General features: G+C 71.3%; 50 protein-coding genes, 3 pseudogenes and 1 riboswitch (1 of these 54 cut by a window edge). Of the genes and pseudogenes, 24 read left to right on the forward strand and 29 right to left on the reverse strand.

Annotated features, from left to right (window positions below):
* Positions 1 to 70: 70 nt before the first annotated feature.
* From HDC93_RS13085 to HDC93_RS13105, 5 genes are all read right to left on the reverse strand, one after another.
* Positions 71 to 1255, reverse strand: a complete 1185-nt coding sequence (locus HDC93_RS13085) for a hypothetical protein (RefSeq protein WP_185010283.1) — start codon at positions 1253 to 1255, stop codon at positions 71 to 73.
* Positions 1256 to 1289: 34 nt separating this feature from the next.
* Positions 1290 to 2303, reverse strand: coding sequence for an NlpC/P60 family protein (locus tag HDC93_RS13090; RefSeq protein ID WP_185010285.1), 1014 nt, complete (start codon positions 2301 to 2303; stop codon positions 1290 to 1292).
* Positions 2304 to 2514: 211 nt separating this feature from the next.
* Entirely contained in the window at positions 2515 to 3555 is a 1041-nt protein-coding gene (locus tag HDC93_RS13095; protein ID WP_185010287.1) for a C40 family peptidase, read from the reverse strand.
* Positions 3556 to 3799: 244 nt separating this feature from the next.
* A complete protein-coding gene (locus tag HDC93_RS13100) occupies positions 3800 to 5149 on the reverse strand; it encodes an NYN domain-containing protein (RefSeq protein WP_185010290.1) in 1350 nt (449 codons plus the stop codon).
* Between the two features lie 70 nt (positions 5150 to 5219).
* A complete protein-coding gene (locus HDC93_RS13105; RefSeq protein ID WP_031106126.1) occupies positions 5220 to 5459 on the reverse strand; it encodes a hypothetical protein in 240 nt (79 codons plus the stop codon).
* A 159-nt stretch (positions 5460 to 5618) separates the two neighbouring features.
* Between HDC93_RS13105 and HDC93_RS13110 the strand changes: the two genes are divergently transcribed.
* The 5 genes and pseudogenes from HDC93_RS13110 to HDC93_RS13130 all read left to right on the forward strand — a co-directional run.
* On the forward strand, positions 5619 to 6371 hold the full coding sequence (locus HDC93_RS13110) for a rhomboid family intramembrane serine protease (RefSeq protein ID WP_185010292.1): 753 nt from the start codon (positions 5619 to 5621) through the stop codon (positions 6369 to 6371).
* Positions 6368 to 6649: an Lrp/AsnC family transcriptional regulator gene (locus HDC93_RS13115; RefSeq protein WP_031106128.1), complete on the forward strand. Its 282-nt coding sequence runs from the start codon at positions 6368 to 6370 to the stop codon at positions 6647 to 6649. The genes HDC93_RS13110 and HDC93_RS13115 overlap by 4 nt, the downstream gene beginning before the upstream one ends.
* 91 nt (positions 6650 to 6740) lie before the next feature.
* Positions 6741 to 7070: a small secreted hydrophilic protein gene (locus HDC93_RS13120; protein ID WP_185010294.1), complete on the forward strand. Its 330-nt coding sequence runs from the start codon at positions 6741 to 6743 to the stop codon at positions 7068 to 7070.
* 40 nt (positions 7071 to 7110) lie between these two features.
* A pseudogene (locus tag HDC93_RS39635) lies at positions 7111 to 7479 on the forward strand (histidine kinase dimerization/phospho-acceptor domain-containing protein); the annotation flags it as partial.
* A 14-nt stretch (positions 7480 to 7493) separates the two neighbouring features.
* Positions 7494 to 7757 (forward strand): annotated as a pseudogene (locus HDC93_RS13130) (glycerate kinase); the annotation flags it as partial.
* Here the strand turns inward: HDC93_RS13130 and HDC93_RS13135 are convergent.
* The 6 genes from HDC93_RS13135 to HDC93_RS13160 form a co-directional block, all read right to left on the reverse strand.
* Entirely contained in the window at positions 7712 to 9094 is a 1383-nt protein-coding gene (locus HDC93_RS13135; protein ID WP_185010298.1) for an aminotransferase class V-fold PLP-dependent enzyme, read from the reverse strand. The pseudogene HDC93_RS13130 and the gene HDC93_RS13135 overlap by 46 nt on opposite strands.
* A 177-nt stretch (positions 9095 to 9271) precedes the next feature.
* Positions 9272 to 9388: riboswitch (SAM riboswitch) on the reverse strand.
* A 74-nt stretch (positions 9389 to 9462) separates the two neighbouring features.
* Positions 9463 to 10527, reverse strand: a complete 1065-nt coding sequence (gene trpD / locus HDC93_RS13140) for an anthranilate phosphoribosyltransferase (protein WP_185010300.1) — start codon at positions 10525 to 10527, stop codon at positions 9463 to 9465.
* Between the two features lie 168 nt (positions 10528 to 10695).
* Positions 10696 to 12318 carry a cytochrome bc complex cytochrome b subunit gene (locus HDC93_RS13145; protein ID WP_185010302.1) on the reverse strand — a complete coding sequence of 541 codons (1623 nt, stop codon included), beginning with the start codon at positions 12316 to 12318 and terminating at the stop codon, positions 10696 to 10698.
* Positions 12315 to 13388, reverse strand: a complete 1074-nt coding sequence (locus HDC93_RS13150; RefSeq protein WP_185010304.1) for a ubiquinol-cytochrome c reductase iron-sulfur subunit — start codon at positions 13386 to 13388, stop codon at positions 12315 to 12317. Before HDC93_RS13150 ends, HDC93_RS13145 begins: the two co-directional genes overlap by 4 nt.
* Entirely contained in the window at positions 13385 to 14197 is an 813-nt protein-coding gene (locus HDC93_RS13155; RefSeq protein ID WP_185010306.1) for a cytochrome c, read from the reverse strand. The genes HDC93_RS13150 and HDC93_RS13155 overlap by 4 nt, the downstream gene beginning before the upstream one ends.
* Before the next feature lie 81 nt (positions 14198 to 14278).
* Positions 14279 to 14899 (reverse strand): heme-copper oxidase subunit III, encoded by a 621-nt coding sequence (locus HDC93_RS13160; protein WP_020272940.1) that lies wholly within the window; start codon positions 14897 to 14899, stop codon positions 14279 to 14281.
* Positions 14900 to 15044: 145 nt separating this feature from the next.
* Between HDC93_RS13160 and HDC93_RS13165 the strand changes: the two genes are divergently transcribed.
* Entirely contained in the window at positions 15045 to 15446 is a 402-nt protein-coding gene (locus HDC93_RS13165) for a hypothetical protein (RefSeq protein ID WP_185010309.1), read from the forward strand.
* Between the two features lie 95 nt (positions 15447 to 15541).
* Here the strand turns inward: HDC93_RS13165 and HDC93_RS13170 are convergent, their stop codons facing one another.
* The 4 genes from HDC93_RS13170 to coxB all read right to left on the reverse strand — a co-directional run bounded on the left by HDC93_RS13170 (position 15542) and on the right by coxB (position 20020).
* Entirely contained in the window at positions 15542 to 16795 is a 1254-nt protein-coding gene (locus HDC93_RS13170; RefSeq protein WP_185010310.1) for an Ig-like domain-containing protein, read from the reverse strand.
* A gap of 131 nt (positions 16796 to 16926) precedes the next feature.
* Positions 16927 to 17325, reverse strand: a complete 399-nt coding sequence (locus tag HDC93_RS13175; protein ID WP_185010312.1) for a cytochrome c oxidase subunit 4 — start codon at positions 17323 to 17325, stop codon at positions 16927 to 16929.
* Positions 17322 to 19058: a cytochrome c oxidase subunit I gene (gene ctaD / locus HDC93_RS13180; protein WP_185010314.1), complete on the reverse strand. Its 1737-nt coding sequence runs from the start codon at positions 19056 to 19058 to the stop codon at positions 17322 to 17324. Before ctaD ends, HDC93_RS13175 begins: the two co-directional genes overlap by 4 nt.
* Positions 19055 to 20020 (reverse strand): cytochrome c oxidase subunit II, encoded by a 966-nt coding sequence (coxB, locus tag HDC93_RS13185; RefSeq protein ID WP_142164424.1) that lies wholly within the window; start codon positions 20018 to 20020, stop codon positions 19055 to 19057. The genes ctaD and coxB overlap by 4 nt, the downstream gene beginning before the upstream one ends.
* 275 nt (positions 20021 to 20295) lie before the next feature.
* Between coxB and HDC93_RS13190 the strand changes: the two genes are divergently transcribed.
* Positions 20296 to 21675, forward strand: a complete 1380-nt coding sequence (locus HDC93_RS13190; protein WP_185010316.1) for a cysteine desulfurase/sulfurtransferase TusA family protein — start codon at positions 20296 to 20298, stop codon at positions 21673 to 21675.
* An 88-nt stretch (positions 21676 to 21763) separates the two neighbouring features.
* Here the strand turns inward: HDC93_RS13190 and HDC93_RS13195 are convergent, their stop codons facing one another.
* A complete protein-coding gene (locus HDC93_RS13195; RefSeq protein WP_185010318.1) occupies positions 21764 to 22738 on the reverse strand; it encodes a carbohydrate kinase family protein in 975 nt (324 codons plus the stop codon).
* A gap of 132 nt (positions 22739 to 22870) precedes the next feature.
* On the opposite strand from HDC93_RS13195, the gene HDC93_RS13200 reads away from it, so the two are divergent.
* Together HDC93_RS13200 and HDC93_RS13205 are read left to right on the forward strand one after the other, a co-directional pair.
* Positions 22871 to 23077, forward strand: a complete 207-nt coding sequence (locus tag HDC93_RS13200; RefSeq protein WP_185010320.1) for a hypothetical protein — start codon at positions 22871 to 22873, stop codon at positions 23075 to 23077.
* Between the two features lie 146 nt (positions 23078 to 23223).
* Positions 23224 to 25137: a hypothetical protein gene (locus tag HDC93_RS13205; RefSeq protein WP_185010323.1), complete on the forward strand. Its 1914-nt coding sequence runs from the start codon at positions 23224 to 23226 to the stop codon at positions 25135 to 25137.
* A 149-nt stretch (positions 25138 to 25286) separates the two neighbouring features.
* Here the strand turns inward: HDC93_RS13205 and HDC93_RS13210 are convergent, their stop codons facing one another.
* Positions 25287 to 25643 carry an iron-sulfur cluster assembly accessory protein gene (locus HDC93_RS13210; RefSeq protein WP_031109243.1) on the reverse strand — a complete coding sequence of 119 codons (357 nt, stop codon included), beginning with the start codon at positions 25641 to 25643 and terminating at the stop codon, positions 25287 to 25289.
* A gap of 279 nt (positions 25644 to 25922) precedes the next feature.
* On the opposite strand from HDC93_RS13210, the gene nadA reads away from it, so the two are divergent.
* Complete coding sequence (gene nadA, locus HDC93_RS13215; protein WP_185010325.1) at positions 25923 to 27119, forward strand: quinolinate synthase NadA; 1197 nt, start codon at positions 25923 to 25925, stop codon at positions 27117 to 27119.
* A gap of 54 nt (positions 27120 to 27173) precedes the next feature.
* On the opposite strand, the pseudogene HDC93_RS13220 reads toward nadA, so the two are convergent.
* From HDC93_RS13220 to HDC93_RS13245, 6 genes and pseudogenes are all read right to left on the reverse strand, one after another.
* Positions 27174 to 27882 (reverse strand): annotated as a pseudogene (locus HDC93_RS13220) (serine/threonine-protein kinase); the annotation flags it as partial.
* 76 nt (positions 27883 to 27958) lie between these two features.
* Entirely contained in the window at positions 27959 to 31078 is a 3120-nt protein-coding gene (locus HDC93_RS13225; protein WP_185010327.1) for an efflux RND transporter permease subunit, read from the reverse strand.
* Between the two features lie 159 nt (positions 31079 to 31237).
* Positions 31238 to 31921: a response regulator transcription factor gene (locus HDC93_RS13230; RefSeq protein ID WP_185010329.1), complete on the reverse strand. Its 684-nt coding sequence runs from the start codon at positions 31919 to 31921 to the stop codon at positions 31238 to 31240.
* On the reverse strand, positions 31918 to 33138 hold the full coding sequence (locus HDC93_RS13235) for a sensor histidine kinase (RefSeq protein WP_185010331.1): 1221 nt from the start codon (positions 33136 to 33138) through the stop codon (positions 31918 to 31920). Before HDC93_RS13235 ends, HDC93_RS13230 begins: the two co-directional genes overlap by 4 nt.
* Positions 33139 to 33317: 179 nt before the next feature.
* Positions 33318 to 33596, reverse strand: a complete 279-nt coding sequence (locus HDC93_RS13240; RefSeq protein ID WP_185010333.1) for a PspA-associated protein PspAA — start codon at positions 33594 to 33596, stop codon at positions 33318 to 33320.
* A gap of 23 nt (positions 33597 to 33619) precedes the next feature.
* Positions 33620 to 34435, reverse strand: a complete 816-nt coding sequence (locus HDC93_RS13245; RefSeq protein ID WP_185010335.1) for a PspA/IM30 family protein — start codon at positions 34433 to 34435, stop codon at positions 33620 to 33622.
* A 317-nt stretch (positions 34436 to 34752) separates the two neighbouring features.
* On the opposite strand from HDC93_RS13245, the gene HDC93_RS13250 reads away from it, so the two are divergent.
* Positions 34753 to 35352: a DUF3043 domain-containing protein gene (locus HDC93_RS13250; RefSeq protein ID WP_185010337.1), complete on the forward strand. Its 600-nt coding sequence runs from the start codon at positions 34753 to 34755 to the stop codon at positions 35350 to 35352.
* 83 nt (positions 35353 to 35435) lie between these two features.
* Positions 35436 to 36137, forward strand: coding sequence for a methyltransferase domain-containing protein (locus HDC93_RS13255; RefSeq protein ID WP_185010339.1), 702 nt, complete (start codon positions 35436 to 35438; stop codon positions 36135 to 36137).
* 55 nt (positions 36138 to 36192) lie between these two features.
* On the opposite strand, the gene HDC93_RS13260 is transcribed toward HDC93_RS13255, so the two are convergent.
* On the reverse strand, positions 36193 to 36405 hold the full coding sequence (locus HDC93_RS13260; RefSeq protein WP_031110433.1) for a hypothetical protein: 213 nt from the start codon (positions 36403 to 36405) through the stop codon (positions 36193 to 36195).
* A gap of 246 nt (positions 36406 to 36651) precedes the next feature.
* Here HDC93_RS13260 and HDC93_RS13265 point away from each other — a divergent pair, with 246 nt between their 5' ends.
* Complete coding sequence (locus HDC93_RS13265) at positions 36652 to 37851, forward strand: bifunctional adenosylcobinamide kinase/adenosylcobinamide-phosphate guanylyltransferase (RefSeq protein WP_185010341.1); 1200 nt, start codon at positions 36652 to 36654, stop codon at positions 37849 to 37851.
* Positions 37852 to 37886: 35 nt separating this feature from the next.
* Here the strand turns inward: HDC93_RS13265 and HDC93_RS13270 are convergent, their stop codons facing one another.
* Positions 37887 to 38933, reverse strand: coding sequence for a class I SAM-dependent methyltransferase (locus HDC93_RS13270; protein WP_185010343.1), 1047 nt, complete (start codon positions 38931 to 38933; stop codon positions 37887 to 37889).
* 192 nt (positions 38934 to 39125) lie between these two features.
* Here HDC93_RS13270 and cobT point away from each other — a divergent pair, with 192 nt between their 5' ends.
* Both cobT and HDC93_RS13280 read left to right on the forward strand, forming a co-directional pair.
* On the forward strand, positions 39126 to 40235 hold the full coding sequence (cobT, locus tag HDC93_RS13275) for a nicotinate-nucleotide--dimethylbenzimidazole phosphoribosyltransferase (protein ID WP_185010345.1): 1110 nt from the start codon (positions 39126 to 39128) through the stop codon (positions 40233 to 40235).
* Between the two features lie 153 nt (positions 40236 to 40388).
* Entirely contained in the window at positions 40389 to 41087 is a 699-nt protein-coding gene (locus HDC93_RS13280) for a hypothetical protein (protein ID WP_185010347.1), read from the forward strand.
* On the opposite strand, the gene HDC93_RS13285 is transcribed toward HDC93_RS13280, so the two are convergent.
* Positions 41027 to 41791 carry a hypothetical protein gene (locus tag HDC93_RS13285; protein WP_185010349.1) on the reverse strand — a complete coding sequence of 255 codons (765 nt, stop codon included), beginning with the start codon at positions 41789 to 41791 and terminating at the stop codon, positions 41027 to 41029. The two genes, HDC93_RS13280 and HDC93_RS13285, sit on opposite strands and share 61 nt — an antisense overlap.
* A gap of 60 nt (positions 41792 to 41851) precedes the next feature.
* Between HDC93_RS13285 and HDC93_RS13290 the strand changes: the two genes are divergently transcribed.
* The 8 genes from HDC93_RS13290 (at position 41852) to HDC93_RS13325 (ending at position 53559) form a co-directional block, all read left to right on the forward strand.
* Positions 41852 to 42634 carry an adenosylcobinamide-GDP ribazoletransferase gene (locus tag HDC93_RS13290; RefSeq protein ID WP_185010351.1) on the forward strand — a complete coding sequence of 261 codons (783 nt, stop codon included), beginning with the start codon at positions 41852 to 41854 and terminating at the stop codon, positions 42632 to 42634.
* Between the two features lie 228 nt (positions 42635 to 42862).
* Entirely contained in the window at positions 42863 to 44389 is a 1527-nt protein-coding gene (locus HDC93_RS13295) for a leucyl aminopeptidase (protein ID WP_185010353.1), read from the forward strand.
* A gap of 345 nt (positions 44390 to 44734) precedes the next feature.
* Entirely contained in the window at positions 44735 to 46123 is a 1389-nt protein-coding gene (gene lpdA / locus HDC93_RS13300; protein WP_185010355.1) for a dihydrolipoyl dehydrogenase, read from the forward strand.
* A gap of 63 nt (positions 46124 to 46186) precedes the next feature.
* Entirely contained in the window at positions 46187 to 47971 is a 1785-nt protein-coding gene (gene sucB, locus HDC93_RS13305) for a 2-oxoglutarate dehydrogenase, E2 component, dihydrolipoamide succinyltransferase (protein WP_185010357.1), read from the forward strand.
* 233 nt (positions 47972 to 48204) lie between these two features.
* Entirely contained in the window at positions 48205 to 48828 is a 624-nt protein-coding gene (locus HDC93_RS13310) for a GntR family transcriptional regulator (RefSeq protein ID WP_030837481.1), read from the forward strand.
* A 292-nt stretch (positions 48829 to 49120) separates the two neighbouring features.
* Positions 49121 to 51823: a pyruvate dehydrogenase (acetyl-transferring), homodimeric type gene (aceE, locus tag HDC93_RS13315; protein WP_185010359.1), complete on the forward strand. Its 2703-nt coding sequence runs from the start codon at positions 49121 to 49123 to the stop codon at positions 51821 to 51823.
* A gap of 174 nt (positions 51824 to 51997) precedes the next feature.
* On the forward strand, positions 51998 to 52984 hold the full coding sequence (locus tag HDC93_RS13320; protein ID WP_185010361.1) for a YafY family protein: 987 nt from the start codon (positions 51998 to 52000) through the stop codon (positions 52982 to 52984).
* A 56-nt stretch (positions 52985 to 53040) separates the two neighbouring features.
* On the forward strand, positions 53041 to 53559 hold the full coding sequence (locus tag HDC93_RS13325; RefSeq protein ID WP_185010432.1) for a DUF4240 domain-containing protein: 519 nt from the start codon (positions 53041 to 53043) through the stop codon (positions 53557 to 53559).
* Here the strand turns inward: HDC93_RS13325 and HDC93_RS13330 are convergent, their stop codons facing one another.
* A complete protein-coding gene (locus tag HDC93_RS13330; RefSeq protein WP_221516670.1) occupies positions 53560 to 53805 on the reverse strand; it encodes a hypothetical protein in 246 nt (81 codons plus the stop codon).
* Between the two features lie 53 nt (positions 53806 to 53858).
* Complete coding sequence (locus HDC93_RS13335; RefSeq protein WP_260419538.1) at positions 53859 to 54722, reverse strand: peptidoglycan recognition protein; 864 nt, start codon at positions 54720 to 54722, stop codon at positions 53859 to 53861.
* A gap of 190 nt (positions 54723 to 54912) precedes the next feature.
* Between HDC93_RS13335 and HDC93_RS13340 the strand changes: the two genes are divergently transcribed.
* Positions 54913 to 56097, forward strand: a complete 1185-nt coding sequence (locus HDC93_RS13340) for a MarP family serine protease (RefSeq protein ID WP_185010362.1) — start codon at positions 54913 to 54915, stop codon at positions 56095 to 56097.
* Positions 56098 to 56104: 7 nt separating this feature from the next.
* Here the strand turns inward: HDC93_RS13340 and HDC93_RS13345 are convergent, their stop codons facing one another.
* Positions 56105 to 56277, reverse strand: partial view of a GNAT family N-acetyltransferase gene (locus HDC93_RS13345; RefSeq protein WP_185010363.1) — the final stretch only. It continues 325 nt past the right edge of the window; 173 of the gene's 498 nt are visible here — the last part of the coding sequence; its start codon lies off the right edge, out of view; it ends in the stop codon at positions 56105 to 56107.

The raw sequence follows: 56277 nt of genomic DNA on the forward strand, positions 1-56277 counted from the left end.
TCGGCGGTCCGGACCCGGACCAGCCCAGCGACCACGGGGGGCGCGAGACCCTCGGCGGTCCGGACCCGGATCAGCCCAACTGATCCCGCAGATAGCTCCGCCACTCCTGCGTAAAGGCATCCGGCGTCGTCCCCAGCACCTTCCGCATCGCCTCCTCCACCGCCCCGGCCCGCTCCCGGTGCTCCCCGACGGCCCGGTAGAACGCGCCGAGCCGGGCCTCCCCCCAGCGGTCGGAGATCATCCGGCAGGCCGTCCAGCCGCTCTCGTAGGAGCGGGCCAGGCGGCTCGCGTCGCCGGTGAAGCCGAAGTCCTCGTCGTCCGGGAGGGCGGTGGGGAGCCGGTCCTCGGCGACCGCCCGGGACAGTTCGGGGGCGGCCTCGACGGGGGTGCGGCCGGCGGCGCGGTAGCCGACCCAGTCGGCGTACCCCTCGGAGAGCCACAGGGGCGTGGCGGCCGTGGTGCGGGCACGGGTGGCGACATGGGTGGTCTCGTGGGTGACGACGACCTGCTCGCCGAGGCCCCCGAGGAGCGCGAACGCGTCCGGGTTGACGATGATCCGGTCCGCCGGCGCCCGGGTCCGGGTCCCCGTCTCTCCGGTGGTGACCGCCGCGATCCCGCGGTAGGACGAGGCGGGCGAGCCGAGCAGCCCCGCCATCCCCTCCAGCGACTTCGGCACGACCAGGACGACCCGCCGGCTCCAGTCCGTGCCCCACGCGTCCGACACGGCCGGCACCGCACGGTCGGCCAGGTCCGCGAAGTCCCGCAGCGACTGCCCGGACTGCCCCACGCCGAGCACGAGACTGTGCCGGCCCCGCACGAGGTGCACCGCCCCCTGGTCCCACAGCTGCTGCGCGGACTTCTTCGCGGGCCGGTCGGTGACGACGGACCACCGCCCGTCGGCGTCCCGGCTCAGCCGCAGGGTGCGTCCGGTGGCCAACGGCGCCTGGTCGTACCCGGCGACGCGGTAGCGCAGTTCGGCGTCGGCGGTGGCGGTGTCGCCGGTGCGGCGCACCGCGGTCACCCGGTACGACCAGGCGGCCACGGGCACCGCGCGCAGGTCGGCGAAATCCGTCCCCGCGCCCGTCCGTTCGTAGGCTCGCGCGTCGCGGTCGACGACCGCCTCGGCCCGCCGGTCCAGGAGCCGCTGCACCTCGGCCGTGGCGCTGTCGGCCGCGGGCCGCCCGCCGCATCCGGCCAGGGCGACGAGCAGCACGAGGAGCGCCGCCAGCGCGGACCCCGACCTTCGACCAGCCACGTTCCCGATCGTACGGGGGCCGGGGCCCTGCCGGTCAGACCCTGGTGACCGACGAGACGGGCATCATCCCGACCGGGTCGTAGCGCACGGGCGCGCCGGGGTAGGGGGCGTGGATGACCTGGCCGTTGCCCATGTACATCCCGACGTGGCTGGCGTCGCCCCGGTAGACGACCAGGTCACCGGGGCGCGCCTCGGACAGCGGGACCTGCCGGCCGGCGTACCGCTGGGCCTGCGAGGTGCGCGGCAGAAAGACCCCGGCCTGCGCGTACGACCACTGCATCAGGCCCGAACAGTCGAAGCCGGAGGGCCCGTTGGCGCCCCAGACGTAGGGCTTGCCGAGTGCGCTGCGGGCGGCGGCGACGGCGGCCGAGCCGCGTGAGGAGGCGGCGGTGGCGCCGCCGAGGTCGGGCATGCCGGGGCGGCCGGAGCGGGAGGCCCGGCCGTAGGCGTCGCGCTCGGCGTCCGGCAGGGAGTTGAGCAGCCGCCGGGCCGTGGCGAGCTTGTGCTCGACGGTCTTCTTGTGGGCCGCCACGGCCTTGCGGCTCTTCTCGAGTTCGCGGAGCTTGCCGGCGGCCTCCTCGCGGTCCTGGGCGAGTTCGCGCATGGCGCCCCGGAGTGCCTTCAGCTCACCGGCCTGGCGGGCGGTGAGACGGTCGAGCCGGGACGCGTGGTCGAGGTAGTCCTCCGGGTCGTCGGACAGCAGCAGGGCGAGGGACGGGTCGATGCCGCCCGAGCGGTACTGGGCGCCGGCGAGCGAACCGAGCGACTCCCGCATGGAGTTGACGCGCTCCTGCTGGCGGGCGACGCGGTCCTGGGCGATGCCGACCTCGGCACGCAGCTCGTCGGCACGCTCGTCGGCCTCGCTGTACGCCTCGGTGGCCTTCTCCGCCTGCTCGTAGAGGCGGTCCACCGTGGCCCGGGTGTCGTCGTGCGGTGCGGCGGCGGCCGGTACCGCGCCCAGGGCGGCGGCCGTGACGGACAGGATGCTGACCGCGGCACCGGCGCCCCGGTCGAACCCGGACGGTGCAAGGCGGCGATGGGACCCCACGGGAAGCCGCTCTCCTTCCGCTGGCGGACTTGGAACGCGGCAGACAGTAGCCCCGCGACAGGGGGGAGCCAACGACCATCCGTGGGTATCCAGCAGTGCGCCCCGCCGCTGACGCAGGTCAATGGCGGGGCGTGGGCTCACTCGGGGCTGCCGTAGTTCGCCCGAACGGCGGACACCGTGTCCTGATCCCGGGCTCTCCGGGAGCCGGTCGTCAGACCCGGACGCCGAACATGAACGGGCCGCCGATCGTGCTCATCGACTCGTAGCGGACGACGGTGCCGGTGCGCGGGGCGTGGATGATCTGCCCGTTGCCGGCGTAGAGGCCGACGTGGTGCAGGTCGTTGAAGAAGAAGACCAGGTCGCCGACCTTGAGCTGGCTGGTGGAGTAGATCTTGGTGCCGATCTGCGACTGGGCCTCGGAGGTGCGCGGGATCTGCATGCCGGCGGCGGCGTAGGCCCGGGAGGTGAGGCCGGAGCAGTCGAAGGAGCTCATGCCGGTGGCGCCGTAGACGTAGGGCTTGCCGAGCTGGCTCTGGGCGAAGGCGAAGGCGGAGGCGGCGCGGCCCGAACCGGGCGGGACGTTCACGTCGAGGGCGTCGCGCTCGCTGGCCCGGCTGGCGCGGCTCTGCTCGGCGGCGAGTTCGGCCTTCTCGGCGGCGGTGAGGCTGTTGAGCAGCTTCTGCGCAGAGGAGAGCTTGCCCTGGACTTCCTTCTTCTTCTTGCCGAGTTCGGTCCGGGTGGAGGCGAGGTCCTTGAGCTTCTCGGAGGCCTCGGCGCGCTCCTGGGCCAGCTCGCGCTGCTTCTCCTGGACCTTCTTCAGCGCCTCGACCTGCTGGCTGCTCAACTGGTCGAGCGTGGAGGCCTTGTCGAGGTAGTCCTCGGGGTTCGCGGAGAGGAACAGCTGGACGGAGGGGTCGATGGAGCCGGTGCGGTACTGCGACGCGGCGGCGAGGCCCAGGCTGTCGCGGAGCTCGTTGAGCTCCTCCTGGCCGCGGGCCACGTTGTCCTGGATGGTGGAGATCTCCTTCTGGAGCTTCTCCTGCTTCTCCTTGGCCCCGTTGTACTTCTCGGTGGCCTGCTCCGCCTCTTCGTAGAGCTTGTCGACCTTGGTCTTGACCTCGTCCTTGCTCGGCTTCTCACTGGGGGCCGCGTTGGCGGCCTGCGAGCTGAAAGCGACGGCAGCGGCGGCGGCGGTGGTCAGCACGGTCACACGTGCGCGGCTCGGCTGCTTAGGACGACGGTGGGACGCCACGGGTGAAAAGCTCCTTCTGGCCCCTCCGCCGTCTCTCCCTATGAGTGATCACCCGAGCGGAGGTTCGGCCCGACCCTAGTGACCTTCCTGTGATCAGTTCAAATCCTCAGATGAAAATTGCGTCACGGTAGGCCATCTTTTCATCTGGACTCACAGGCGGTGAGACCCACTTGACGCAACGTGGCTCACAGATCCCATCAATTCGGGCATCACACCCGGAGGTTACGCATGGTGCGTAAGGCCCCTAGGCCCGTGAAAGCCGCCTGAGCAGCATCGCGGAGGCGACCGGGCGGGCGCCGGCCCGGGCGACGCCGTCGGCGACCTCGCGGTCGGTGGACGCGACGATGACCGGACGGCCGGGCGGTTCGGCGCGCACCAGCTGGCGGATGAGCTCGTCGGCGGTGACGCCCGGCTTGGAGAACAGCACGCGCACACCGCGTGGCGGGGCCAGCAGCACCGGCGCGGCCAGCTCCGCGCCGTCGAACACGCAGGTCACCTCGGCGCCGCTCTGCGCGGCCAGTTGGGAGAGCTGCCCGAGCAGCCGCAGGCGCTGCTTCTCCAGCGGCATCTGCGGATAGCCGGTCTTGGTGACGTTGTAGCCGTCGACGACCAGATGGGCCTGCGGCAGCGCCAGCAGCTGGTCGAGGACCTGCGGGTCGTCCTCCGACAGGGCGCGGGCGGCGATGTCCTTCGGGGTCATCCGGCCCGGCTCGACGGCGTCGACGGTCTCGGCGGGCCGCACCGACACCGGGGGCAGGGCCAGTTCGCGGCGGAGCCCCTGGGTGGCGTCCAGCAGGGTGTCCAGCAGCAGCCGGACCCGCATGTCCTCGACGCTGCGGCCCTCGCGGGCGGCCCGGCGCGCGGCCTCCAGGGCGGCCTCGCTCTCGCCCAGCCGGGACTTGAGGCGCCGGGTCTCGCTCTCGGCGGCGGACACCTGTGCGTGCCCCTCGGCACGGACGGCCTCGATCTCGGCCTGCGCCTTGCGCAGGGCGGCCTCGCCGCGCTTGACGTCACTGAGGGCGGCACGCAGCTTGCGGTGCAGCGACTCGGCTTCCTTCTTGGCCGATTCCAGCTCCGTGCGCAGCCGCTCGGTCTCGGCCCGGGTGTGGTCACGGGCCCGGTCGAGCTCGGCGCGCAGCCGCTCCAGCTCGGCCCGGCTCTCCTCGTCGGCGCGCTCGGCGTCGGCCCGCTGGGCCTCCTCGCCGGCGGCGGTCACGAGCTTCACCCAGCCGAGGGGCCGCAGTACGTAGGCCGCGGCCGCCACATCGAGCGGGTCCGCGGCCGGGGGCGGGGAGCCTGAGTCGAGGGCGCCGGTCAGCTCCGGCTGGGTCTCTCTGAGCTTCTCCCCGATGCGCTGCCGGAACAGCGGATCGGTCTCCAGCGCGGCCGCCATCGCGTTGCCGGCGAACTTCGCCCGCCGGTTCGGGGCGAACCGGGCGTACTGCCTGAGCTGCGCGGGCAGCTCGCCGACCGTCAGCGAGCCGAAGCCGTCGGAGACGATCTGCACCACTCTGCGGCGCACGCCGTCGGGCAGCGGACGGTCGAACACCTCGGCGGCGCCGTCGCCCGGCCCCCCGCCCGTGGTCTCCACCATCCGTCACACCCCAATCCGTGCGGGGCCCTCCCCCACTCTCGACTTCGCTCGAGCGGGGGGACCCCCATCCTCAGGAGCCGGCGCCCGGCCTGTCCACGAGTTCCACCTGGTCCACCGCGTTACACCAGCGGCAGCGCACCGACTCGATGGTCTCACTGAGGACGTCGCGCTCCTCGACCTTCGGCTCTCCGGCCAGGTCGAGGTGGACGTACTCGACGACCTTCGACGAGCGGGTCACGTCGAACCTCGTGAGGTTGCCGCAGAGGGTGCAGCGCCAACGCGTCTCGGCGGTCGGCAGGGGAACCGTCATCGTGACCTGTTCTCTTTCCTTCTAGTGTCCGTGACGCGACCGGCATCCCCGGTGCGTGTGGTCCGTAACCCTACGGCCTGGCGGGTACCCGCCGCCCGCGTGTCCACGGCGGCGAGGCGGTCTGGGTGGTTGCGTCCGGTTACGTCATGCTCTGTATTCATGATCCGCAAGTGGAGTGCGTCGATCGTCCGAGCCGGCAGATCGGTCAGGGGGTCGTCGGCACCGGCGACGTACACCCTGATCGCCCTGTGCTGCCTGGCTTTCCTGGCCGGACCCGCCTCGGGCCTGAACCCGGCGTACGGCACGGGCGACGAGCTGCTCGCCGTGCAGCGGGCCTACTTCCGGCGCTGGGGCGTGATCCCCGCAGAACTGTTCGAAGGGTCCGGGAGGCCGGCCCTCACCCCCGTGACCGCGCTCTTCGTCCACGGCAGCTGGGTCCACCTGCTCGGCAACATGCTCTTTCTCTACGTCTTCGGGGCGATGACCGAGGAGCGGATGGGCCGGGTGCGGTTCACCCTGTTCTACGTCGGCTGCGGCTACCTGGCCCTGCTGGGCTACGCCGTCGCCAACGCGGACTCCGAGCAGTCCCTGGTCGGTGCCTCGGGGGCGATCTCGGCGGTCCTCGGCGCGTTCCTGTACCTGTTCCCCCGGGCCCGGGTGACCAGTCTCCTGCCGTTCCTCTTCTTCCTGCCGGTGCGCTTCCCGGCGTGGGTCGTGCTGCCGTTCTGGGCGGCGCTGCAGTGGCTGGCGGCGGGGCGGGCCCCGGACGGTCCAGGGGTGGCCTACCTCGCCCACCTGATCGGATTCGGTCTGGGCTTCGGCTACGCGTCGGTCCGCTACGGCCGTCCCGCCCGCCCCACTAGAGTGAAGGCCGCCCCTGCACCGGCCCCCGAGGGAGAGAACCAGCCGTGATCACCGCGATCGTCCTCATCAAGACCAGCGTGGACCGGATCCCCGAGATCGCCGAGTCGATCGCGGCGCTGGACAGCGTCAGCGAGGTCTTCTCGGTCACCGGCACCTATGACCTGATCGCGATGGTCCGGGTGAAGGAGCACGAGGACCTGGCGGAGGTCATCCCGGGCCGGATCAGCAAGATCCCCGGAGTGGAGGGCACGGACACGCACGTGGCGTTCCGTACGTACTCGCAGCACGACCTGGAGGCGGCCTTCGCGATCGGGCTGGACAACTAGCGGCCCCCTCCTGCCCGCCGGGTCCCGGATGAGGAGTTCTTCAGCCGGGCTTCATCCCGCTCCCCCGGGTTCGGCCCGCAGGATCGGGCCCATGGTCTTCTCTCGCCGGATGGCGGCCCTGTCCGCCGTCGCGCTGATCCCGCTGGGCATCGCCGCGACCAGTTGCGCGCTCGCGGACAGCCCCGAGCCGCCCAGGGTGCCCTCCCAGAAGGTCGAGCTGGACCACGGCTCGCCCACGCCCACCTCCACGCTCCGGCCCGGCCAGAAGGCCACACCGCCCGGCGCCGCACCGGGTGACGAGGTCGTCTCGCGGCCTCCGGTGCCCGGCAGCTCAGCGAGTGACGATGACGGCGACGACCGCGGCCAGGGCACCGGAGAGGACGGACCGGGCGACGACGACGGCCCCGGCTCCGACGGCTGACACCGGCCGCCGGCGGGTCTCCGCCCGGGTCCGGATCCTGATGGGACTGCTGCTCGTGATGGCGCTCGCGCTCGCCTCGGTGGCCATGACCACCCGCTCCTTCCTGCTGCGGGACGTCGACCACCGCATCGACCGCCTGCTCACCCAGGAGGCCGGCGAGTTCGCGAACGCCGTGGAGCGCGGCGGGGATCCGCGGACGGGCCGCCCGTTCACCGACGCGGACCGGCTGCTGACGGTGTTCCTGGAGCGGGCCTTCGCCGCACAGCGCGAGTTCGTCGACGACGCCGGCCACGAGCTGCGCCCCCCTCACCATCGTGCGCGGGCACCTGAAGGCCATGGCGACGACCCGGCCGAACGCGAGGAGACCGTCCGGCTGGTCACCGACGAGCTGGACCGGATGAGCCGCATCCAGACGCCGCGCGGCGAGTGGCCCGCCGCGCCAAGCGCCACGGGCGGCCCGTCCCGGCCCTGGCCGGCACGCTCGGCGAGGGTGCGGGCGAGGTGCCGGGCGTGGACGCCTGCCATGGCATCCTGCCCGCCCCGATGGAGCTGGCCGAGGCCCTGCTGCGCGCGGGCGAACTCCTCACAAACGCCACGGGACGCGCCCTGCGGATGATCGTCCTGGGCACCCGGCCGCCGGCTCAGGCGGAGGTGTCCGGCACGCAGCGCCCGTCCTCCGTGCGGTAGTTCCACTTCGCCCCGTCCGCCACGAGCTCCTTCACCGCCCGGACGAACCGCTCCACGTGCTCGTCCGGCGTGCCCGCGCCGAAGCTGACCCGGATGGCGTTGAGCGACTTCTCCCCGGGCGCGGCCTCCGGCGCCCCGCACTCCCCCTGCGCCTGCGGGTCGCTGCCGAGCAGGGTGCGCAGCAGCGGGTGGGCGCAGAACAGCCCGTCCCGTACGCCGATGCCGTACTCGGCGGACAGGGCTGCGGCGAAGTGGGAGCTGTTCCAGCCCTCGACGACGAAGGAGAGCACCCCGACCCGCGGCGCCTCGTCCCCGAAGAGGGACAGGAACCGCACCTCGGGGACGTCGGCGAGTCCGTCGCGCACCTTGCGGACCAGGTACTGCTCGCGGGCGACGAGGGTGTCGAAACCGGCCTCGGTCAGCGCCTTGCAGGCCGACGCGAGGGCGTAGGCGCCGATGACATTGGGCGACCCGGCCTCGTGGCGGGCGGCGCTGTCGTGCCACTCCACGTCCACTCCGCCGTCCTCCCGCCGGCCGACCTTGCGGCTGGCGCCGCCGCCCGCGAGGTACGGCTCGGCCGCGCGCAGCCAGTCGGCCCGCCCGGCCAGGACGCCCGAACCGAAGGGCGCGTACAGCTTGTGCCCGGAGAAGGCGACCCAGTCGACGTCGAGGTCGGCGACGGAGACCTGGTGGTGCGGGGCGAGCTGCGCGGCGTCCAGCACGATGCGCGCACCGTGGGCGTGCGCGGCCGCCGTGAGCTCCCGCACGGGCCACAGCTCACCGGTGACGTTCGAGGCGCCGGTGACGCACACGAGAGCCGGTCCGTGGCCCCCCTCGATCGACACGGCGCGGTCGGCGAGGGCGCGCTCCAGGGTCTCGACGGCCTCGCGGGGGCTGCGCGGGGCGTCGAGGTAGGTGACCTGGGCGCCGCGCCACGGCAGCAGCGAGGCGTGGTGCTCGGTCTCGAAGACGAAGACCCGGCAGCCTGCGGGGAGCGCGGCGGCGAGGAGGTTGAGGGAGTCGGTGGTGGACCGGGTGAACACGACCTGGTCGCCCTCGCGGCAGTCGAGGAACTCCGCGACGGTCCGGCGGGCGTTCTCGAACAGGTCGGTGGAGAGCTGGGAGAGGTACCCGGCGCCGCGGTGCACGCTGCCGTAGTACGGCGCGTAGGCGGCGACGTCGTCCCAGACCCGCTGGAGCGCCGGGGCGCTGGCGGCGTAGTCGAGGGCGGCGTAGGTGACCTCGCCGCCGGTCACGAGCGGCACGGTAACATCCCGGCCCAGAACGGGCAGCGGGGCACAAACGGACGGGACGGCGGCAGCGGTGGAGACGGACATGGTGAACTCCCGTGAAGGCAGGTGGAATCCGCCCGCGAGCCGGTACGGCTACCAGCGGGGGTGAAGGAAAGAGGGATGCGGAGGCGGGGCTCTGCGGCCCTATCGCATTCGCTGATTCACGGGAGGACTCCTCGACGACCAGGACCCCTGGCCCCACACTTTTCAAAGCGTGCGAGGGGTCCGCGCTTGCCGCAGACCTCGCTGCCTGCGGCCTGGTCTTCACCCGGGGCACCCCGCCACGGACGGAGGGTTGCCGGACAGTCGGCCGGGGCCTCATGACTGTCACTCATGACCTGATCAGGAACGTACGCGAAAGGATCGGCGTCCCGCAACCCGAGTCCGGATCGCGGGACGCCGTCCGTGGTGCCCTACCTGTTGCTGGCGGCCACCCAGCGCTCCAGCGTGCGCTTGGCCGCGCCCGAGTCGATCGACTCGGCCGCCTTCACCATCCCGGCGCGGATCTGCTCGGCCAGCGGCGCCTGCGTCGGCTCCAGGGCCACCAGGGCCGCCGCCGAGTTCAGCACCACCGCATCCCGCACCGGCCCGGTCTCCCCGTCCAGGAGCTGCCGCGCGACCTCGGCGTTGTACGAGGCGTCCGCGCCGCGCAGCGCCTCCACGGGGACCAGTTCGAGGCCGACGTCACGCGGGTCGAAGGCCTCCTCGGTCACCTGGCCGCCCCGGACGATCCACACCCGGGAGGTGGCCGTGGTGGTCAGCTCGTCCAGGCCGTCGTCGCCCCGGAAGACCAGGGAGGAGTTGCCACGCTCGGCGAAGACGCCCGCGACGATCGGCGCCATGCGCGGATCCGCCACACCGACGGCCTGGGCGCGGACCCGGGCCGGGTTGGTGAGCGGGCCGAGGGCGTTGAACACCGTGCGGATGCCCAACTGGCCGCGGGCGGCGCCCGCGTGCCGCAGCGCCGGGTGGAACTTCACCGCGAAGCAGAAGGTGATCCCGGCCTCCTCGGCGACCTCCGTGACCCGGTGCAGGGGCAGCTCCAGGTTGACGCCGAGCTTCTCCAGCACGTCGGAGGCCCCGGACGCCGAGGACGCGGCGCGGTTGCCGTGCTTGACGACCTTCGCGCCGGTGCCGGCGACGACGATCGAGGACATCGTGGAGATGTTGACCGTCTTCGCGCCGTCACCGCCCGTGCCGACGATGTCGACCGTCGCTCCGGGCACCTCGATCACGTTGGCGTGCTCGTACATCGTGCGGACGAGGCCGTTGATCTCCTCGACGGTCTCGCCCTTGGCGCGCAGGGCCACCACGAACCCTGCGATCTGCGCCTCGGTCGCCTCGCCGCGCATGATCCGGTCCATCGCCCAGGCGGTGTCGTCGGCGCTCAGGTGCCTGCCGTCCAGCAGGCCGTTCAACAGCAGGGGCCAGGAGCGGCCCGCCGCGGTGTCGCCTCCAGCGGGGGTCACAGCGCTCATAAGCCGCTCCAGGGTCAGGCGTCCCGCACTGCGGGACGAGAGTCTCAACGGGGTCCACCCTATCCAGCCCCGGGCACGGCGAAGGGCCCCGTCCGGCTGGGGGTACCCCCTGCTCTTTTGAGCTTGGGGGACGGACGGGGCCCTTCGTGTGGCGTGGCGAAGCAGTGATCAGTGGTGGCCGTGGCCGCTGGTGATCTCCCGGTACTCCTCGGCGGTGGGCTTCGGGATCTGGGCACCCTCGCCGTAGTAGGCGTCGCTGAGCTTGGCGCGCAGCTTCTCGGAGCCCTTCACCTTGCGCTCGACACCGTTCTCGTCGACCGTCGGGCCGATCTCGGCCGGCTTGTACTGCTCGTGGGCCGTGAGCGTGTACATCTGCTCCTGGCTGAGCGGCTCGTGCACCTCGATGAACTCACCGTGCGGCAGGCGCTTGATGATGCCCGACTCGCGGCCGTGCAGCACCTTCTCCTTGTCCCGGCGCTGCAGGCCGAGGCAGATGCGCTTGGTGACGACGAAGGCGAGGACCGGTCCGAGGAAGAACCCGATCCGGACGAACCAGGTCACCGAGTTGATCGACAGATGGAAGTGCGTGGCGACGATGTCGTTGCCACCGCCGATCAGCATGATGATGTAGCCGGTCACCCACGCCACACCGACACCCGTACGGGTCGGGGCGTTGCGCGGACGGTCCAGGATGTGGTGCTCGCGCTTGTCCCCGGTGACCCACGACTCGATGAACGGGTAGAGGGCGATGATCCCGAGGAACACGCCGAAGAGCACCAGCGGGATGAACACACCCAGGACGAGCGTGTGACCCCAGAGGTTGATCTCCCAGCCGGGCATCGCGCGGATGAGACCCTCGGCGAAGCCCATGTACCAGTCGGGCTGCGCACCGGTCGACACCTGGTCGGGCCGGTAGGGGCCCAGGACCCAGATCGGGTTGATCGTCGCGATGCCGGCGAGGGCCGCGATGGCACCGAAGACCAGGAAGAAGAAGCCTCCGGCCTTGGCCATGTAGACCGGCAGCAGCGGCATGCCGACGACGTTCTTGTTGGTCCGGCCGGGACCCGCGAACTGGGTGTGCTTGTGGTAGAAGACCAGGATCAGGTGGCCGACCACGAGCCCGAGCATGATGCCCGGCAGCAGCAGGATGTGGATCGAGTAGAACCGGGCGACGAAGTCGGTACCCGGGAACTCCCCGCCGAACAGGAACATCGAGATGTACGTGCCCACGATCGGCACGGACAGGATCGCGCCCTGCGTGAAGCGGACACCCGTACCGGAGAGCAGGTCGTCCGGGAGCGAGTAGCCGGTGAAGCCGGTGAACATGCCCAGGACGAACAGCAGGAAGCCGAACATCCAGTTGATCTCACGCGGCTTGCGGAACGCGCCGGTGAAGAAGACGCGCATCATGTGCACGAACATGCCGGCGAGGAAGATGATCGCCGCCCAGTGGTGGATCTGCCGGATCAGCAGACCGCCGCGGACGTCGAAGCTGATGTCCAGCGTGGAGGCGAACGCCTCCGACATCAGCTGCCCCTGGAGCGGGACGTAACTGCCGTGGTACTCCACCTCGTTCATCGACGGGTGGAAGAACAGCGTCAGGTACACACCCGTGAGGATGATGATGATGAAGCTGTAGAGGCAGATCTCACCGAGCATGAAGGACCAGTGGTCCGGGAAGATCTTGCGCATGTTGGCCTTGGCCAGGGAGTAGATCCCGAGGCGGCCGTCGGCCCAGTCGGCGACCCGCTCACCCGCGGGCGCCTTGCGGCGTGTCTGTGCAGTGCTCATCCGCGCTCCCAGAAAGCAGGGCCGACGGGCTCTTCGAAGTCGCCGAGCGCCTCGAGGTAGCCCTCGTCGTTCACGCCGATGCGGAGCTGCGGCAGGGCGTGACCGGCGGGACCGAAGATCACTCGGGCACCGTCGGAGAGGTCGAAGGTGGACTGGTGGCACGGGCAGAGCACGTGGTGCGTCTGCTGCTCGTACAGGGAGATCGGGCAACCGACGTGGGTGCAGATCTTCGAGTACGCGACGATGCCCTGGTGCGACCACTCGAGTTCGCGCTTGTCCTTGATGTTCTCCGGCTGGATCCGGACGATCATCAGGGCGGCCTTGGCGATCTCGTTCTGGAAGTCGTGGTCGTGCTCCTCCAGGCCCTCGGGCTTGGCGAAGGTCAGCGAACCGACCGCGACATCGGACGGACGCAGCGGCTCGTTCGTGTTCATGTTGACGAGCAGCTTGCCCTTGGACCACAGCGTGTGGCGGAGCTTGGTGCCCGGCAGCGGGCCGAGGTCGCGCAGCAGCACGACGCCGGAGAGCGGCACCAGCGTGAGCGCGCCGAGCATCGTGTTGCGGATCAGCTTGCGCCGGCCGATCGCCGACTCCTTGGCGCCCTGCTTGAAGTCCGCGAAGACCTTCTCGCGGACCTCGGGCGACGCCTCGATCGCGTGCCGCTCGTCGGCGACCTCCACGTCGGACATCAGGGTGCGCGCCCAGTGGACGGCGCCCGCGCCGATGCAGAACAGCGCGATGCCGAGCGTCATGCCCAGAGCGAAGTTCAGCGCGCTGATGTGACCGAGCGGGAAGATGAAGACCGACTTGTCGACCGGGATCGCCACGAAGGAGGCGATGAAGCCGACCGTCGCCAGCATCGACAGGGTGAACAGGAAGGCGACCGACCGCTCGGACCGCTTGGCGGCCCGCTCGTCGACGTCCTGGACCCGGTGCTCGTGGGGAGGCAGGCCCGGGTCGGCGAACGGGTTCTTGTCGTCCGCGACGCTCACCGCGCCGTGCCCGTGCTCGTCATGGCCTGCGGACTGCGCGGCAGGCAGGTTCTCTTCTGGAATGTCTTGGCTACTCATGACTTCTTGGCCTTTGCGGTCCGGGCGGCGACCCACACGGCGACGGCGATCAGACCGCCGAGACCGAAGATCCAGCCGAACAGGCCCTCGCTGACCGGCCCGAGGCCACCCAGTTCGAGGCCGCCGGGGCTCTCGGTCTTGCTGCCGTTGACCGCGTCGAGGTACGCGATGATGTCCTTCTTGTTCTTCTCCGACAGCGTGGTGTCGGGGAAGGACGGCATGTTCTGCGGGCCGGTCTGCATGGCCTCGTAGATGTGCTTCGGGGAGACGCCCTCGAGTTCCGGCGCGTACTTGCCGTGCGTCAGCGCGCCGCCCTTGCCGGTGAAGTTGTGGCACTGCGCGCAGTTGGTGCGGAACAGCTCACCGCCCTTGGCGATGTCGGCACCCTCGGGGCCGTACTGCTCCTCCGTCGGGACGGACGGACCGGCACCCAGCGAGGCGATGAACGCCGCGAGCTGGTCGATCTCGGCCTGCGAGTAGATGTTCTTCTTCGCCGGGACCTGGGGGCCCTGGGAGGTGGCGGCCGGCATCCGGCCGGTGCCCACCTGGAAGTCGACGGCCGCGGCGCCCACACCCACCAGGCTCGGCCCGTCGGAGGTGCCCTGACCGCCGGTGCCGTGGCAACTGGCGCAACCGACCGAGTAGAGCTTCTTGCCCTCCTCGATGGTGAGGGACTGGGCGGTTTCGTCGGCCTGCGCCTGGTCCGCGGGTGCGAACACGGCGTACAGCCCCCCGGTGCATGCCAGCGCGAGGAGTAGGACGACGAGCGCCGCCAACGGGTGGCGTCGTCGTGCGGAGAGCTTTTTCACGGATTACCCCGGTGTCAGGATCTTCTGCGTCGATGCTTCTGGGATGCGCGCTTCGTCGAGCACGCGTGGATGCGGGCCCTGCTACTTGATCATGTAGATCGTGGCGAAGAGACCGATCCAGACGACATCGACGAAGTGCCAGTAATAGGACACGACGATCGCGGCCGTCGCCTGCTCGTGGGTGAACCTCCGGGCCGCGTAGGTCCGTCCCAGGACCAGCAGGAAGGCGATGAGACCGCCCGTCACGTGCAGGCCGTGGAAGCCGGTGGTCAGGTAGAACACCGAGCCGTACGGGTCGGAGGACAGGGACAGGCCCGCGTCCTTGACCAGCTCCGTGTACTCGAAGACCTGACCGCCGATGAAGATCGCACCCATCACGAACGTGACGATGAACCACATCCGCAGCTTCTTCACGTCACCGCGCTCAGCGGCGAAGACGCCGAGCTGGCAGGTGAGCGAGGAGAGCACCAGGATGGTGGTGTTCGTCGCCGAGAACGGGAAGTTGAGATGGGCGGCCATCTCCTTCCAGTGATCGGGACCCGTCACCGATCGCAGGGTGAAGTACATCGCGAAGAGGGCCGCGAAGAACATCAGCTCGGAACTCAGCCAGATGATGGTTCCGACGCTGGTGAGGTTCGGCCGGTTGACCGACGGGTGCGCGTGCCCGGTTTCTACTGTCGTTGCTGTCGCCACGACCGACATTATGTCGGTCGCTTATCCCGCCCTCACTCCGGGGGGTGCCGTTCGGAGTGTCTTCCCCGGTCGTACCGGTGTTGACGTGGTGTTCAAGGGAGTAGCATCCGGCCCAACGGGCCTGTCCTTACGACGCTGACGTCACGGAGGAACAATGCAGCCGACCGCCACGGTGCTGGTCTACAGCGACGACTCCAACACCCGCGAGCAGGTGCGCCTCGCCACGGGACGGAGGCCGGCTCCGGACGTTCCCGTGGTGGAGTTCCTGGAGTGTGCGACTCCGGACGCGGTGCTGCGGGAGCTGGACCGGGGCGGGATCGACGTCTGCGTGCTGGACGGCGAGGCCGTGCCGATGGGGGGCATGGGCGTCTGCCGGCAGATCAAGGACGAGGTGTTCGACTGCCCGCCGGTGCTGCTGCTGATCGGGCGGCCCCAGGACGCGTGGCTGGCGACCTGGAGCCGTGCCGAGAGTGCGGTGACCCTGCCGGTGGAGCCGGTGGAGTTCGCCTCCGCGCTGGCCTCTCTGTTGCGGGAGAAGGCGGCTTTGAACGCCTGAGGGGTCGGGTTCGCCCGTAGTTCGGCGTGTGCGGGCGCGTGGGGGCTGTTCGCGCAGTTCCCCGCGCCCCTGAAGGGCGAAGCCCCTGAGGGCGTTCAGACGCTCTGCGGCCTCAGCCGGGCCCTGTCGGCCTCCGTCGGGCCGTCCGGGGTGCCGCCGACGAGCGCGCTGCCGGTGCGCCACTTCGCCCAGTCGAGGTTCCAGTCGCCGTAGCCGTTGCCGAACGGGGCCATCACGTCGCCGCCCGAGTTGACGACCTTGACGATGTCGCCCTCGCGGACGGTGTCGTAGAACCAGGCGGCGTTCTCGGTGCTCATGCCGGTGCAGCCGTGGCTGACGTTGGCGAAGCCCTGTGAGCCGACGGACCAGGGGGCGGCGTGGACGTACTCGCCGCTGTTGGTGACGCGGACGGAGTGGTGGACGATCAGGTCGTAGAAGTCCGAGGAGCCGATGCTGGCGCTGGTCATGCGGACGGTGCCCTCCTTGGCGAGGACGACCTTGACGCCGTTGCGGGTGTCGTAGCCGGGCTTGCCCGTGGTGACGGGTATCTGCCGGATGACCTCGTCGTTCTTGTAGACGGTCATCTGGTGGGCGGAGGCGTCCGTGACGGCTATGAGCTTGTCCGCGGTGGTGATGGTCAGCGGCTTGGCCTTGCCGCCCCACATCCGGTCACCGATCTTGATGCCGTCCAGGTTGCTGCGGACCTGGACGGTCGCCTGGGTCGGCCAGTAGTCCTTCGGGCGGTAGTGGAGCTTCTTGTCGTCCACCCAGTGCCAGGCGCCGTCCGTGGCGGGCGTGGAGGAGACCTTGAGGGCGCGCTCCACGACGGCCCGCTGGGCCTTGTCCGCGACGGGCTGGCTCAGTTCGGCCGTGATGGGCTGGCCGACGCCGTAGGTGCCCGTCTTGGGGCCGAAGGCGACGTCCAGGCGCTTCTTGGCGGTGGGCTTGCCGGTGTCGAAGGTGACGACCTTGCGGCCGGGCGCCCCGTCCTCGTCCTCGGTGCTCACACGGACCGTGTAGCTGGCGTTGGCGGCCAGCGGGGTGGTGCTGTGCCAGCGGCTGCCGTCGGCGGCGAGTTCGCCCGCCACGTAGCGTCCTGAGGCGTCGTGGGCCGTGACGTCCGTGATGCGCCCGTCGGAGTCCTCGACGATTTCCAGGGGCTTGTCCGGGTCGGCCTTCTCGCGGCCCCCGTCGGGGGCGTTGAAGGAGATCTGGTCCGCCGCGTCGTAGGGGCGGGCGGCGAGCGGGTTGCCGTCCGAGCCGCAGGCGGTGACGCCCACGCAGAGGGCTGTCACCAGCAGCGTGCAGCTGACGGCGGTGCGGGGGCGGGATATCGCTGTGTGGCTCATGACCTCACGCTAGGAAGCCCTGTCAACGGCGGCACGCCGAGCGACTCATACGAGTGACATACATTGCTGCAAAAAGCGGAGGCCCGGACACTCCTTTCGGAGTGTCCGGGCCTCTGAACGCTCGGCGCGTGTTACTGGGTGCGGCTCTCACCGCGGTAGTACTCGAAGACCCAGCCCCAGATGCCGATCAGGATGATCGGCAGCGAGAAGTACATCAGCCACCAGCCGATGGCGACGGACAGGAAGGCGAGGGCGCCTCCGATGCCCAGGGACAGCGGCTGCCAGCTGTGCGGGCTGAAGAACCCGACCTCGCCGGCGTCGTCCGCGACGTCCGCCTCCTTGTTGTCCTGCGCACCGGCGTCCACCCGCTTGGCCGTGAAGCCCAGGTAGAAGCCGATCATGATGCACAGGCCGAAGGCCAGGAAGAGGGCCGTGGTACCGGCCGGCTCCTTCGACCACACGCCATAGACCACAGCCATGGCGAGGACGAAGACGCTCAGCCACATGAACATCTTGCCCTGGATCTTCACTTGCCGGCCTCCTTGCCACCAGCGATGGCCTTCTCGCCGTGACCGGCGTTCTCGAGCTGGTCGAGAGCCGCGATCTCCGGGTGGTGCAGATCGAACGCCGGGGATTCACTGCGGATCCGCGGCATGGTGATGAAGTTGTGCCGCGGCGGCGGGCAGGAGGTCGCCCACTCCAGGGAGCGGCCGTAGCCCCACGGGTCGTCGACGCCGACCGGCTTGCCGTACTTGGCCGTCTTCCACACGTTGTAGAAGAACGGCAGGATCGACATGCCGAGCAGGAACGAGCTGATCGTCGAGATCGTGTTCAGCGCGGTGAAGCCGTCGGCCGCCAGGTAGTCGGCGTAACGACGCGGCATGCCCTCGGCGCCCAGCCAGTGCTGGACCAGGAACGTGCCGTGGAAGCCGATGAACAGCGTCCAGAAGGTGATCTTGCCGAGGCGCTCGTCCAGCATCTTGCCGGTCCACTTCGGCCACCAGAAGTGGAAGCCGGAGAACATCGCGAACACCACGGTGCCGAAGACGACGTAGTGGAAGTGCGCCACCACGAAGTACGAGTCGGAGACGTGGAAGTCCATCGGCGGCGAGGCCAGGATGACACCGGTCAGACCACCGAAGGTGAAGGTGATCAGGAAGCCGGTCGCCCAGAGCATCGGTGTCTCGAAGGACAACGAGCCCTTCCACATCGTTCCGATCCAGTTGAAGAACTTCACACCGGTCGGTACGGCGATGAGGAACGTCATGAAGGAGAAGAACGGCAACAGCACGCCGCCGGTGACGTACATGTGGTGCGCCCACACCGTCACGGACAGACCCGCGATCGCGATGGTCGCGCCGATCAGACCCGTGTAACCGAACATCGGCTTGCGGGAGAAGACCGGGATGACCTCGGAGATGATGCCGAAGAACGGCAGGGCGATGATGTACACCTCTGGGTGGCCGAAGAACCAGAAGAGGTGCTGCCACAGCAACGCGCCGCCGTTGGCGGAGTCGAAGATGTGGGCGCCGAACTTGCGGTCCGCCTCCAGGGCGAACAGGGCCGCGGCCAGGACCGGGAAGGCGAGCAGGACCAGGACACCGGTCAGCAGCACGTTCCAGACGAAGATCGGCATGCGGAACATCGTCATGCCGGGGGCGCGCATGCAGATGATCGTGGTGATGAAGTTGACCGAGCCGAGGATGGTGCCGAAGCCGGAGAAGGCCAGACCCATGATCCACATGTCGGCGCCGATGCCCGGGGAGCGGACGGCGTCGGAGAGCGGGCTGTAGGCGAACCAGCCGAAGTCGGCCGCGCCCTGCGGGGTGAGGAAGCCACCGACCGCGATGAGCGAGCCGAACAGGTACAGCCAGTAGGCGAACATGTTCAGCCGCGGGAACGCCACGTCCGGCGCACCGATCTGCAGCGGCATGATCCAGTTCGCGAAGCCGGCGAACAGCGGCGTCGCGAACATCAGCAGCATGATCGTGCCGTGCATCGTGAACGCCTGGTTGAACTGCTCGTTCGACATGATCTGCAGACCCGGACGGGCCAGCTCGGCGCGCATGAGCAGCGCCATCACGCCGCCGATGACGAAGAACGCGAAAGACGTGGCGAGGTACATCGTGCCGATCGTCTTGTGGTCCGTCGTCGTCAGCCACTTGACCACGACACTGCCGCGGTTCTGGCGCCTGACCGGCAGCTCGTCCTGGTAGTGGGACCCTGCTGCCGCGGCACCCTGGGGTTCGTTGAGGATGCTCACAGGTTGTTCGTCTCCCGGTTCTTCTCGTGGCTCGTCTGCGCGATGCCGGCAGGAACGTAACCGTTCTGCTGCTTGTCCACGAGGTCCTTGAGGTGCTGCTCGTAACGCTCCTGGGAGACGACCTTCACGTTGAAGAGCATCCGGGAGTGGTCGACACCGCAGAGCTCGGCGCACTTGCCCAGGAAGGTGCCCTCCTTGTTGGGGGTCACCTGGAAGGAGTTGGTGTGGCCCGGAATGACGTCCTGCTTCATCAGGAACGGCACCACCCAGAAGGAGTGGATGACGTCACGCGAGGTCAGGACGAAGCGGACCGTCTTGTCCTTGGGGAGCCAGAGCGTCGGGCCCGGGTTGTTGGTCTGAGGGTTCCGCGTACCGGGGGTGCCGCAGTCGTAGACGCCGCCGGCGTTGGCCGGGAAGTCCTTCTTGAAGCGGTCCGGGATCGCGTCCAGGTCCTTCGAGGTCTTGGCGTCCCCGGTGGAACCGGCGACCGGCTCGATGTAGTTGAAGCACCAGCTCCACTGGAAGCCGACCACGTTGATCGTGACGTCGGGCTTCTTCTTGAGGCTGAGCAGCTCGGACTCGTCACGAGCGGTGAAGTAGAACAGCACCGAGACGATGATGAGCGGAACCACGGTGTACAGCGCCTCGATGGGCATGTTGTACCGGGTCTGCGGAGGAACTTCGACCTTGGTGCGGCTGCGCCGGTGGAAGAAAGCACTCCACAGGATCAGACCCCACACCAGCACGCCGACGGCGAGCGCAGCCGCCCAGGAACCCTGCCACAGGGAGAGGATCCGCGGAGCCTCTTCCGTGGTCGGGGTGGGCATACCAAGGCGGGGGAAGTCTTCCCAGTTGTACGAGCAACCGGTGGCTGTCGCCAAGACCAGGCCCGCGGTCAGTGCCTGCAGCAGCTTCCGCCGCATCGGGCGCCGCGGCGAGCGGTCGGAGCCGTTGGGACTCACGTAGCGCCTTCCCGAGAGTCTCGCCCGCGCGGATCGGCTGCGGCCTGGCCTTCTCGCTGGTCGGTCGCGGCCCTGCGTCGGGCAGGGGTTTGGATGTTTATGCGGACCAAACCCTAGCCGACGCCTTCCGGGGGTTCTCGGGGAGGGGTGCCCAACGCGCCGCGGGTTACGCCGGGCGCCCACCAGGGCGGGAGTTCGGCACATCGGCGGCCGCGGGTTGGTGGTGGTCGAGCGCGCGGTTCCCCGCGCCCCTTCGGGGCGCTTAGCGTTGAGGTGTGCCCTACTTCGACGCTGCTTCCAGTGCTCCTCTTCATCCCGTCGCCCGGCAGGCCCTGCAGGCCTCGCTCGACGAAGGGTGGGCGGATCCGGCCCGTCTGTACAGGGAAGGGCGGCGTGCCCGGGTGCTGCTGGACGCGGCGCGGGAGGCAGCCGCCGAGGCGGTGGGGTGCCGGCCGGACGAGCTGACCTTCACCTCGTCCGGAACGCGTGCCGTGCACACGGGCATTGCCGGGGCACTGGCCGGGCGGAGGCGGATCGGGCGTCACCTGATCGTGTCAGCGGTCGAACACTCCTCTGTACTGCATTCGGCGGAGCTCCTCGAGGCGGCCGGGGGGAGCGTCACCCAGGTCGCCGTGGACCGCACCGGGTTGGTGGACCCCGCGGCCTACGGTGACGCCCTGCGCGCGGACACCGCGCTGGCGTGTCTGCAGTCGGCCAATCACGAGGTGGGGACCGAGCAGCCCGTCGGGGCGGTGGCCGAGGTGTGCCGGGAGGCCGGGGTGCCGTTGCTGGTGGACGCGGCGCAGTCGCTGGGGTGGGGGCCGGTGGACGGCGGCTGGTCGCTGCTGACGGCCAGTGCCCACAAGTGGGGCGGGCCGTCCGGGGTCGGGCTGCTGGTGGTCCGCAAGGGTGCGCGGTTCGCGGCGCGAGGGCCGGTGGACGAGCGGGAGTCGGGTCGGGCGCCCGGTTTCGAGAACATCCCGGCGATCGTGGCGGCGGCCGCGTCGCTGCGGGCCGTGCGGGCCGAGGCGGCCGGGGAGGCCGCGCGCCTGCGGGAGCTGACGGACCGGGTCCGGGCGCGGGTGCCGCGGCTGGTGTCCGACGTCGAGGTGGTGGGCCATCCGGTGCGCCGGCTGCCCGGGGTCGTCACCTTCTCCTGTCTCTATGTCGACGGAGAGGCGCTGCTGCACGAGCTGGACCGGGAGGGTTTCTCGGTCTCGTCCGGATCGTCCTGCACGAGCAGCACGCTGACGCCCAGCCACGTCCTGCGGGCGATGGGCGTGCTGAGTGAAGGGAATGTGCGGGTTTCGCTGCCGTCGGGGACCGCCGAGGAGGACGTGGAGCGGTTCCTGGCCGTCCTTCCCGGTGCCGTGACGGCCGTGCGGGAGAAGCTGGGGGCGCCGGTGGCCTCGGACGTCGCCCGCGAGGAGGACGTCCTGGTCGTGGACTCCCTCGGCAAGCGCTGCCCGATCCCGGTGATCGAGCTGGCGAAGGTCATCGGTGACGTGCCCGTGGGCGGCCTGGTCCGGGTCCTGTCGGACGACGAGGCGGCCCGCCTGGACATCCCGGCGTGGTGCGAGATGCGGGACCAGGAGTACGTGGGCGAGGAGCCGGCGGACCGAGGGACTGCGTACGTGATCCGCCGGGTGAGCTGACCGGCCTCTTGGGGGTGCGGGGCTGTGTCGACATGCGGCTGCCGCCGCGGGGCGCGACCAGCCCCCACGCACCCGCGGCCGACGACGATCAGGCCAGATGCCCCCGCACTTCGGTAGCCGCCTCGTCCCCGTACGCCTTGGTGAAGCGCTCCATGAAGTGCCCGCGCCGCAGCTGGTACTCCTGGGTCCCCACCGTCTCGATGACGAGGGTCGCCAGCATGCAGCCGACCTGGGCGGCGCGCTCCAGGGAGACGCCCCAGGCCAGGCCCGACATGAAGCCCGCGCGGAAGGCGTCGCCGACGCCCGTCGGGTCGGCCTTGCGCTCCTCGTCCGGCGTGCCGACCTCGATCGGGTCCTCGCCGGCCCGTTCGATGCGTACGCCGCGCGCGCCGAGCGTGGTCACCCGGTGGCCCACGCGGGACAGGATCTCCGCGTCCCTCCAGCCGGTCTTGGACTCGATGAGGCCCTTCTCGTACTCGTTGGAGAAGAGGTACGTCGCCCCGTCGAGCAGGATGCGGATCTCCTCGCCGTCCATCCGGGCGATCTGCTGGGAGAAGTCGGCGGCGAACGGGATGGACCGGGAGCGGCACTCCTCGGTGTGGCGGAGCATGGCCTCCGGGTCGTCGGCGCCGATGGAGACGAGGTCGAGACCGCCGACCCGGTCGGCGACGGTCTTCAGCTCGATGAGGCGGGCCTCGCTCATGGCGCCGGTGTAGAAGGAGCCGATCTGGTTGTGGTCGGCGTCGGTCGTGCACACGAAGCGGGCGGTGTGCAGCGTGTCGGAGATGCGGACGGAGTCGGTGTCGACGCCGTGCCGCTCCAGCCAGGCCCGGTACTCGTCGAAGTCCGCGCCCGCGGCGCCGACCAGGATCGGCCGGGTGCCGAGCTGCCCCATGCCGAACGCGATGTTCGCGGCGACGCCGCCGCGGCGGACGTCGAGCTGGTCGACCAGGAACGACAGCGAGACCGTGTGCAGCTGGTCCGCTACGAACTGGTCGGCGAAGCGGCCGGGGAAGGTCATGAGGTGGTCGGTGGCGATGGAGCCGGAGACTGCGATGCGCACGGCGTGGACTCTCCTGAGGGAGGCGAACCTTGACGGTTAACGCTATCGGGTGGGCGGGGCGGCTCTGAAGGCAACGAAACTACCCGATAGTAGATCTTTCTCGGTGACCTCGAGCGTGCATACGGTGCCGGTATGACGAACCTCGAGTTCCACGCCCCCGTTCCGGTCGATCTGGAGGGTGACCTGGCGTCGCTGCCGGGTGACGGGGCGCGGATGGCTCCGCACTGGGCGGTCCCCCGGATCGCTTCGCGGCCGGTCTCCCCGGCTCTGATCCACGGCGTGTCGGTACCCCCGGCGTCGGCGCGGCTGCTCGACGCCATGGAGGACTACGGGGACTGAACGGCGCACTCGCGGGAACCGTGTGCTCCCCCGCTGCGTCCCATCGCTGTCCCCCGTATAGGGGAGGCGGGATACGACCCACCAGCGGGCCCGTATGTGACGGGCCGGGTCCCATGGGACAGCTGTGCAGCCGAAGGAGCGATGCGGTGAACACCGAGCGACCCGACAAGGACGACGACGCCAGGGCAGCGGGCGTCGGCGCCGACGCCCCGGATGTCGAGGAGCCGGGTACGGCGGACGCCGGTACCTCGGCGGAGAACGGGGAGTCGCCGGAGGCTGCTGAGCCCGAAGAGACCGAGAAGGTCGAGAAGGCGGAAGCGACGGCCGAGACTCCCGAGACTTCCGAGGTGCCGGGGCAGGACACGCACACCGCTGACGCGAAGGCGGCCGAGGGCGTGGACGGCGAGCCGGCCTCCGAGGAGCCGGCTACCGAGGAGCCGGCTACGCCGGAGGCCGCCGAGACGGGTGGCGCCGAGGAAACCGCCGAGACGCCCGCGTCCGAAGACCGGCAGGCCGACGGCGAGTCGGCGCCCGCGCCCCCGGAACCGGCCGGCGACGTGCCGGATGAAGCCGACGACCTCCTCCGCCATGACAGCGACGTACGCGGCGACGAGAACCTGGTCCGCCACGACGGTGGCCGCCCCCGTACGCCCGCGATCATCGCCTCCGTCGCCGCCGCCGTGCTGCTGATCGGCGGTGGCGGGGCCTGGCTCGCCTCCAACGCGTCGAGCGGGTCGGGCGGCGGTACGACCTCCGGTGCGCCCGGTGGGGACGGCACTCCCCCGCCGCTCGCGCTCGACGGATACTCGGAGTCCACGGCGGGCGGCGGCAACGGCATCGCGCCCGGCGAGCCGAACCCCTACGGCGCCACCTACCGGGTCGGCGGCCCCCTGCCGGACGGCCCGGCCAAGGCGCCGGTGTACCGGGCGCAGGGCGAGGTCACGAAGGAGGACGTGGCCCGGCTGGCGAAGGCCCTCGGGGTCGAGGGGACGCCGGTGGCGCAGGGCGAGGCCTGGAAGATCGGGGGCCAGGACGGGTCGGGGCCGAGCCTCCAGGTGAACCGGCAGGCGCCGGGGTCCTGGACGTTCAGCCGGTACGCCCCGGGCACCGACACCTGCAAGGGCACCGACACCTGCACCACCCCGCAGTCCGGTGGCACACCGGTGAGCGAGGAGGTGGCCGAGAAGGCCGCGGCGCCCGTACTGAAGGCGGTGGGTCAGGACGACGCGAAGCGCGACGCGAGCCAGGTCATGGGGGCCCAGCGGGTGGTGAACGCCGCTCCCGAGGTGGGCGGACTGCCCACGCACGGCTGGACGACCGGGATCAACGTCGGCTCGGACGGCGAGGTCGTCGGCGGCAGCGGACAGCTGAGGACGCCGGTGAAGGGCGACACGTACCCCGTGGTCAGCGCCGGGAAGGCGCTGGAGCTGATGAACGGGCAGCCGAAGAACGACCACCGGATGGGCATCGGCGGCTGCGCCGGCCCCGTGCCGCTGAAGGACCGGCTGGAGCAGCCCTGCGAGCAGCCGGCGAGCGGTCCTGCGAAGCAGGACACGGTGACGGTCGAGAGCGCGGTGTTCGGGCTGGCCGCGCACGTCGTGGACGGGCGGCAGGCGCTGGTGCCGTCCTGGCTGTTCGAGGTGACGGCGCCGGGCGCGCAGGACCCGTTCACGGTGACGTACCCGGCGGTCGAGCCGAAGTACCTGGCCTCCCCGGAGCCGAGCGAGCCGAGTGACCAGCCGACCTCGGCCCCCGGGCCGCGCGAGGTGAAGGTGGACGGCTACCGGGCCGAGGGCTCGGAGCTGACGGTGACCTTCACGGGCGGGGTGTGCGCCGACTACGAGGTGAAGGCGAGCGAGAAGGGCGACGAGGTGACGGTCTCCGTGACGTCGACCCCGTGGCCGGGCAAGGTCTGCGTCATGATCGCCAAGCAGTTCCAGGAGACCGTGCAACTGGACGAGCCGCTCGGTGACCGGGCCGTGGTGAACACGGACGGCAAGGCGGTGCCGCTGGCCAAGGAGGGTGCGCGACTGCCGGCTCCCCCGACGCGGGAGCGGTAGGAGCGAGCCGCCGGCCAAGGAGGACGCGCGACCGCCGCCTCCCCCGACGCGGGAGCGGTAGGAGCGCCACACGGCGCGAAGGCGGCGGCCCCGTCGGAGGGGGCCGCCGCCTTCGTCGTGTCCGCGGCCGCCGGAGCGGCTCGGCAGGCTCAGCTGAAGGAGTCGCCGCAGGCGCAGGAGCCCGTCGCGTTCGGGTTGTCGATCGTGAAGCCCTGCTTCTCGATGGTGTCCACGAAGTCGATCGTGGCACCGCCCAGGTACGGGGCGCTCATGCGGTCGGTGACCACCTTCACACCGCCGAAGTCCTTCTCGACGTCGCCGTCGAGGGCGCGCTCGTCGAAGAAGAGCTGGTAGCGCAGGCCGGAGCAGCCGCCGGGCTGGACGGCGACACGCAGCGCGAGGTCTTCGCGGCCTTCCTGGTCGAGCAGCGCCTTGACCTTGGACGCGGCGGCGTCGGTCAGGATGATGCCGTCGGTGACGGTGCTGGTCTCGTCCGATACGGACATCTACATCTCTCCCGGGTTGTACGGAGACTGCTTGCCGACGGTTGCAACCGGCGGGGCCGCGGATTCATTCCGGACCGGGCGTCGATCCCGGCTCCTTTCATGCTCGCACACGCGCCCGGAACCGGAAAACGGCTCTTTCCGGGTCTTCCCGGGAATGAACGGGGCCCACCGGGATTCACGTCACACAGACGCTATGGCCGTCGTCAAAGTGACGTGAAGCGGTTATGATAGATAGCGTCAAATCGACGAAAAGTCGCAGAAACAGAAAGGGTGCGTGTCGTGACCACCGCCCAGACCCAGGAGCTCGACGTACAGCCGACGCCCCTCGCCCTGCTGCTCCTCGGCCGTGAGGCCGACCCGAAGAGCGAGCGCGGTGTGGAGTGTCCCGGCGACCTGCCCTCGCCGTCCGACCCGGACCTGGTGGAGCGCGCCCGCAAGGCGAAGGAGAAGCTCGGGGACAAGGTCTTCGTGCTCGGCCACCACTACCAGCGTGACGAGGTCATCCAGTTCGCCGACGTGACGGGGGACTCGTTCAAGCTGGCCCGGGACGCGGCCGCCCGCCCGGAGGCCGAGTACATCGTGTTCTGCGGCGTGCACTTCATGGCGGAGTCGGCGGACATCCTGACGTCCGACGACCAGAAGGTCGTCCTGCCCGACCTCGCCGCCGGCTGCTCGATGGCCGACATGGCGACGGCCGAGCAGGTCGCCGAGTGCTGGGACGTGCTGACCGAGGCCGGGATAGCCGAGCAGGTCGTGCCCGTCTCGTACATGAACTCCTCCGCCGACATCAAGGCGTTCACCGGCAAGCACGGCGGCACGATCTGCACCTCGTCCAACGCGAAGCGGGCCCTGGACTGGGCCTTCGAGCAGGGCGACCCCGCGACGACGAAGGTCCTTTTCCTGCCGGACCAGCACCTGGGCCGCAACACCGCGGTGCGGGACATGGGCATGTCCCTGGAGGACTGCGTCGTCTACAACCCGCACAAGCCGAACGGCGGCCTGACCGCCGACCAGCTGCGCGCGGCGAAGATGATCCTGTGGCGCGGCCACTGCTCGGTGCACGGCCGCTTCAGCCTGGACTCGGTGAACGACGTGCGCGAGCGCATCCCGGGCGTGAACGTCCTGGTCCACCCGGAGTGCAAGCACGAGGTCGTGGCCGCGGCGGACCACGTCGGTTCGACCGAGTACATCATCAAGGCCCTGGAGGCCGCCCCGGCCGGCTCGAAGTGGGCCATCGGCACGGAGCTGAACCTGGTCCGCCGCCTGGCGAACCGTTTCGCGCCCGAGGGCAAGGAGATCGTCTTCCTCGACAAGACGGTCTGCTTCTGCTCGACCATGAACCGCATCGACCTCCCCCACCTGGTCTGGACCCTGGAGTCCCTGGCCGAGGGCAACCTCGTCAACCGCATCGAGGTGGACAGGGAGACGGAGGCCTTCGCGAAGCTGGCCCTGGAGCGGATGCTGGCGCTGCCGTAATCCCGGTCCCGTCCGTCGTCACCCCGAGCGCGGTGTCCGCTCGGGGTGCGCGGGGTCGAGGCTGAAGACGCTGCCACCGGGGGTGGTGGCGACCAGGGCGCCGTCGAGGGTCCGCACCTCGGTGGCACCCCAGTCGGTGTCCGACGCCGGACCGGCCGTACGGGCGTCGACGAGCTGTTCGGGAGACATGAAGGGCAGCGTGCCGATCATCTGGCCGGTCTCGGTCAGCGTCTGGTGGCTCTCCGCCGCACGGGAGATGCCGAAGTCGATGACACGCGGGCCGTCCTCGGCCAGCAGGACGTTGGCCGGCTTCAGGTCCCGGTCCACCGCCCCGGCCCGGTGGACGTCGCGCAGGGCCGCCACCAGGCCCAGGGCCGGCCCGCGCAGTTCGGCGTCCGGCAGGCGCCCCGGTCGCGGATCCGCCGGGCGAGCGAAGGCCCGGGCACGTACTGGGTGGCCATCCAGGGCCGGGCCGCCTCGGGGTCCGTGTCCAGGACCGGTGCCGTGAAGGCTCCGCTGACCTTGCGGACCGCCGCGATCTCCTGCCGGAACCGGGCGAGGAAGACCGCGTCCGCCGCGTACTGGGCGTGCACGACCTTGACGGCCACGTCACGGCCCGAACGCGCCCTGGCCCGGTAGACGACGCCCATGCCCCGGCCCCGAGCCGGTCGAGCAGCCTGTAGCCGCCGACCGACTTCGGGTCGTCGCTGTGCAGCGGCCCGCCCGAATCCCCTTCCCCCGTAGAGCCGTTCGAGGGCCACAGGATACGTAACGGGACAAGGCGGTGGCCGGGCACCGGACATGAGGGTCCGGTGCCCGGCCACCGCCGGGTCAGGCCGTCACACGCTCGCGTGCTCCGGCTCCGTCGCGTCCTTCCGCTGGGCCGGGAGGCCCTTCTTCGCCGCGCGCTTCTTCGCCCGGCGCTCCTTGCGGAGCTCGACCATCGCGTAGAGCGTCGGGACGAGGAGCAGGGTGAGGAGCGTCGACGTCACCAGGCCGCCGATCACGACCACGGCCAGCGGCTGGGCGATGAAGCCGCCCTCTCCGGTGATGCCGAGGGCCATCGGCAGCAGGGCGAAGATCGTCGCCAGGGCGGTCATGAGGATCGGGCGCAGGCGGTGCCGACCGCCCTCGATCACGGCCTCGACGACGCCGTGGCCCTGCTTGCGGTACTGGTTGATCAGGTCGATCAGCACGATCGCGTTCGTCACCACGATGCCGATCAGCATCAGCATGCCGATCATGGCCGGGACGCCCATCGGGGTGCCGGTGGCGATCAGCAGGCCGATCGCGCCGGTGGCGGCGAACGGGATGGAGACCAGCAGGATCAGCGGCTGGACCAGCGACCGGAAGGTGCCGACCAGCAGCATGAAGACGATCGCGATGGCCGCCAGCATCGCCAGGCCCAGGTTGACGAACGCCTCGTCCTGGTCCGCGGAGACACCGCCGACCGACGCCGTGGCGCCGTCCGGGAGCTTCAGCGCGCTGATCTTCGACTGGAGCTGGGTGCTGACCGCGCCGGTGTTGTCGCCGGTCGGCTTCGCGGTGATGGTGGCCGCGCGCCGGCCGTCGATGCGGGTCATGGAGACCGGGCCGTCGACCAGCTCGACGGTGGCGATGTCGCCGAGCTTCACCGCTCCGCCCAGACGGAGGTCCTTCAGCTGCTTCAGGGTCTTGGCGGGCTTGGCCGAGCGGATGACGACGTCGCGCTCGGTGTCGTCCAGGATCGCCTTGGCCGCGGGGGTGCCGCGGACGGCCTGGGCGACGGCGCCGCCGAGGGTCTGGTCGTTGAAGCCGGCCGCGGCCGCCTTGTCGTTGGCCTTCACCGAGATGCGCGGCACGCTCTGCGACAGGTCGCTGGTGACGTCCGTGACGTCGTCGAGCGAGGCGACCGTCTTGCGGACCTCCTCGGACGCCGTACGCAGCACGTCGGCGTCGGCGGCCTTCACCACGACACCGAGGTCCTGGGCGCCGAATCCGTCGCCGGCGGTGATGGTGGTCGTGCCGATGCCCTTCAGCCCGGCCAGGCCCTTCTCGATGCCGTCCTGGACGTCCTCGGCCGACGCCGAGTCCTCCAGCATCACCTGGTACGAGGCCTGGTTGGTGTCCGTGCCGCCGCCGAAGGCGGCCATGAAGCCGGACGAGCCGATGGTGACCTGGTAGTCCTTGACGCCCTCGGTGCCGGCGAGCAGCCGCTCGACCTTCTTCGCCTGGACGTCGGTCGCCGTCAGGCTGGTGCCGGGCTTCAGCTCCTGCTTGACGGTGAGGACCTCGACCTCGCCCTGGTCGAAGAAGTTCGTCTTCAGCAGCGGCGCCATGGCGAACGTGCCGACCAGCACGACGATCGCGAGGGCCACGCTGGTGAGGCGGCGGCGGGTCGCGAAGCGCAGGACGGGGACGTAGATGCGCTGGAGGCGGCTCTTGGCCTCTTTCTCCTCGGCGATCCGGCGGGCCTCGGCCGCGTCCTCTGGGGTGCCCTTCGGCGGGCGCAGGAACCAGTACGACAGGACCGGCACGACCGTCAGGGAGACGAGCAGGGACGCCAGCAGCGCGGCCGTCACGGTCAGGCTGAACGAGCCGAAAAGCTCGCCCACCATGCCGCCGACCAGGCCGATCGGCAGGAACACCGCGACCGTGGTGAGCGTCGAGGACGTCACCGCGCCCGCGACCTCACGGACGGCCTGAAGGATCGCCGAGTGGCGCTCCTCGCCGTAGCCGAGGTGGCGCTTGATGTTCTCCAGGACCACGATCGAGTCGTCGACGACCCGGCCGATGGCGATGGTCAGGGCACCCAGCGTGAGGACGTTCAGCGACAGGTCGCGCGTCCACAGCACGATCAGGGCGAGGACCACGGACAGCGGGATGGACACCGCGGTCACGAGGGTCGAGCGGATCGAGGCCAGGAAGACCAGGATCACCAGGACGGCGAAGAGCAGACCGAGCGCGCCCTCGGTGGTCAGGCCCTTGATGGACTTCGAGACCGCCGGGCCCTGGTCGCTGACGACCGTGAGGGTGGCGCCCGAGCCGAGGTCCTCGCGCAGGTCCGGGAGCTTGTCGTGGACGGCGTCGGAGATGGCGACCGCGCTGCCGTCGCGGTCCATGGTGACGGCGACGGCGAGGCTGGGCCTGCCGTCGGTACGGGTGATGGAGTCGGCCGGGGCCTCCTGCTGCTTCACCGTGGCGACGTCGCCGAGGCGCACCGGCTTGCCCTTGCCGGGCTCGCCCGTGACCATCAGGTCCTGGATCTGCTTCAGCGAGGTGAGACCGCCGCCGACCTGGACGGTGCGGTTGGCGCCGCCCTCGTCGAAGGAGCCGGCCGGGACGGTCGCGCCGCCCGCCTTGAGCGCCTCGGAGACGGACAGCGGGGTCAGGCCCGCCTTGGCGAGCTTCGCGTCGTCGGGCGTGACGGTGACCTGGACGTCCCGGACCCCGTCGACGGTGACCTGGCCGACGCCGTCGATGCTCTTCAGGTCCGGCACGACGGTGTTGTCGAGCTGGTCGGCCAGGGCCTGCTGGTCCCGGCCGGAGGTGACGGCGAGGACGACGGTGGGGATGTCGTCCGTGGAACCGGCGACGACCTGCGGGTCGACATCGTCGGGGAGCTGGACGCGGGCCCGGTTGACGGCCTGCTGGACATCGGCGACCAGTTGCTTGGTGTCGTTGCCGTAGTCGAAGGACGCCATGATCACGGCGTTGCCCTCGCTGGCGGTGGAGGTGACGCCGCTGATGCCGTCGACGGCTTCGAGGGTGTCCTCGATGGGTTCGACGACCTGCTTCTCGACCACGTCCGGGGACGCGCCCTGGTACGGCGCCAGCACGGACACCATGGGCAGTTCGATGGTGGGCAGCAGCTGCTGCTTGAGCTGGGGTATCGCGATCGCCCCGAAGACGAGCGCGATGATCGACATCAGCCCGATCAAGGCCCGTTGCGCGAGGCTGAACCTGGACAGCCAGGACATGGGTGAGGTCTCTCTTCTGTTTAGCGGCAGAAGCGGCAGCGGACGCGCAGATGAGCGCCCGCCCCTACACCCTGAGCCATGCGGGAACCGGGTTTCGTAAGCCCCAGGTCCACATCCTTGTGCGGCGCATACTCCGGCCGCAGTACACCCGGGTCGAGCTCACTCCACCCTTGGACGGACCAGACCGGATTCGTACGCGGTGACGACGAGCTGGGCGCGGTCCCGGGCGCCGAGCTTGGCCATGGCCCGGTTGACGTGCGTCTTCACCGTCAGCGGACTCACTTCGAGGCGCTCGGCGATCTCGTCGTTGGAGTGCCCGCCGGCGACCTGGACCAGCACCTCGCGCTCCCGGACGGTGAGCGAGTCGAGCCGTTCGCCGCGGGCCGGGTCGCGGTCGGCGTCGGCCGGGTCGTCCGTGGCGAGGAACCGGGCGATCAGGCCCGTGGTGGCCGCCGGGGAGAGCAGGGCCTGCCCGCCGGCCGCGATCCGGATGGCGCTCAGCAGTTCCTCGGGCTCGGATCCCTTGCCGAGGAAGCCGGAGGCGCCCGCCCGCAGCGACTGCACGACATAGTCGTCGACCTCGAACGTCGTCAGGATGACCACCCGGACATCGGCGAGCCCGGGGTCGGCGCTGATCATGCGGGTCGCGGCGAGACCGTCGGTGCCAGGCATGCGGATGTCCATGAGCACGACGTCGGCGTGCTGCTCCTTGGCCAGCCGGACCGCCTCCGCGCCGTCGGAGGCCTCGCCGACCACCTCCATGTCGGGCTCGGAGTCGACGAGCACGCGAAAGGCGCTGCGCAGCAGCGCCTGGTCGTCGGCGAGCAGGACACGGATGGTCATGCGGGGTCCTCCCCGGTCGGTGCGCGGTTCTTGAGCGGCAGGATCGCATGGACGCGGAAGCCGCCGCCGTAGCGGGGACCGGTGGTGAGGGTGCCGCGCAGGGCGCTGACGCGCTCGCGCATGCCGAGCAGCCCGTGGCCGCCGCCGCTGTCCTGGATCTCGTTCTCGCCGCTGCCGTCGTCGAGCACGGTGATCTCGATGTTCGGCCCGACGCGTACGACGCTGACCTCGGCCTTGGCCTGGGGTCCGGCGTGCTTCTGCACGTTGGTGAGGGCCTCCTGGATGATCCGGTAGGCGGCCAGGTCGACGGCGGCGGGGAGGGTGGTGCCCTGGTCGGCGCGGGCGACCTCGACGTGCAGGCCGGCGCTGCGAAAGGTGCCAATGAGTTCGTCGAGGCGGTCCAGGCCCGGAGCGGGTTCGGTGGGGGCCTCCGGGTCGCCGGACTGCCGGAGCAGGCCGACGGTGGCACGGAGCTCGTTGAGGGCGGAGCGGCCGGCATCGCGGACGTGCGCGAGGGCCTCCTTGGCCTGGTCGGGCCGCTTGTCCATGACGTGGGCGGCGACCCCGGCCTGCACGTTGACCAGGGCGATGTGGTGGGCGACCACGTCGTGCAGGTCCCGGGCGATGCGCAGGCGTTCCTCGGCGACCCGGCGGCGGGCCTCCTCCTCGCGGGTGCGCTCGGCCCGCTCCGCGCGTTCGCGGATGGCCTGGACGAAGGCGCGGCGGCTGCGGACGGCGTCACCGGCGGTGGCGCCGATGCCGGTCCAGGCGAAGATGCCGAGGTTCTCCTGGGCGTACCAGGGCAGCGGTCCGGCGGCCATGGCGGCGCCGGTCAGCACGGTCATCGTGAGCAGGCCGACCCGCCAGGTGGTGGGGCGGTCGGTGGTGGAGGCGACGGTGTAGAGGGCGATCACCGCGGACATCGCGACCGGGGCGCGGGGGTCGCCGGTGACGGACTCGATGACGGACAGCGTGCCCGTGAGGGCGAGGACCGCCATGGGGGCGCGGCGGCGGAAGACCAGGGCCGTGGCGCCGAGGGTCATGAGGAGGAGGCTGAGGAGGTCGGGGGTGCGCAGGACCCAGTTGACGCTGTCGCGGTGCCGGGGTTCCACGAACGAGCCGGCGACCATGCAGACCAGGACGGCGAGGGCGAGGATGGCGTCCAGGGCCAGGGGGTGCGCCTTGGCCTGGTGTTTGGCCCGCGCGAGGGTGCTCACAGGTGTGTACGGTAGCCGGGCCGGCTGTGGCCGTGTGAGGTGCCCGGCGTCAGACCTGAGGTCGGGTGGGCCCGCAACCCGGCGGCGCGGGGTACCGTTGCGCCCCCCTCCCCCGAGCTGTCGGCTTCGCTCGAGCAGGGGCCCCATCGCCCCTGGCGGCACGCATGCCCGCATCCGGGTCAGCCCGGAATCAAACCGTCGTCGCTGAGGAGCTCCCGGACGTCCTCCAAGGTCGCGTCGGGGGACGGCAGGATCAGTTCCGACGGTTCCAGGGAGTCGTCCGGGAGGGGTTCGCCCAGGTCGCGGACCCTGGTCAGGAGGGCCTGGAGGGTGCGGCGGAAGCCCGGGCCGTCGCCGTTCTCCATTTCCGCCAGGAGTTCGTCGTCCAGCTTGTTCAGCTCGGCGAGGTGGCCGTCGGCCAGACTCACCTGGCCCTCCCCCATGATCCGTACGATCATGTCGCCCTCCTAGGAGTCGACCCCTACTGCTTGTCGAAGCGCGGAGTGTCCTGCGGCTGCTGCTGGGACTGCTGCCCGTTCGAGCCGCCTTCGATGGCCTGCTGCCCGCTGCTCGAGCCTCCCCCAGTGCCAATAGCCTGGGAGGTGCCCCCAGCCAGTTCGGCCTTCATGCGCTGCAGTTCCAGCTCTACATCCGTACCGCCGGAGAGCCGGTCCAGCTCGGCCTGGATGTCGTCCTTGTGCATGCCGGAGGGGTCGTCCAGGGCGCCGGAGGCGAGCAGCTCGTCGATCGCGCCGGCCCGGGCCTGGAGCTGGGCCGTCTTGTCCTCGGCGCGCTGGATCGCCAGGCCGACGTCGCCCATCTCCTCGGAGATGCCGGAGAAGGCCTCGCCGATCCGGGTCTGCGCCTGGGCCGCCGTGTACGTCGCCTTGATCGTCTCCTTCTTGGTACGGAAGGCGTCGACCTTGGCCTGGAGCCGCTGGGCCGCCAGGGTGAGCTTCTCCTCCTCGCCCTGGAGCGTCGCGTGCTGGGTCTCCAGGTCGGTCACCTGCTGCTGGAGGGCGGCGCGGCGGGAGAGCGCTTCCCGGGCCAGGTCCTCACGGCCCAGCGCGAGCGCCTTGCGGCCCTGGTCCTCGAGCTTGCCGGACTGCGACTGCAGCTGGTTCAGCTGGAGTTCCAGGCGCTTGCGGCTGGTCGCCACGTCGGCGACGCCGCGGCGGACCTTCTGGAGCAGCTCGAGCTGCTTCTGGTACGAGTAATCGAGGGTCTCGCGCGGGTCCTCGGCCCGGTCAAGGGCCTTGTTCGCCTTCGCGCGGAAGATCATCCCCATACGCTTCATGACACCGCTCATGGGCTTCGCGCGCCCCCTTCTGACCGACTCCGGCAGCTGCTCCTGCGACAGAACCCACACTACGGGCCCTGCATCCATTACCGCACTGTTCGGGGACGGATGCGCTCATCCCCAAGGACGACTGCGTACGCTCCCGCTCCGGCGTAGGGAGTAGGTGGTCCCCGGGGTTACCGGAGCCGTACACCCCGGGAAACATCCGGAGGCGTACGCAGCGTCCCCTCTGTCCCCTTACTGACGACTGGTGTTGCCGGATCGTTCCCCACGGGGCTGGGGTCCATGCCCGGAAGCCCTTACCCTTGGGTTTTGTGTTCCGTAGCCGTGCCAAAGACGAGAAGGCCCAGGACGCCGACAAGGCGCCGGTGAACTTCTCCAAGCAGCCCCGCGACCCCCAGGCCCCCAAGGGCCGCCCCACGCCGAAGCGCAGCCAGGCCCAGAGCCAGCGCCGCAGCGTGGCCAACACGTCGATGACGCGCAAGGAGGCCGCCAAGCGACAGCGCGAGGAGCGCCGTACCGCGATGGAGCGGCAGCGCCAGGCGCTGGCGAGCGGCGACGAGCGCTACCTGCCCGCCCGTGACAAGGGACCGGTCCGCCGGTTCGCGCGCGACTTCGTCGACTCCCGGTTCAACATCGCGGAGTTCTTCCTGCCGATGGCCGTGGTCATCCTCGTGCTGAGCATGGTGCGGGTGGCCTCGCTGCAGAACATCGCGCTGCTGCTGTGGCTCGTGGTGATCGTGCTGATCGTGCTCGACTCGTTCGTCACGTCCTTCCGTCTGAAGAAGCAGCTGAACGAGCGCTTCGCGGGTGAGAACAAGCGCGGCGCCGTCGCCTACGCCCTGATGCGCTCCCTCCAGATGCGTCGGCTCCGGCTGCCGAAGCCGCAGGTCAAGCGCGGAGAGCGGCCCTGACCACGACGCCGTTCTCCGGGGGTGCGGCGGATGCCTGGCTGGACAGGCTGGGCGGGCTGCGGGATGTCGTCCGTCAGGAGCTGGTGGCCCGCCAGCTGGACGAGCAGATAGTCGGCCGGTTCCCGGTCGGTCAGCGCCTGCGGGTGCTGGACGTGGGGATGGGCCAGGGCACCCAGGCGCTGCGGCTGGCCCGGGCCGGACACCAGGTGACCGGTCTGGAGCAGGACGCGACGATGGTCGCCGTGGCCCGGGAGTCCCTCGCCGGGGAACCGGAGGGCATCCGGGAGCGGATGCGGATCATCGAGGGCGACGGCCGCGACACCGGCGTGCACTTCCTGCCGGGCAGTTTCGACGTGGTGCTGTGCCACGGCGTCCTCATGTACGTCGAGGAGCCCGATCCGCTGCTGGCGGGTCTCGCCCGGATGCTCGCGCCGGGCGGGCTGCTGTCCCTGCTCGTGCGCAACGGGGACGCGCTCGCGATCCGGCCGGGCCTGTCCGGTGACTGGTCCGGTGCGCTGGCGGCCTTCGACACGACCGCCTATCGCAACCGGCTGGGTCTCGACGTGCGGGCCGACCGGCTGACGGACCTGACGTCGACGCTCGCGGGCATCGGGGCGCCGCTGTACGCCTGGTACGGGGTGCGGGTGTTCACCGACACGGCGGCGGACGGCGCGCAGGCCCCGGCCGACGTGGAGACGCTGCTCGCGGTGGAGGAGAAGGCGGGGCGGACCGATCCGTACCGCGGGGTGGCCGCGCTGCTGCACCTGTGCGGCGTGCGCGGCTGACCACCCGCGGAAGCGGGGGTGGTGGGCGGGAGCCGACGGCCCTCGCCCACCGGGCTCACGCCTCGGCCGCGTGCAGGCTCATCGGCCCGTAGATCTCCGTGACGTCCTCGAACAGCCGCACCTGATCGGCACCGCCCTCCTGGAGGGCCTTCCAGTGCTCCCCGATCCAGGACTCGGCGTCCCCCTGGGTGGGGAACTCCTCCGGCGTCACCGCGGGCTGGACCTCCGTCCCGTCGGTCTTCTCGAACCGCCACGTCCATGCCGCCATGTACGCCTCCCATGTGTGTGAGCACACTGCACAGCGAAAAGCCGGATCTTGGTCCGGCCCCTCTCAGAGCGTAAGCGCTCCGCCGGGTGGGGCGTTACAGGGCTTGCGGGGTGCGGGGCGTGGGGATTTGCGGGTCGTGTCCGGCCGGTCGCGCCCGCGTGGCGGAGCCGCACATCGACACGGCCCGCGCCCCCGTAGGGGCGTCTCGATCACGCATGTCCCATGCTCACGCGTCAGAATCGGGGCGTGGAACTTACTCTGCTCGGCACCGGTGCCCCCGCGGGTCTGCCCCGCCCCGACTGTCCCTGTGCGGCCTGTGCGGCCGCTCTCGGGCCGGACGCGCGGGCGGCCACCGCGCTGCTCCTGGACGGGGCGCTGCTGCTCGACCTGACGCCGGGCGCGGCGTTCGCGGCGGCGCGGGCGGGCCGTTCCCTGACCGGCGTGCGGCAGGTGCTGTTGTCGCATCCGCACAACGGGCCGGCGGTCGAGGTGCCCGCGGGGCTGCCGCAGCCCGGACGGGTGCCGGACGGTCGGGAGTTGACGCTGCTGACGGGGCACCGGGTGCGGGCGGTGGCGCTGGACGCGCCGGGCACGGGGTACGCGGTGACCGGGCCGGAGGGGCAGCGGCTGCTGTATCTGCCGCCGGGCGGGGCGCCGGCGGGTCTGGAGGAGCCGGCCGAGTCGTACGACATGGTGCTCGCGGACGTCGTGGGGCGGCCGGACGCGCTGGCGAAGCTGCGGGCGGTGGGGGCGATCGGGCCGACGACCGACGTGCTCGCCGTCCATCTGGACCACGACGTGCCGCCCGGCCCGGAGCTCGGGCGGCGGCTCGCGGCAGCCGGGGCGCGGGCCGTGCCGGACGGGGTGACGCTGGCGGTGGGGGCGTACGAGGACGTGCCGGACGTGCCGCGGCGGACGCTGGTGCTGGGCGGGGCCCGGTCGGGCAAGTCGGTGGAGGCCGAGCGGAGGCTGGAGGCCTTTCCGGACGTGCTGTACGTGGCGACGGGCGGGTCGCGCAACGGGGACACGGAGTGGTCCTCGCGGGTGGCGGCACACCGGGAGCGGCGGCCGGGGTCGTGGCAGACGGTCGAGACCTGCGATCTGGTGCCGCTGCTGGAGGAGGAGGGGCCGCCGCTGCTGGTCGACTGTCTGTCGTTGTGGCTGACGGACGCGATGGACTCCGTCGGGGCGTGGGACGACGCGGTGTGGGCGGAGCGGGGCGAGAAGGCCCTGCGGGAGCGGGTGGGAGAGCTGACCGAGGCGATGCGGGTCACCCGGCGGACCGTCGTCGCGGTGTCGAACGAGGTGGGGTCGGGGATCGTGCCGTCGACGGCGTCGGGACGGCGGTATCGCGATGAACTCGGGCGGCTGAACGCGGGGTTCGCGGCCGAGTGTGAGCATGTGCTGCTGGTGGTGGCGGGGCAGGCGGTGGTGCTGCGGGGCTGACCGGGGCCCCGCGGCTGCCCTCCTGACCGCCCGGGCTACGGAGCTGTGCGGGCGATCACCCGGTAGGTGTTCGCGAAGCGCGTGCGGCGGGTCACCGGGGCGATGAGGTGGTCGGCCAGCGCCGCCACGGCGACCAGGGGGATGCCCGCGCGGAGCAGGGCCGCGCGGGTGTGCCGCTGGACGGGGGGCGGGGGGATCGCCCGCCAGGGGGTGTCCGGGGCCGGCAGGGCGTGGGAGAGGGCCAGGGACGTGGCGCCCGCGAGGTCGTGGGGGACGTGGACCGGGCGGTGGTCGAGCGTCAGGATCGTGCAGCCGGCCGACTCCAGTTCCGCGCGGACGTTCTGCGGGGGCAGCAGGTGGAGGTGGCGCGGCTGGTCGTAGGGGAGCCACCAGCGGCCCAGCAGGGCGGCGAAGACGCTGCGGGGGCTCAGGGTCTCGATGAGCAGGTGGCCGCCCGGGCGCAGGACGCAGAGGGCGGCCCGGAGTTCCGCCCGGGGGTCGGGGGTGCCCTCCAGGTGGTGGAGCATGCTGACCACGTCGTAGCGGGCGCGCAGGGGGCCGGCGATCTTGGGGTCCGTCAGGCGGCCGACGTGGGCCTCCTCGACGCGCTCGGCCGTACGGGCGCGGACCACGCGCGGGGTGGGGTCCAGGCCGTCGAAGGCGGTGTAGGGGAAGAACTGCCGGGCCGTGCCCGGGAAGTGGGCGTGGCCCGTGCCGACGTCGAGCCAGCTCTCCGGCTCGCCGCAGCGCAGCATCGCGCGGGCGGCCGAGCGGTGCCGGCGCGGGCTGCTGCGCAGGGCGAGGAGGCCGTCGCTCGCCGGGTCCCTGGGCGCCCCGCGCACGGTCCGGTGGTAGAGGGCGAGGCCCTCCACGGTGAGGCGGGGATTCTGGAAGGTGTGGCCGCACTCCCGGCACGCGTCGACGGTGAAGCTGCCCGGCTTGTACTGCCGCAGGTCACCGGTGCGCAGCCGGTTGCGCAGCCGGTCGGAGCCGCACCAGGGGCAGTCCTCCCGGCGCGGTTCGTGGACCCGTGTGGTCGCTTGGGGGACGGGGGGTGCTGAGGAGGCGGGATGTGCGGGCATGGGCGGCTCCCGGGCGTGACGGCGTACGGCGGCTGTGGCGAGGACGTACGGCGGGGACGTCGCACCGACCACGTACGACAATCCGCTGCAAACGGAACGTATGGGATGCCGATCTTGGGTGCAACGATGTCGCCGTGACGGAGTGGTGATGTGGCGCCGTTCTGTTCGACCGGGGCCGGTACTGTTCGGCGAATGAGCTCGCTTAATCTCGACGACTTCACCGATCTGATCGAGCGTCCGGACGGCGGGATCCGCCGTGACGCCGAGGCACGCCGGGAGCGACAGATCGTGCCGCCCGGATCGCTGGGCCGCCTCGACGAACTGGGTGAGTGGCTGGCGGCGGCGCAGTCCGCCGTGCCGGTCCGGCCGGTCGAACGGCCGCGGGTGGTGCTCTTCGCCGGCGACCACGGCATCGCCGAGCTGGGCGTCTCGGCCCGGCCGGCGGGCGGCGCCGGGGAGTTGGTGCGCGAGGTGCTGGAGGGCGGCCGGCCCGTGTCGGTGCTGGCACGGCGGCTGGGCGTGCCGGTGCGGATCGTCGACATGGCCCTGGACTGCGACCCCGAGGGCCTGCCGGAGGACGTCGTACGGCACCGGGTGCGGCGCGGCAGCGGGCGGATCGACATCGAGGACGCGCTCACCCTGGAGGAGGCGGAGGCGGCGTTCCGGGCCGGGGTCGCGGTGGCCGACGAGGAGGCCGACTCCGGTACGGATCTGGTGGTGCTCGGCGATGTGAGCGTCGGCGGGACCACGGTGGCCGGCGTGCTGGTCGCGGCGCTGTGCGGGGTCGACGCGTCGGTCGTCACCGGGCGCGGCGGGCTGGCGATCGACGACCTGGCCTGGATGCGCAAGTGCGCGGCGATCCGGGACGCGCTGCGCCGGGCCCGGCCGGTGCTCGGGGACCAGTTGCAGCTGCTGGCGGCGGTGGGCGGGGCCGATGTCGCCGCGATGACGGGCTTCCTGCTGCAGAGCGCGGTGCGCAAGCTGCCGGTGGTGCTCGACGGGGTCGTGACGGCCGCGTGCGCGCTGGTCGGGCAGCGGATCGCGTTCCGGGCGCCGGACTGGTGGCTGGCCGCGCACGACAGCGGCGAGCCCGGGCAGGCCAAGGCGCTGGACCGGATGGCCCTGGAGCCGCTGCTGACCCACGGGGTGACCGTCGGGGAGGGGGCGGGCGGTCTGCTGGCGCTGCCGCTCGTGCAGGCCGCGGCCGCGCTGGCCGCGGAGCTGCCCGAGAAGCCGAAGGAGTCCGAGGAACTCGGGGAGCAGGCAGGGCCGGACGGGTCCGAGGCGCCGGCCGAGCAGTAGAGGCGCACCAGAGCAGGAGCAGCGCCGAGATCCAGGTCACGCACGCCTGGCTCAACTTCGTCCCGTTCCGGTCGGTCTTGGAACGTGGTGTCGGTTTGACTGAGTCGCAGACACCCTCAGACGTTTCGCCGCACGGACGAGGACGACCGCCGGATGACCACGCTCGCCCGCTGGGCCCGCGCCGAATGGGGTGTGCTGTACGCCGCGGTGCGCGGGCCGCTGGCCGCGCGGCGGTGGCGGGCCGTGCCGATGGCGGTCACGGCCGTGTGTCTCACGGCCGTGCTGCACTCAATGCACAACCGGTCGTGGGGCTACCAGGTCGTGCAGAACGTCGGCGCAGTGCGGGCCGAGGACCCGTTGTGGCCGGCGCTGCTGCGGACGCCGCTGTCGCTGTTCGTGCCCGCGCTGGATCTGCCGGTGTGGGGCGCGCTCGTGCAGATCCTGCTGGTGTTCGGCATCGCCGAGCTGTGCCTGGGCTGGTGGCGGACGCTGGCCATCGCCTACGTCGCGACGCTCGCGGGGACGCTGTACGCGCGCCTGGGCATCCGCCTTGGCCCGCGTTCCCCGCTCGGCCTGCCCGCCTCGGACGCCTGGGTCGTGGACACGGGGCCGTCGGCGGCGGTGGTGGGCCTGGCCGTGTTCCTGGGCTGGCGCTACCGGGCGTACGTCACGGCCTCGGTGGTGATCGTGGCGATGGTGGTCGAGGTCGCGCTCGAGGAGAACCTGGCGGGCAAGGAGCACCTCGCGGCGATCGCGGCGGTCCTGGTGCTGTGCGCGGTGGGCGAGCTGCGTCAGCGGCGTTCGAGGGAGCGGGCCGGTTCGGGGTCGGGCGCGCCGCCGATCCAGTCCTGAAACCTGCGCCGTGGGCCCGCCCAGCGACGGTCGTGGTGGTAGGCCCGCAGGCCGGATTTCGCTCGGGCACGGGGGCGGTTCCGGTAGAACCGCTTGGCCCACGGGGAGGTGGGGCGGGCCAGCCGTACGGCGCCGATCAGGGCGATGAGGGGGATGATCACGCCCAGCACGGCGATGCGGACCTTGCCCTTGAACAGGGCGATGAGGGCGAACGCGAAGTTCACGAGGATGTTCACGAGGAGGACGGCGCGGTTCTGCTGCTGGTCGTCGTTGAGGTCGTTGACGCCCAGCGGCGAGAAGCCGAGCAGGAGCAGGCCGACGAGGGACGCGGTGAGGACGACCATCTCGACGCTCTTGCGGCCGTCCGGGGTCCAGTAGACGTCGGCGAGGTGCAGCACCAGGGCGAACTCGTCCAGGACGAGGCCCGCGCCGATGCCGAAAATCACCGCGGCCAGCGCGGAGCCGAAGCCGTGCCGGCCACCGGCGACCGCGCCGAAGCCGCCGATGATCGTCAGGATGACGCCGGGCACCACGTGGTGGACGTGGACACCGTCGCCGGCGCTGATGTTGCGGAAGGGGCCCTTGCCCGCCCGGATGAGACGGGTGATGCCCCGGGTGATCACGAAGGTCAGGACGAAGGAGACGAGAGCGAGAAGCAACGGCAGCTTGCCGGGTTCCATGATGTTCCGCTCGAACCATCCCATATGCGCACTTTATCCTCGGCCGCCATTCCCGCCCTCCTGACCGGCCGGTAGCCTGCGCCGGTGCCCACCACCTCGCCCCTCGACGGCCTCCGCTTCGCCTTCGGCACCCTCACGGTGATCCCCGTCCGGGCGACCCGGTGGGACCGGGAGGCCGCACGCGGCGGCATGCTGTGCGCCCCGCTGGCCGGTCTCGCGGTCGGTGCCGCCGCCGCCGGGCTCGGGCTGGTGCTGCTGTTCCTCGGTGCGGGCGCCCCGCTGGCCGCCGTCGCCACCATCGCCGTACCGGCCGCCCTCACCCGGGGGCTGCACCTCGACGGGCTCGCGGACACCGCCGACGGCCTGGGCAGCGGCAAGCCCGCCGAGGACGCGCTGCGGATCATGAAGCAGTCGGACATCGGGCCGTTCGGGGTCATCACCCTCGTCCTCGTCCTGCTCGCGCAGGTCGCCGCGCTCGCCCAGGCGTACGACGCCTCCTGGGCCCGGGGCGCGTGCGCCGCCGTCGTCTCGGCGACGCTCGCCCGGCTGGCGCTGACCCTGGCGGCCCGGGCCGGGGTGCCGGCGGCACGGCCGGAGGGACTGGGGGCGGCGGTGGCGGGTGTGGTGCCGCTGCGGGGAGCCGCGGTGGCCGCCGTGGCCGTCGCCGGGGCCGCCGCGGCGGGCGGTGCCCTCTTCGGGCCGTACGACGTGATCCGGGTCGTGCTCGCGGTCGTCCTCTCCCTGGCCGCCGCCGAGGCCCTGCTGCGGCACTGCATCCGGCGCTTCGGCGGCGTCACGGGGGACGTCTTCGGCGGTCTGGCGGAGACGGCGGCGACCACGGCGCTGGTCGTTCTGTCACTGGGCTGAAACGATCTCCTCGTATCAAGAAATGGCCACTACGCCACCGACAGGTGAACGCCCGCAGGAATGAGCGAACGGGGCCACGCGCGTAGTCTCGTCGTCGAGTGTTCGCCGTACCGGGGAAGGCCCCGTGATCACCGGACCCTGAGGTCGCAATAGGGTCGGCTGTCGGGCCCGGTCGACCCACACCGTTCGACCACTGCAACTTCACATCGGAAGCGAGATTTCACCACCGTGACTGCTCTCACTCTCAGCACCTCCGCGGCGCCCGGCCTGCGGGCCGACGCGATCGTGATCGGTGTCGCCAAGGGTGCCAAGGGACCGGTCGTCGCACCGGGCGCCGAGGCCGTGGACAAGGCGTACGACGGCAGGCTCGCCGGCGTTCTGGAGACTCTCGGCGCCTCCGGCGGCGAGGGCGAGGTGACGAAGCTGCCGGCGCCGTCCGGCTTCAAGACACCGCTCGTCCTGGCGGTCGGACTGGGCACGGTCCCCGAGAAGGACGCCGAGTACGGCACCGAGGCCCTGCGCAAGGCCGCCGGCGTCGCCGCCCGCGCCCTGGCCGGGTCGAAGAAGGCCGCCTTCGCGCTGCCGCTGGACGACGCCGCCGACGCCGGTGCGATCGGGGAGGGCGCGCTGCTCGGCGCGTACTCCTTCGACGCCTACAAGGACAACGGCAAGGATCCCAAGGCGAAGAACGGCAAGGCTCCCCTCGCCGAGATCGTCCTGCTCGGCGGCAAGCCGCGCGACAAGGCGTACAAGGCCGCGGTCGAGCGGGCCGTCGCCGTGTCCGAGGAGCTCAACCGCTCCCGCGACCTGGTCAACACCCCGCCGAACGACCTGAACCCCGAGTCGTTCGCCGCGATCGCCCAGGCCACGGCCAAGGAACACGGCATCAGGATCCAGGTGCTCGACGAGAAGGCCCTGGCCAAGGGCGGCTACGGCGGCATCCTCGGCGTCGGCTCCGGCTCCGCGGCCACCCCGCGCCTGGTCAAGCTGTCGTACACCTCCTCCAAGGCGAAGAAGCACCTCGCCTTCGTCGGCAAGGGCATCACCTACGACTCGGGCGGCATCTCGCTGAAGCCGGCCGGTCACAACGAGACGATGAAGTGCGACATGGCCGGTGCGGCCTCGGTGTTCGCCGCGGTCGTCGCCGCCGCTCGTCTCGGCCTGGAGGTCAACGTCACCGGCTGGCTCGCCCTGGCCGAGAACATGCCCTCCGGGTCCGCGACCCGTCCGGGTGACGTGCTGCGGATGTACAGCGGCAAGACGGTGGAGGTGCTCAACACCGACGCCGAGGGCCGGCTGGTGCTGGCCGACGCGCTGTGGGCGGCGTCGCAGGAGAAGCCGGACGCGATCGTGGACGTGGCGACGCTGACCGGGGCGATGGTGCTGGCGCTGGGCAACCGGACGTTCGGGATCATGGGCAACGACGACGCGTTCCGCGCCGCGCTGTGCGAAGCCGCCGAGGAGGTCGGGGAGCCGGCGTGGCCGATGCCGCTGCCGGAGCACCTGCGCAAGGGGATGGACTCGGCCACGGCCGACATCGCGAACATGGGTGAGCGGATGGGCGGCGGGCTGGTCGCCGGTCTGTTCCTGCGCGAGTTCGTGGGCGAGGGCATCACCTGGGCGCACCTGGACATCGCCGGGCCGGCCTTCAACGAGAGCGGGCCGTTCGGATACACGCCGAAGGGCGGCACGGGGACGGCCGTGCGGACGCTGGTGCGGCTGGCCGAGCTGACGGCTGCGGGCGATCTGGGCTGAGCCTCGCCTGACAGCTCGGTCTCGCCCGTCGTGTGGCGCGTGCGGGGGCGTGGGGGCTGTTCGCGCAGTTCCCCGCGCCCCTCAGGTCTCTGCCCTCGCGCCCGCGCGGCGGAGCCGCAGATCAGACACAGCCCCGCGCCCCTTCGGGCGCTGTTCCGGCCTGGCTCATCTGAACGTGGGGCGTCTCACACCGCAGCCCGGCGTCTCCTTGTGTGCCGACAAGTGCGAAGATGGGGCTCGGCAGGACAGGGCCCCACCGAAGGGCCGAAGAACGAGCGGCCGGACACCAGCCGCCTGCCGGTCACTGAAGACCGGCTCACGGCGCACATGCATGGAGGACGTGACGTGGCGAACGACGCCAGCACCGTTTTCGACCTAGTGATCCTCGGCGGTGGCAGCGGTGGTTACGCCGCGGCCCTGCGCGGGGCGCAGCTGGGCCTGGACGTCGCCCTGATCGAGAAGGACAAGGTCGGCGGCACCTGCCTGCACCGGGGATGCATCCCCACCAAGGCCCTGCTGCACGCGGGCGAGATCGCCGACCAGGCCCGCGAGAGCGAGCAGTTCGGTGTGAAGGCCTCCTTCGAGGGCATCGACATCGCCGGGGTCCACAAGTACAAGGACGGCGTGATCGCCGGCCTGTACAAGGGGCTGCAGGGGCTCGTGGCCTCCCGGAAGGTGACGTACATCGAGGGTGAGGGCCGGCTGTCCTCCCCCACGTCCGTCGACGTGAACGGCCGCCGCGTCGAGGGCCGCCACATCCTGCTCGCGACCGGCTCCGTGCCGAAGTCGCTGCCCGGCCTGGACATCGACGGCAACCGGATCATCTCCTCCGACCACGCTCTCGTCCTGGACCGCGTGCCGAAGTCCGCGATCATCCTGGGCGGCGGTGTCATCGGCGTCGAGTTCGCCTCCGCGTGGAAGTCCTTCGGCACCGAGGTCACGATCGTCGAGGGCCTGAAGCACCTCGTCCCGGTCGAGGACGAGAACTCCTCCAAGCTGCTGGAGCGCTCGTTCCGCAAGCGCGGCATCAAGTTCAACCTGGGCACCTTCTTCGAGAAGGCCGAGTACACCCAGGACGGCGTCAAGGTCACCCTCGCCGACGGCAAGGAGTTCGAGGCCGAGGTCCTGCTGGTGGCCATCGGCCGCGGCCCGGTCTCCCAGGGCCTGGGCTACGAGGAGCAGGGCGTCGCCATGGACCGCGGCTACGTCCTGGTCGACGAGTACATGCGCACGAACGTGCCGACCATCTCCGCCGTCGGTGACCTCGTCCCGACCCTCCAGCTCGCGCACGTCGGCTTCGCCGAGGGCATCCTGGTGGCGGAGCGCCTGGCCGGTCTGAAGACCGTTCCGATCGACTACGACGGTGTCCCGCGGGTGACGTACTGCCACCCGGAGGTCGCCTCCGTCGGTATCACCGAGGCCAAGGCCAAGGAGATCTACGGTGCGGACAAGGTCGTCGCTCTGAAGTACAACCTCGCGGGCAACGGCAGGAGCAAGATCCTGAACACCGCGGGCGAGATCAAGCTCGTCCAGGTCAAGGACGGTGCCGTCGTCGGCGTCCACATGGTCGGCGACCGCATGGGCGAGCAGGTCGGCGAAGCCCAGCTGATCTACAACTGGGAGGCGCTGCCCGCCGAGGTCGCGCAGCTCATCCACGCCCACCCGACCCAGAGCGAGGCGCTCGGCGAGGCCCACCTGGCCCTGGCCGGCAAGCCCCTCCACGCGCACGACTGACCCCTCGGTCGACACACGCGACGACACAGACTTCCGCACTTTCCGTAAGGAGCAACCGAAACCATGGCGGTTTCCGTAACCCTTCCGGCGCTCGGCGAGAGCGTCACCGAGGGCACTGTCACCCGCTGGCTGAAGGCCGAGGGCGAGCGCGTCGAGGCCGACGAGCCGCTGCTCGAGGTGTCGACCGACAAGGTCGACACCGAGATTCCTTCGCCCGCCGCCGGTGTCCTGGCTTCCATCAAGGTCGCCGAGGACGAGACGGTCGAGGTCGGCGCCGAGCTGGCCCTGATCGACGACGGCAGCGGCGCGCCCGCTGCCGAGCCGGCCCCCGCCGCGGAGCAGGTCGCCGAGCCGGCCCCCGAGCCGGCCGCGGCCGCCCCGTCCACCGAGCAGGCCGCCCCGGCGGCCGCTCCCTCCGCCGACGCCGCTGCCGGCGGCGGCTCCGCCGAGGGCACGGACGTCGTCCTGCCCGCGCTCGGCGAGTCCGTCACCGAGGGCACCGTCACCCGCTGGTTGAAGTCGGTCGGTGACAGCGTCGAGGCCGACGAGCCGCTGCTCGAGGTCTCCACCGACAAGGTCGACACCGAGATCCCGGCCCCGACTTCGGGCACACTGCTGGAGATCGTGGTCGGCGAGGACGAGACCGCCGAGGTCGGCGCCAAGCTCGCCGTCATCGGTGTCGCGGGTGCGGCTCCGGCCGCCGCCCCGGCGCAGGAGGCCCCGGCCGCCCCGGCCCAGCCCGAGCCCACTCCGGCTCCGGCTCCGGCCCCGGCGCAGCCCGCCCCGGCCCCGCAGGCCCCGTCGGCTCCGGCCCCGCAGCAACAGACCACCCCGGCTCCCGAGCCGGCTCCGGCTCCGTCGGCTCCCGCGCCGGCCCAGGCCCCGGCCGCTCCGGCCGCCGCCAAGCCGGCCGACGACGGCGCCTACGTCACCCCGCTGGTGCGCAAGCTCGCCGCCGAGCAGGGCGTCGACCTGGCCACCGTCAAGGGCACCGGCGTCGGCGGCCGTATCCGCAAGCAGGACGTCGTCGCCGCCGCCGAGGCCACGAAGAGCGCCGCCGCCACCCCGGCCCCCGCCGCTGCCGCCCCGTCGGCCGCCAAGAAGGCCCCGGTGCTGGAGGCGTCCCCGCTGCGCGGCCAGACCGTGAAGATGCCGCGGATCCGCAAGGTCATCGGCGACAACATGGTCAAGGCCCTGCACGAGCAGGCCCAGCTGTCCTCGGTCGTCGAGGTCGACGTCACCCGCCTGATGAAGCTGCGCGCCCGTGCCAAGGACGCGTTCGCGGCCCGTGAGGGCGTCAAGCTCTCGCCGATGCCGTTCTTCGTCAAGGCCGCGGCCCAGGCGCTGAAGGCGCACGCGCCGATCAACGCCAAGATCAACGAGGCCGAGGGGACCATCACCTACTTCGACACCGAGAACGTCGGCATCGCGGTGGACTCCGAGAAGGGCCTGATGACCCCGGTCATCAAGAACGCCGGTGACCTCAACCTCGCCGGTATCGCCAAGGCCACGGCCGACCTGGCGGGCAAGGTCCGCGCCAACAAGATCACCCCGGACGAGCTGTCCGGCGCGACCTTCACCATCTCCAACACCGGGTCGCGCGGTGCGCTCTTCGACACGATCATCGTGCCGCCGGGCCAGGTCGCGATCCTCGGCATCGGCGCGACGGTCAAGCGTCCCGCCGTCATCGAGACGGAGGAGGGCACGGTCATCGGCGTCCGCGACATGACGTACCTGACCCTGTCCTACGACCACCGCCTGGTGGACGGCGCCGACGCGGCCCGTTACCTGACGGCGGTCAAGGCCATCCTGGAGGCGGGCGAGTTCGAGGTCGAGCTCGGCCTGTAATCGCCGACCAGCCGCACACCTCGGTGCCCCGTCCGGATTTTCCGGGCGGGGCACCGTCGTACCCCAGGGGCGCGGGGAACTGCGCGAGCAACCACAACCGACCGTCAGCCGAACGACCATCCCGAACCCCCGTGTAAGTCTCGTCTCACCTGCACCAAAGCGCCCTCACCCGCCCCACCGGCGGAGCGAACCGGCCGTATTGTCTAAACGTCGATCCCGCGTAAGGAGCCCTCATGACCGCGCCCGTCATCCACTCGCTCCGCGAGCAGATCCGCGAGCACATCCTGGAGGGGATCATCAGCGGACGCTGGCAGCCGGGCGAGCGGATCGTCGAGCGCCGGATCGCCACCGAGCTGGAGGTCAGCCAGACCCCGGTCCGCGAGGCCCTGCGCGAGCTGGAGTCCCTGCGCCTGATCGAGTCCGCTCCGAACAAGGGCGTGCGCGTGCGCAACCTCACGGCCGCCGACCTGGAGGAGAGCTACCCGGTCCGGGCCGGCCTGGAGGCCATCGCCGCGGAGCTGGCCGCCCAGGGCCTCGCGGAGGACTGCTCGGCACTGGAGCCCCACGTCAGCGCCCTGTACGAGGCCGACCGCAGCTCCGACGGCACGGGACAGGTCCGCCACACCGTCGCCTTCCACCGTGAACTGGTCCGCGCCGCGGGCAACTCCGTGCTGCTGCACACCTGGGAAGGCCTCGGCATCGAGGTGTTCACGGCCCTGTCGATCCGCTGGCTGGGCACCCGGCAGCAGTCGTACGCGGAGGAGCACGAGGAGCTCGTGGCCGCGTTCAAGCGCCGTGACCCCCGGATCGCCGAACTCGTGAAGGCGCACGTCCTGGGCTGCGCTCCCCGGGCGTGACACCCGAGCGCACCTTCGCTCAAACGCCTCCGACCTGCGAAAACCATTCGAAAATCGGTCACCGCGTGCCACCGTCGGAGGCACCGCGTGCCTATTTTCTCGTGATCAAGAGGTTTTGCCCCTCAACCCTTTGATCGATCATCGATCAGCGAGTTAGAGTCGCCGACGGGCCCACGCGGCAGAGCCGCATGGTGTTACAGCACCCAAGCCCCAGCCCTGTCCTGCCAAAGACAAAGGGCACCCCCGATCCCCTTATGTGAGGGAACCCCCTTCGACTGAGGAAGGCGGCGACATGACCGACCCCAACGCCATCCAGCCGAGCGAGCTCGACCAGCTCCCCGACCGGGACCCGGAGGAGACCGCCGAATGGCAGGCCTCCCTGGACGCGGTCACCAAGGCAGCCGGGCCGCACCGTGCCGCATATCTGATGCGCCGCACGCTGGAGCGCGCCGAAGGCGCCGGCATCGCGCTGCCGAAGCTCCTCGAGACCGACTACGTCAACTCCATCCCGACCTCCGCCGAGCCGGCCGTGCCCGGTGACGAGGCGATGGAGCAGCGGATCACCGCGTGGAACCGCTGGAACGCGGCCGCGATGGTGACCCGGGGCAGCAAATACGGCGTCGGCGGCCACATCGCCACCTTCGCCTCGGCCGCCTGGCTGTACGAGACCGGCTTCAACCACTTCTTCAAGGGCAAGGAGGCCGACGGCTCCGGCGACCAGCTCTACATCCAGGGCCACGCCTCCCCCGGCATCTACGCCCGCGCGTTCCTCGACGGCCGCCTGAACGAGGAGCAGCTCGACAACTTCCGCCGGGAGGCGGGCGGCAACGGCCTGCCCTCCTACCCGCACCCCCGCCGCCTGCCCTGGCTGTGGGAGTTCCCGACGGTCTCCATGGGCCTCGGCCCGCTCTCGGCGATCTATCAGGCGCGCTTCAACCGCTACCTGGCCAACCGCGGCATCAAGGACACCGCCGGTTCGCACGTGTGGGCGTTCCTCGGCGACGGCGAGATGGACGAGCCCGAGTCGACGGCGGCCCTCGCGCTGGCGGCCCGTGAGGAGCTGGACAACCTCACGTTCGTCATCAACTGCAACCTGCAGCGCCTCGACGGCCCGGTCCGCGCCAACTTCAAGATCGTGCAGGAGCTGGAGGCCCAGTTCCGCGGCGCCGGCTGGAACGTCGTGAAGACGCTGTGGGGCACGGCCTGGGACGAGCTGTTCCGGCTCGACACCACGGGCGCGCTCGTACGCCGCCTGCGCCGGGTACCGGACGCGCAGATCCAGACGTACCAGACCCGCGACGCGGCCTACATCCGCCAGGACTTCTTCGGCGGCGACCCGGCGCTCGTGGAGATGGCGAAGCTGCTGAGCGACGACAAGATCCTCGAGTGTTTCCACCTCTCGCGCGGTGGTCACGAGGCGCGCAAGGTGTTCGCCGCGTACAAGGCCGCCGTCGAGCACAAGGGCGCGCCGACCGTGATCCTGGCCCAGACGGTCAAGGGCCACACCCTCGGCGAGGGCTTCGCGTCGAAGAACGCCAACCACCAGATGAAGAAGCTCTCGGTGGACGAGTTCAAGAACATGCGCGACCTGCTCGAACTGCCGATCAAGGACAGCGACTTCGTCGACGGCGTGGTGCCCTACGGCCACCCGGGCGCCGACTCCCCCGAGGTCCGCTACCTCCAGGAGCGCCGCGCCGCCCTCGGCGGTCCGGCCCCGGCCCGGCGCGTGCACCCGGTCGCCCCGCTGCCCGCCCCCGCGGAGAAGGCGTTCGCCTCCTTCGACAAGGGATCCGGCTCGCAGAACGTGGCCACGACCATGGCGTTCGTCCGTCTGGTCAAGGACCTGGTCCGCGACAAGGAGACGGGCAAGCGCTGGGTGCCGATCGTCCCGGACGAGGCCCGCACCTTCGGTATGGAGAGCCTCTTCCCGTCCCTCGGCATCTACTCGCCCAAGGGCCAGACGTACGAGCCGGTCGACCGCGACCAGCTGATGTACTACAAGGAGGCCAAGAACGGCCAGATCCTCAACGAGGGGATCACCGAGGCCGGTTCGATGGCCGACTTCATCGCCGCTTCGACGTCGTACTCGACGCACGGCGAGGCGATGATCCCGTTCTACATCTTCTACTCGATGTTCGGCTGGCAGCGCACGGCCGACCAGATGTGGCAGCTCGGCGACCAGCTCGGCCGCGGCTTCCTCGTCGGCGCCACGGCCGGCCGCACCACCCTGACCGGCGAGGGCCTGCAGCACGCCGACGGCCACTCCCCCGTCATCGCGGCGACCAACCCGGCGGCGCTGTCGTACGACCCGGCGTTCGCCTACGAGGTCGCGGCCATCGTCAAGGACGGTCTGCGCCGGATGTACGGCGAGGCCGCCCCGGGCGAGGACCAGAACGTCTTCTACTACCTGACCGTCTACAACGAGCCGATGCCCCAGCCGGCGAAGCCGTCGGTGGACGGGGTCGACGAGGGCATCGTCAAGGGCCTGTACCGCTTCAACACGGCGGAGTCGGCGGGCATCACGCCCCCGGCCGACGCCCCGCGGATCCAGCTGCTCGGCTCCGGTACGGCGATCCACTGGGCGCTCAAGGCGCAGCAGCTGCTCGCCGAGGAGTGGGGCGTGGCGGCCGACGTGTGGTCGGCGACGTCCTGGAGCGAACTGCGCCGGGACGCCCTGGAGGCGGACGAGGCGCTGCTGCGCGGCGAGGAGCGGGTGCCGTTCGTGCGGCAGGCGCTCCAGGGTGCCGACGGCCCGGTGCTGGCGGTCTCCGACTACATGCGCCAGGTCCCGGACCAGATCGCGCAGTGGGTCGAGCAGGACTGGTCCTCGCTGGGCGCCGACGGCTTCGGCCTCTCGGACACCCGTGAGGCGGCCCGCCGCCACTTCGGTGTGGACGCGGAGTCGATCGTCGTCGCGGCCCTGGCCCAGCTCGCGGGGCGCGGCGAGGTCAAGGCGACGGCCGTGAAGGAAGCGCGCGAGAAGTACGGCCTGTAGGTTCTGGGCCCTCATCGGTCCCGGTCGTACATCGACCGCGGGCCGGTGGGGGCCTGTCGCGCAGTTCCCCGCACCCCAAGAAGGGGCGTGCCCGAGCATGCCTTTTCAGGGGCGCGGGTAACCGCGCGACCAGTCCCCACACACCCGCACCCGACCACACACCATGATGGCCCCATGCGTGCTGCCCGGCTGATCAAGATGGTGCTGTTGCTCCAGTCCCGGCCCTCCATGACGGCCGCCGAGCTCGCCCGTGAGCTGGAGGTGTCGGAGCGGACGGTCACCCGGGACGCGCAGGCGCTGTCGGAGGCGGGCGTGCCGGTGTACGCGGACCGGGGCCGGGTCGGTGGCTACCGGCTGGTCGGCGGGTACCGGACGCGGCTGACCGGGCTGCACCGCGGCGAGGCCGAGGCGCTGTTCCTGTCCGGCGTGCCGGGGGCGCTGCGCGAGATGGGCCTGGAGGACGCCGCCTCGGCGGCCCGGCTGAAGGTGTCGGCGGCGCTGCTGCCCTCCCTGCGGGACGCCTCCAGGACGGCCTCCCAGCGGTTCCACCTGGACGCCCCGAACTGGTTCAAGGAGCCGAGGACGCCCGAGCTGCTGCCGGCCGTGGCCGACGCGGTGTGGGACGACCGGCGGATCAGCGCCCGCTACCGGCGCGGTGAGGACGAGGTCGTCCGGGAGCTGGAGCCGTACGGGCTCGTGCTGAAGGCGGGCGTCTGGTACCTGTGCGCGCGGGTGGCCCGGGGCGCGTCCTTCCGGGTGTACCGGATCGACCGGTTCACGGCGGTGGACACGGACGGCGAGCGCTTCGAGCGGGAGCACGATTTCGACCTGCCCGCGTTCTGGGAGGAGCGTGCCGAGCAGTTCGCGCGGTCCATCCTGCGGGCGCGGGTCGTGGTGCGGCTGTCCCCCGACGGCGTACGCGCACTGCCGTACGCCCTCGACGCGCTGACCGCCGGGGAGGCAATGGCGGACGCGGACGCCCCGGACGAGGACGGCTGGGTGACGGTGGCCCTGCCGGTGGAGTCCGAGGAGGTCGCCCGCACGCAGCTGGCGGCGCTGGGACCGGAGGTGGAGGTGCTGGCGCCGGAGAGCCTGCGCGAGCGGTTCGCGGCGGACGCGGAGCGGCTGGCCCGGCTCTACCGGCCCGAGAACGGCGCATAACGATCCCGCGCACTCCGGGTGCGCCCCTGTGCCCCAGGGCCGATGCTTGACCCGTGATGGACGAGACGGAGTTCTGGGAGCTGGTGGACGACGCCCGGGAGGCCTCCGAGGGCGACCCCGAGGAGCAGGCCGACCTGCTCGTGGACCGGCTCGCCCAGCTGGACCCGGACTCGGTCCTGGACTTCGCCCGTCACTTCGAGTCCCGCTACAACCGCGCCTACCGCTGGGACCTGTGGGGCGCCGCGTGGGTGCTGCTCGACGGGGCGAGCGACGACGCCTTCGACTTCTTCCGGTGCTGGCTGATCGGCCAGGGGCGCGAGGTGTTCGAGGGCGCCGTGCACGACCCGGACGCGCTCGCCGATCTGCTGGGCGACTTCGACGAGGAGATCGACGGCGACGGCGAGGAGCTCGGCTACGCGGCGGACGAGGCCTACGAACAGCTCACCGGCGTGGTCGCGCCCGACCTGGAGATCGCGCCGGCGCCCCCGGAACCGGAGGGCACGCCGCTCGACTTCGAGAACGAGGAGCTGCTCGCGGAGCGCTACCCCCGGCTGTGGGAGCGCTTCAGGGGTTGATCAGGCGTCCCGGCGGCGGCTCGCGTCGGACGGGATGTACGCGTGCGTCGGATCGGCCCGCACCGCGTGGTGCAGCGGAGCGGCGTTGGCCTGGTCGAGCGCGCAGGCGGTGACCGCGGCCGGGCCCAGGACGACGGTCACGACCGCGCACAGCACCGCCCAGGGGCCGTGCGGGGCCACCGCCCGCGCAACCGGCTCCCCGGCGCTCCCCGCGTGCCTCGGGGCCTTCGTACGACCGTCCTTCATGGTCCCCACCTCCAGTCGGCTGCCTGTGGGGACGACCGTAGGAGACCGGGATCTCAGGAGGCTGCGCGTTCGCCGTGGCCTTGCTGTGGGCCGTCCGGCCGGCCCTGGAGCCGGGCCGCGAGCTGCCGGATCTCGGGCAGGCGCGCGTGCAGGGCGGCGCCCGGGCAGCTGGTCATGTAGCCGTCGTTGTGCCCGGCGAGGGCGGGCAGCCGGGCGGTGGACCCGGCCGCGTACCGGCTCAGGCCGTTGCTGGAGACCAGGCGGACGTCCGAGCGCGGGTCGGTGCCGGTCATGCCCAGCTTCCAGGCGGACAGCGCGGCGATCGAGCGGATCATGGCCTGCGGGACGGGCATGCCCTCGGTGAAGGTGCCGAGGGCGGCGATGCCCGCGGTGCGGTGGTTGAAGCCCTGGGTGTGGGCGCCGGTGACGGCGCGTTCCACGCCCCCGGCGCGGCCCTCGTAGATGGTTCCGCAGCGGTCGACGACGAAGTTGTAGCCGATGTCGTCCCAGTCGCGGGTACCGGTCTGGCCGGTGTAGAGGTCCCGGATGATGCGGGGCGCGTCGGCGCAGCCGTAGCCGTTGGGCGAGTCGGTGTGGTGGACGAAGACGGCGGCGACCCGGTCGTCGTAGCGCGGGCGCGGCTGGGCGCGTGCGGCGTCGCCCAGCCAGTGCGCTCTCGGCTCGATGGGCGGGCGCGGGGCGGTGTAGGAGGTGCCCGGGGAGCGGGGCGGGGCGGCGCGGGATCCGGTGTCGGCGGCCTTCTCGACGCCGTGGGCGCACAGGAACAGCGCCACGACGGCGGCGACGCCCGGCAGGCAGCCGAGCAGTACCCGGGCCGCGCGTGGCAGGCCGGCTATGCCGGGTGTCCCGTCGGCGGAGTGCCTGCGTGCGCCCCGCCGTCTTCGGAAGACACGCATGGTCCCACTGTCGGCCTGATCCGGTCCGTCCGCGATGTGTGATGTGCCACCCGGTGGAACCATCGTCACGGTCCGCGACGTTTTTCCCTGTGCACGCCCACGTGGCCGATTCCGATCAACGCGTGCGCGTGTGACTGATCACCGGGCCCTCGCCCCGCGTATTAGGGGTTCCGAGAGAAAGGCGGCGTGCGTGGACCTGCTCGACATCCTGCTGTTGCTGGTCGTCCTGGCCTACGCGGCGTCCGGGTACCGGCGCGGGCTGGTGGCCGGCTGTGTGTCGCTGGCGGGCTTCGTGGGCGGTGCGGTCGTCGGCGTGTGGGCCCTGCCGTGGGTCATGGACCTGGTGGAGCCGGGGACGACGCGGGCGACGCTTGCGGCGGTGTTCACGGTGCTGCTCCCGGCGGTGGTGGGGCACGAGCTGGCGGGGCGCCTGGCTCTGCGGCTGCGGCGGGAGCTGGACCGGGGGCCGCTGCGGGTGGCGGACGGCGTCGGCGGGGCCGTGGCCAACGCGGTGGCGGTGCTGATCGTGGCGTGGGTGGCGGCCAGCGTCCTGGGCGCGTCCTCGTCGCCGCTGGTCACCTCGGCGATCCGGGACTCGCGGCTGCTCGGCGCGGTGCAGCGGACGATGCCGGACACGACGCCGGCCTGGTTCTCGGGGGCCACGTCCGCGCTGACGCAGGCGGGCTTCCCTCAGGTCTTCAACCCCTTCGAGAACGAGTCGACGGCCGAGGTCGCCCGGCCCACCGGCGACAGCGTCACGGCCGCGGCGACCGACGCCGCCAAGCGGAGCACGGTGAAGGTCGAGGGCGTCACGGGCACCCAGGGCCGCGAGGGCAGCGGGTTCGTGTACGCGCGCGAGCACGTGATGACCAACGCCCATGTGGTGGCCGGCATCGACGAACCGACCGTGCAGATCGGCGGGGTCGGGCGGACGTACGAGGCGCGGGTGGTGCTGTTCGACCCGCAGAAGGACGTGGCCGTGCTGTACGTGCCGGGCCTGAAGGCCCCGGTGCTGCGGTTCGACGACGACGCCGAGCGCGGCGACTCGGCGGTCGTCGCGGGCTATCCGCAGGACGGCGACCTGAACCTCCAGGCGGCGACGGTCGCGAACCGGGTGCGGGCGACGGGCCAGAACATCTACAACGACGGGACGGCCACCCGCGAGATCTACTCGATCCGCTCCACGGTCCGCCCCGGCAACTCCGGCGGCCCCCTGCTCACCACGGACGGCCGGGTGTACGGAGTGGTCTTCGCCCGCTCCACCTCGGACGCCGAGACGGGTTACGTCCTGACGGCGGACGAGGTCGCCTCCGACGCGCGCAGCGCCGCGGGCGCGACGACACCGGTGGACACCGGCGAGCCGGCCGCCCCGTAGCCCCGGCTCACAGGAAGCGCCCCATGAACACGTCGTCCACGTAGGTCCCGTCGAGCAGGAACTCCTCGGGCAGGATCCCCTCGACCACGAACCCCTCGGCCTCGTAGAGCGCCCGGGCCGCGGTGTTGTGCCCGAGGACCCGCAGGGTGATGCGGCGGGCCCCGCGCCGACGGGCCTCGT

The organism is Streptomyces sp. AK010 (assembly GCF_014207295.1).
GTDB classification, from domain to species: domain Bacteria; phylum Actinomycetota; class Actinomycetes; order Streptomycetales; family Streptomycetaceae; genus Streptomyces; species Streptomyces massasporeus.

What these genes read in the sequence shown, in the direction of transcription:
- HDC93_RS13325 (WP_185010432.1), top strand. Translation starts at nt 53,041, where the DNA reads ATGGACGAGACGGAGTTCTGGGAGCTGGTGGACGACGCCCGGGAGGCC.
- HDC93_RS13145 (WP_185010302.1), bottom strand. Translation starts at nt 12,318, where the DNA reads ATGAGCACTGCACAGACACGCCGCAAGGCGCCCGCGGGTGAGCGGGTC.
- HDC93_RS13270 (WP_185010343.1), bottom strand. Translation starts at nt 38,933, where the DNA reads ATGCCCGCACATCCCGCCTCCTCAGCACCCCCCGTCCCCCAAGCGACC.
- HDC93_RS13210 (WP_031109243.1), bottom strand. Translation starts at nt 25,643, where the DNA reads ATGTCCGTATCGGACGAGACCAGCACCGTCACCGACGGCATCATCCTG.
- trpD (WP_185010300.1), bottom strand. Translation starts at nt 10,527, where the DNA reads ATGAGCGCTGTGACCCCCGCTGGAGGCGACACCGCGGCGGGCCGCTCC.
- HDC93_RS13260 (WP_031110433.1), bottom strand. Translation starts at nt 36,405, where the DNA reads ATGGCGGCATGGACGTGGCGGTTCGAGAAGACCGACGGGACGGAGGTC.
- HDC93_RS13105 (WP_031106126.1), bottom strand. Translation starts at nt 5,459, where the DNA reads ATGACGGTTCCCCTGCCGACCGCCGAGACGCGTTGGCGCTGCACCCTC.
- HDC93_RS13135 (WP_185010298.1), bottom strand. Translation starts at nt 9,094, where the DNA reads ATGTCCGTCTCCACCGCTGCCGCCGTCCCGTCCGTTTGTGCCCCGCTG.
- HDC93_RS13225 (WP_185010327.1), bottom strand. Translation starts at nt 31,078, where the DNA reads ATGTCCTGGCTGTCCAGGTTCAGCCTCGCGCAACGGGCCTTGATCGGG.
- HDC93_RS13165 (WP_185010309.1), top strand. Translation starts at nt 15,045, where the DNA reads ATGCAGCCGACCGCCACGGTGCTGGTCTACAGCGACGACTCCAACACC.
- HDC93_RS13280 (WP_185010347.1), top strand. Translation starts at nt 40,389, where the DNA reads ATGACCACGCTCGCCCGCTGGGCCCGCGCCGAATGGGGTGTGCTGTAC.
- HDC93_RS13100 (WP_185010290.1), bottom strand. Translation starts at nt 5,149, where the DNA reads ATGGTGGAGACCACGGGCGGGGGGCCGGGCGACGGCGCCGCCGAGGTG.
- HDC93_RS13330 (WP_221516670.1), bottom strand. Translation starts at nt 53,805, where the DNA reads ATGAAGGACGGTCGTACGAAGGCCCCGAGGCACGCGGGGAGCGCCGGG.
- HDC93_RS13320 (WP_185010361.1), top strand. Translation starts at nt 51,998, where the DNA reads ATGCGTGCTGCCCGGCTGATCAAGATGGTGCTGTTGCTCCAGTCCCGG.
- HDC93_RS13335 (WP_260419538.1), bottom strand. Translation starts at nt 54,722, where the DNA reads ATGCGTGTCTTCCGAAGACGGCGGGGCGCACGCAGGCACTCCGCCGAC.
- HDC93_RS13245 (WP_185010335.1), bottom strand. Translation starts at nt 34,435, where the DNA reads ATGAAGCGTATGGGGATGATCTTCCGCGCGAAGGCGAACAAGGCCCTT.
- HDC93_RS13170 (WP_185010310.1), bottom strand. Translation starts at nt 16,795, where the DNA reads ATGAGCCACACAGCGATATCCCGCCCCCGCACCGCCGTCAGCTGCACG.
- HDC93_RS13200 (WP_185010320.1), top strand. Translation starts at nt 22,871, where the DNA reads ATGACGAACCTCGAGTTCCACGCCCCCGTTCCGGTCGATCTGGAGGGT.
- HDC93_RS13230 (WP_185010329.1), bottom strand. Translation starts at nt 31,921, where the DNA reads ATGACCATCCGTGTCCTGCTCGCCGACGACCAGGCGCTGCTGCGCAGC.
- HDC93_RS13150 (WP_185010304.1), bottom strand. Translation starts at nt 13,388, where the DNA reads ATGAGTAGCCAAGACATTCCAGAAGAGAACCTGCCTGCCGCGCAGTCC.
- HDC93_RS13120 (WP_185010294.1), top strand. Translation starts at nt 6,741, where the DNA reads ATGGTCTTCTCTCGCCGGATGGCGGCCCTGTCCGCCGTCGCGCTGATC.
- HDC93_RS13240 (WP_185010333.1), bottom strand. Translation starts at nt 33,596, where the DNA reads ATGATCGTACGGATCATGGGGGAGGGCCAGGTGAGTCTGGCCGACGGC.
- HDC93_RS13110 (WP_185010292.1), top strand. Translation starts at nt 5,619, where the DNA reads ATGATCCGCAAGTGGAGTGCGTCGATCGTCCGAGCCGGCAGATCGGTC.
- HDC93_RS13160 (WP_020272940.1), bottom strand. Translation starts at nt 14,899, where the DNA reads ATGTCGGTCGTGGCGACAGCAACGACAGTAGAAACCGGGCACGCGCAC.
- aceE (WP_185010359.1), top strand. Translation starts at nt 49,121, where the DNA reads ATGACCGACCCCAACGCCATCCAGCCGAGCGAGCTCGACCAGCTCCCC.
- HDC93_RS13285 (WP_185010349.1), bottom strand. Translation starts at nt 41,791, where the DNA reads ATGGGATGGTTCGAGCGGAACATCATGGAACCCGGCAAGCTGCCGTTG.
- HDC93_RS13310 (WP_030837481.1), top strand. Translation starts at nt 48,205, where the DNA reads ATGACCGCGCCCGTCATCCACTCGCTCCGCGAGCAGATCCGCGAGCAC.
- cobT (WP_185010345.1), top strand. Translation starts at nt 39,126, where the DNA reads ATGAGCTCGCTTAATCTCGACGACTTCACCGATCTGATCGAGCGTCCG.
- sucB (WP_185010357.1), top strand. Translation starts at nt 46,187, where the DNA reads ATGGCGGTTTCCGTAACCCTTCCGGCGCTCGGCGAGAGCGTCACCGAG.